This window comes from Paenibacillus koleovorans NBRC 103111 (genome assembly GCF_004000845.1).
In the GTDB taxonomy this organism is placed as follows: domain Bacteria; phylum Bacillota; class Bacilli; order Paenibacillales; family NBRC-103111; genus Paenibacillus_AA; species Paenibacillus_AA koleovorans.
The window spans coordinates 1-57,671 of the sequence record NZ_BIMA01000022.1; the positions used below are offsets into that span (position 1 = coordinate 1).

52 protein-coding genes (1 of these 52 running past the window's edge) are annotated in these 57,671 nt (G+C 55.1%); 42 read left to right on the top strand and 10 right to left on the bottom strand.

Annotation, left to right across the window (positions count from 1 at the left end):
- The 6 genes from PKO02S_RS09765 to PKO02S_RS09790 form a co-directional block, all read left to right on the top strand.
- On the top strand, nt 1–1,312 hold a 1,312-nt coding region (locus PKO02S_RS09765; RefSeq protein ID WP_281280418.1), incomplete at its 5' end, for an ATP-dependent helicase C-terminal domain-containing protein.
- Nucleotides 1,313–1,795: 483 nt separating this feature from the next.
- Nucleotides 1,796–3,205 (top strand): extracellular solute-binding protein, encoded by a 1,410-nt coding sequence (locus PKO02S_RS09770; protein WP_127581834.1) that lies wholly within the window; start codon nt 1,796–1,798, stop codon nt 3,203–3,205.
- A 241-nt stretch (nt 3,206–3,446) separates the two neighbouring features.
- Nucleotides 3,447–4,439 carry a hydroxyacid dehydrogenase gene (locus PKO02S_RS09775; RefSeq protein ID WP_127581837.1) on the top strand — a complete coding sequence of 331 codons (993 nt, stop codon included), beginning with the start codon at nt 3,447–3,449 and terminating at the stop codon, nt 4,437–4,439.
- Nucleotides 4,440–4,556: 117 nt separating this feature from the next.
- Nucleotides 4,557–6,179: a type 2 periplasmic-binding domain-containing protein gene (locus PKO02S_RS09780; protein WP_164821373.1), complete on the top strand. Its 1,623-nt coding sequence runs from the start codon at nt 4,557–4,559 to the stop codon at nt 6,177–6,179.
- Nucleotides 6,180–6,391: 212 nt separating this feature from the next.
- The gene (locus tag PKO02S_RS09785) at nt 6,392–7,324 is read left to right on the top strand and encodes a manganese-dependent inorganic pyrophosphatase (RefSeq protein ID WP_127581843.1); all 933 of its coding nucleotides are present in this window, start codon (nt 6,392–6,394) and stop codon (nt 7,322–7,324) included.
- A 191-nt stretch (nt 7,325–7,515) separates the two neighbouring features.
- Nucleotides 7,516–8,757 carry an aminopeptidase gene (locus PKO02S_RS09790; RefSeq protein WP_127581846.1) on the top strand — a complete coding sequence of 414 codons (1,242 nt, stop codon included), beginning with the start codon at nt 7,516–7,518 and terminating at the stop codon, nt 8,755–8,757.
- A 60-nt stretch (nt 8,758–8,817) separates the two neighbouring features.
- On the opposite strand, the gene dapA is transcribed toward PKO02S_RS09790, so the two are convergent.
- Complete coding sequence (gene dapA, locus PKO02S_RS09795) at nt 8,818–9,693, bottom strand: 4-hydroxy-tetrahydrodipicolinate synthase (RefSeq protein WP_127581849.1); 876 nt, start codon at nt 9,691–9,693, stop codon at nt 8,818–8,820.
- Between the two features lie 136 nt (nt 9,694–9,829).
- Here dapA and PKO02S_RS09800 point away from each other — a divergent pair, with 136 nt between their 5' ends.
- Both PKO02S_RS09800 and PKO02S_RS09805 read left to right on the top strand, forming a co-directional pair.
- Nucleotides 9,830–10,732, top strand: coding sequence for a LysR family transcriptional regulator (locus PKO02S_RS09800; protein WP_127581852.1), 903 nt, complete (start codon nt 9,830–9,832; stop codon nt 10,730–10,732).
- 51 nt (nt 10,733–10,783) lie between these two features.
- Nucleotides 10,784–11,938, top strand: coding sequence for an ATP-binding protein (locus PKO02S_RS09805; RefSeq protein WP_127581855.1), 1,155 nt, complete (start codon nt 10,784–10,786; stop codon nt 11,936–11,938).
- A gap of 4 nt (nt 11,939–11,942) precedes the next feature.
- Here PKO02S_RS09805 and PKO02S_RS09810 read toward each other — a convergent pair whose 3' ends face one another.
- Nucleotides 11,943–12,194 carry a DUF3951 domain-containing protein gene (locus PKO02S_RS09810; RefSeq protein WP_127581858.1) on the bottom strand — a complete coding sequence of 84 codons (252 nt, stop codon included), beginning with the start codon at nt 12,192–12,194 and terminating at the stop codon, nt 11,943–11,945.
- Nucleotides 12,195–12,289: 95 nt separating this feature from the next.
- Between PKO02S_RS09810 and PKO02S_RS09815 the strand changes: the two genes are divergently transcribed.
- The 4 genes from PKO02S_RS09815 (at nt 12,290) to PKO02S_RS09830 (ending at nt 16,611) form a co-directional block, all read left to right on the top strand.
- Nucleotides 12,290–13,108 carry a Cof-type HAD-IIB family hydrolase gene (locus PKO02S_RS09815; protein ID WP_127581861.1) on the top strand — a complete coding sequence of 273 codons (819 nt, stop codon included), beginning with the start codon at nt 12,290–12,292 and terminating at the stop codon, nt 13,106–13,108.
- Nucleotides 13,101–14,651, top strand: coding sequence for a glyoxalase superfamily protein (locus PKO02S_RS09820; protein ID WP_307720017.1), 1,551 nt, complete (start codon nt 13,101–13,103; stop codon nt 14,649–14,651). The genes PKO02S_RS09815 and PKO02S_RS09820 overlap by 8 nt, the downstream gene beginning before the upstream one ends.
- Nucleotides 14,652–14,765: 114 nt before the next feature.
- The gene (locus tag PKO02S_RS09825; RefSeq protein ID WP_127581864.1) at nt 14,766–15,527 is read left to right on the top strand and encodes a sugar phosphate isomerase/epimerase family protein; all 762 of its coding nucleotides are present in this window, start codon (nt 14,766–14,768) and stop codon (nt 15,525–15,527) included.
- Between the two features lie 172 nt (nt 15,528–15,699).
- A complete protein-coding gene (locus PKO02S_RS09830) occupies nt 15,700–16,611 on the top strand; it encodes a YihY/virulence factor BrkB family protein (RefSeq protein ID WP_127581866.1) in 912 nt (303 codons plus the stop codon).
- Between the two features lie 80 nt (nt 16,612–16,691).
- On the opposite strand, the gene PKO02S_RS09835 is transcribed toward PKO02S_RS09830, so the two are convergent.
- Nucleotides 16,692–18,647, bottom strand: coding sequence for an acyltransferase family protein (locus PKO02S_RS09835; RefSeq protein ID WP_127581869.1), 1,956 nt, complete (start codon nt 18,645–18,647; stop codon nt 16,692–16,694).
- Nucleotides 18,648–18,959: 312 nt separating this feature from the next.
- Here PKO02S_RS09835 and PKO02S_RS09840 point away from each other — a divergent pair, with 312 nt between their 5' ends.
- The 5 genes from PKO02S_RS09840 to PKO02S_RS09860 all read left to right on the top strand — a co-directional run bounded on the left by PKO02S_RS09840 (nt 18,960) and on the right by PKO02S_RS09860 (nt 23,192).
- Nucleotides 18,960–19,331 carry a GntR family transcriptional regulator gene (locus PKO02S_RS09840; protein ID WP_127581872.1) on the top strand — a complete coding sequence of 124 codons (372 nt, stop codon included), beginning with the start codon at nt 18,960–18,962 and terminating at the stop codon, nt 19,329–19,331.
- Nucleotides 19,328–20,227 (top strand): ABC transporter ATP-binding protein, encoded by a 900-nt coding sequence (locus PKO02S_RS09845; RefSeq protein WP_127581875.1) that lies wholly within the window; start codon nt 19,328–19,330, stop codon nt 20,225–20,227. The genes PKO02S_RS09840 and PKO02S_RS09845 overlap by 4 nt, the downstream gene beginning before the upstream one ends.
- Nucleotides 20,224–20,913 carry a hypothetical protein gene (locus PKO02S_RS09850; protein WP_127581878.1) on the top strand — a complete coding sequence of 230 codons (690 nt, stop codon included), beginning with the start codon at nt 20,224–20,226 and terminating at the stop codon, nt 20,911–20,913. Before PKO02S_RS09845 ends, PKO02S_RS09850 begins: the two co-directional genes overlap by 4 nt.
- 135 nt (nt 20,914–21,048) lie before the next feature.
- Nucleotides 21,049–22,287, top strand: a complete 1,239-nt coding sequence (locus PKO02S_RS09855; RefSeq protein ID WP_127581881.1) for a DUF445 domain-containing protein — start codon at nt 21,049–21,051, stop codon at nt 22,285–22,287.
- 119 nt (nt 22,288–22,406) lie between these two features.
- Nucleotides 22,407–23,192 (top strand): arylamine N-acetyltransferase family protein, encoded by a 786-nt coding sequence (locus tag PKO02S_RS09860; RefSeq protein ID WP_127581884.1) that lies wholly within the window; start codon nt 22,407–22,409, stop codon nt 23,190–23,192.
- An 11-nt stretch (nt 23,193–23,203) separates the two neighbouring features.
- On the opposite strand, the gene PKO02S_RS09865 is transcribed toward PKO02S_RS09860, so the two are convergent.
- From PKO02S_RS09865 to PKO02S_RS09875, 3 genes are read right to left on the bottom strand one after another with little or no spacing between them, the layout of a single operon-like run.
- Nucleotides 23,204–24,286, bottom strand: a complete 1,083-nt coding sequence (locus PKO02S_RS09865) for a helix-turn-helix domain-containing protein (RefSeq protein ID WP_164821374.1) — start codon at nt 24,284–24,286, stop codon at nt 23,204–23,206.
- 20 nt (nt 24,287–24,306) lie between these two features.
- Nucleotides 24,307–24,837: a response regulator gene (locus tag PKO02S_RS09870; RefSeq protein ID WP_127581890.1), complete on the bottom strand. Its 531-nt coding sequence runs from the start codon at nt 24,835–24,837 to the stop codon at nt 24,307–24,309.
- Nucleotides 24,815–26,602: a sensor histidine kinase gene (locus PKO02S_RS09875; protein WP_127581892.1), complete on the bottom strand. Its 1,788-nt coding sequence runs from the start codon at nt 26,600–26,602 to the stop codon at nt 24,815–24,817. The genes PKO02S_RS09870 and PKO02S_RS09875 overlap by 23 nt, the downstream gene beginning before the upstream one ends.
- A 178-nt stretch (nt 26,603–26,780) precedes the next feature.
- Between PKO02S_RS09875 and PKO02S_RS09880 the strand changes: the two genes are divergently transcribed.
- From PKO02S_RS09880 to PKO02S_RS32305, 7 genes are read left to right on the top strand one after another with little or no spacing between them, the layout of a single operon-like run.
- Nucleotides 26,781–28,409 (top strand): extracellular solute-binding protein, encoded by a 1,629-nt coding sequence (locus PKO02S_RS09880; protein ID WP_127581895.1) that lies wholly within the window; start codon nt 26,781–26,783, stop codon nt 28,407–28,409.
- A 37-nt stretch (nt 28,410–28,446) separates the two neighbouring features.
- Complete coding sequence (locus PKO02S_RS09885) at nt 28,447–30,708, top strand: FAD-dependent oxidoreductase (RefSeq protein WP_127581898.1); 2,262 nt, start codon at nt 28,447–28,449, stop codon at nt 30,706–30,708.
- Nucleotides 30,701–31,648: an ABC transporter permease gene (locus tag PKO02S_RS09890; protein WP_127581901.1), complete on the top strand. Its 948-nt coding sequence runs from the start codon at nt 30,701–30,703 to the stop codon at nt 31,646–31,648. Before PKO02S_RS09885 ends, PKO02S_RS09890 begins: the two co-directional genes overlap by 8 nt.
- Nucleotides 31,649–31,659: 11 nt before the next feature.
- Complete coding sequence (locus PKO02S_RS09895; protein ID WP_127581904.1) at nt 31,660–32,532, top strand: carbohydrate ABC transporter permease; 873 nt, start codon at nt 31,660–31,662, stop codon at nt 32,530–32,532.
- A gap of 58 nt (nt 32,533–32,590) precedes the next feature.
- Entirely contained in the window at nt 32,591–34,147 is a 1,557-nt protein-coding gene (locus PKO02S_RS09900) for a sulfatase family protein (protein WP_164821375.1), read from the top strand.
- Nucleotides 34,147–35,478, top strand: coding sequence for a sulfatase family protein (locus tag PKO02S_RS09905; RefSeq protein ID WP_127581910.1), 1,332 nt, complete (start codon nt 34,147–34,149; stop codon nt 35,476–35,478). Before PKO02S_RS09900 ends, PKO02S_RS09905 begins: the two co-directional genes overlap by 1 nt.
- Before the next feature lie 49 nt (nt 35,479–35,527).
- Complete coding sequence (locus PKO02S_RS32305; RefSeq protein ID WP_164821376.1) at nt 35,528–35,689, top strand: hypothetical protein; 162 nt, start codon at nt 35,528–35,530, stop codon at nt 35,687–35,689.
- Between the two features lie 240 nt (nt 35,690–35,929).
- Here the strand turns inward: PKO02S_RS32305 and PKO02S_RS09910 are convergent, their stop codons facing one another.
- Both PKO02S_RS09910 and PKO02S_RS09915 read right to left on the bottom strand, forming a co-directional pair.
- Nucleotides 35,930–37,033 carry a sensor histidine kinase gene (locus PKO02S_RS09910; RefSeq protein WP_127581913.1) on the bottom strand — a complete coding sequence of 368 codons (1,104 nt, stop codon included), beginning with the start codon at nt 37,031–37,033 and terminating at the stop codon, nt 35,930–35,932.
- Nucleotides 37,030–37,701, bottom strand: a complete 672-nt coding sequence (locus tag PKO02S_RS09915; RefSeq protein ID WP_127581916.1) for a response regulator transcription factor — start codon at nt 37,699–37,701, stop codon at nt 37,030–37,032. The genes PKO02S_RS09910 and PKO02S_RS09915 overlap by 4 nt, the downstream gene beginning before the upstream one ends.
- A 145-nt stretch (nt 37,702–37,846) precedes the next feature.
- On the opposite strand from PKO02S_RS09915, the gene PKO02S_RS09920 reads away from it, so the two are divergent.
- The 4 genes from PKO02S_RS09920 to PKO02S_RS09935 all read left to right on the top strand — a co-directional run bounded on the left by PKO02S_RS09920 (nt 37,847) and on the right by PKO02S_RS09935 (nt 40,658).
- Complete coding sequence (locus tag PKO02S_RS09920) at nt 37,847–38,620, top strand: ABC transporter ATP-binding protein (protein WP_127581919.1); 774 nt, start codon at nt 37,847–37,849, stop codon at nt 38,618–38,620.
- 95 nt (nt 38,621–38,715) lie between these two features.
- Entirely contained in the window at nt 38,716–39,174 is a 459-nt protein-coding gene (locus PKO02S_RS09925; protein WP_127581922.1) for a RidA family protein, read from the top strand.
- 3 nt (nt 39,175–39,177) lie between these two features.
- The gene (locus PKO02S_RS09930; RefSeq protein ID WP_127581925.1) at nt 39,178–40,035 is read left to right on the top strand and encodes an aminoglycoside adenylyltransferase domain-containing protein; all 858 of its coding nucleotides are present in this window, start codon (nt 39,178–39,180) and stop codon (nt 40,033–40,035) included.
- Nucleotides 40,036–40,142: 107 nt separating this feature from the next.
- Nucleotides 40,143–40,658 carry a GrpB family protein gene (locus PKO02S_RS09935; protein ID WP_127581929.1) on the top strand — a complete coding sequence of 172 codons (516 nt, stop codon included), beginning with the start codon at nt 40,143–40,145 and terminating at the stop codon, nt 40,656–40,658.
- On the opposite strand, the gene PKO02S_RS09940 is transcribed toward PKO02S_RS09935, so the two are convergent.
- On the bottom strand, nt 40,655–40,999 hold the full coding sequence (locus PKO02S_RS09940) for a YkgJ family cysteine cluster protein (protein ID WP_127581932.1): 345 nt from the start codon (nt 40,997–40,999) through the stop codon (nt 40,655–40,657). The genes PKO02S_RS09935 and PKO02S_RS09940 overlap by 4 nt on opposite strands.
- A 196-nt stretch (nt 41,000–41,195) precedes the next feature.
- Between PKO02S_RS09940 and PKO02S_RS09945 the strand changes: the two genes are divergently transcribed.
- From PKO02S_RS09945 to PKO02S_RS33625, 3 genes are all read left to right on the top strand, one after another.
- Nucleotides 41,196–41,780 carry a nucleotidyltransferase family protein gene (locus PKO02S_RS09945; protein WP_127581935.1) on the top strand — a complete coding sequence of 195 codons (585 nt, stop codon included), beginning with the start codon at nt 41,196–41,198 and terminating at the stop codon, nt 41,778–41,780.
- 83 nt (nt 41,781–41,863) lie between these two features.
- Nucleotides 41,864–42,937: an AbrB family transcriptional regulator gene (locus PKO02S_RS09950; RefSeq protein WP_281280419.1), complete on the top strand. Its 1,074-nt coding sequence runs from the start codon at nt 41,864–41,866 to the stop codon at nt 42,935–42,937.
- Nucleotides 42,938–42,983: 46 nt separating this feature from the next.
- Nucleotides 42,984–43,109 (top strand): hypothetical protein, encoded by a 126-nt coding sequence (locus PKO02S_RS33625; RefSeq protein WP_281280420.1) that lies wholly within the window; start codon nt 42,984–42,986, stop codon nt 43,107–43,109.
- Between the two features lie 519 nt (nt 43,110–43,628).
- Here PKO02S_RS33625 and PKO02S_RS09955 read toward each other — a convergent pair.
- Entirely contained in the window at nt 43,629–45,914 is a 2,286-nt protein-coding gene (locus tag PKO02S_RS09955; RefSeq protein ID WP_127581942.1) for a helix-turn-helix domain-containing protein, read from the bottom strand.
- 375 nt (nt 45,915–46,289) lie between these two features.
- Between PKO02S_RS09955 and PKO02S_RS09960 the strand changes: the two genes are divergently transcribed.
- The 11 genes from PKO02S_RS09960 to PKO02S_RS10010 form a co-directional block, all read left to right on the top strand.
- A complete protein-coding gene (locus PKO02S_RS09960) occupies nt 46,290–47,183 on the top strand; it encodes an ABC transporter permease (protein WP_127582032.1) in 894 nt (297 codons plus the stop codon).
- Between the two features lie 39 nt (nt 47,184–47,222).
- Nucleotides 47,223–48,086: a carbohydrate ABC transporter permease gene (locus tag PKO02S_RS09965; RefSeq protein WP_246066905.1), complete on the top strand. Its 864-nt coding sequence runs from the start codon at nt 47,223–47,225 to the stop codon at nt 48,084–48,086.
- A gap of 78 nt (nt 48,087–48,164) precedes the next feature.
- Nucleotides 48,165–49,694, top strand: a complete 1,530-nt coding sequence (locus tag PKO02S_RS09970; RefSeq protein WP_246066906.1) for an extracellular solute-binding protein — start codon at nt 48,165–48,167, stop codon at nt 49,692–49,694.
- Nucleotides 49,695–49,711: 17 nt separating this feature from the next.
- Nucleotides 49,712–51,328, top strand: a complete 1,617-nt coding sequence (locus PKO02S_RS09975) for a gamma-glutamyltransferase family protein (RefSeq protein ID WP_127581948.1) — start codon at nt 49,712–49,714, stop codon at nt 51,326–51,328.
- A gap of 85 nt (nt 51,329–51,413) precedes the next feature.
- The gene (locus PKO02S_RS09980; RefSeq protein WP_127582041.1) at nt 51,414–52,058 is read left to right on the top strand and encodes a chromate transporter; all 645 of its coding nucleotides are present in this window, start codon (nt 51,414–51,416) and stop codon (nt 52,056–52,058) included.
- A gap of 49 nt (nt 52,059–52,107) precedes the next feature.
- The gene (locus tag PKO02S_RS09985) at nt 52,108–52,641 is read left to right on the top strand and encodes a chromate transporter (protein WP_127581951.1); all 534 of its coding nucleotides are present in this window, start codon (nt 52,108–52,110) and stop codon (nt 52,639–52,641) included.
- A gap of 36 nt (nt 52,642–52,677) precedes the next feature.
- A complete protein-coding gene (locus PKO02S_RS09990; protein WP_127581954.1) occupies nt 52,678–53,676 on the top strand; it encodes an NAD(P)-dependent oxidoreductase in 999 nt (332 codons plus the stop codon).
- Nucleotides 53,677–53,702: 26 nt separating this feature from the next.
- Nucleotides 53,703–54,782 carry a Gfo/Idh/MocA family protein gene (locus PKO02S_RS09995; protein ID WP_127581957.1) on the top strand — a complete coding sequence of 360 codons (1,080 nt, stop codon included), beginning with the start codon at nt 53,703–53,705 and terminating at the stop codon, nt 54,780–54,782.
- The gene (locus tag PKO02S_RS10000) at nt 54,779–55,684 is read left to right on the top strand and encodes a Gfo/Idh/MocA family protein (RefSeq protein WP_127581960.1); all 906 of its coding nucleotides are present in this window, start codon (nt 54,779–54,781) and stop codon (nt 55,682–55,684) included. Before PKO02S_RS09995 ends, PKO02S_RS10000 begins: the two co-directional genes overlap by 4 nt.
- Nucleotides 55,685–55,786: 102 nt before the next feature.
- The gene (locus PKO02S_RS10005; RefSeq protein WP_127581963.1) at nt 55,787–56,404 is read left to right on the top strand and encodes a GNAT family N-acetyltransferase; all 618 of its coding nucleotides are present in this window, start codon (nt 55,787–55,789) and stop codon (nt 56,402–56,404) included.
- 273 nt (nt 56,405–56,677) lie between these two features.
- Nucleotides 56,678–57,671 carry the 5' portion of an LLM class flavin-dependent oxidoreductase gene (locus PKO02S_RS10010; protein ID WP_127581966.1) on the top strand. The gene runs 59 nt beyond the window's last position, so 994 of the gene's 1,053 nt are visible here — the first part of the coding sequence; it begins with the start codon at nt 56,678–56,680; its stop codon lies beyond the right edge, outside the window.

Sequence of the window (57,671 nt, forward strand, 5' to 3'; positions counted from 1 at the left end):
CGGATCAAGCATAAGCAACGGTGCGGGTACGAGTGCTGGAGCAGGGAGCAGCGGTGGCACAAGCACTAGCAGTCGCAGCGGCGCGTATGAGAGCACTGGCATACGCAGTAGCGGTGGCATGGGCCGCGACCCAAGTGCGGGCGGAGCCCATCCCGGAGATGCTGGCGTCTGGCGCCGCATCGCTGAGGAGGCCGCCCGCTGGGCGCGGGCTCTTGCCGTCGATGCCGGCGCGCCTGGCGCTGCACCTCGGGCGGCAAGAGCTCCTGCGCCGGCCGGCAGCCGCTCGGCTGTTCAGCGCGCCTCAGACACGCCCGCGCTTGGTGCCGCGACCGTGCCGCGCGGCGGCGAGCTCGCCGCCTGCGGGCTGCTGCTCGCCTTCGCCTACCCCGACCGCATCGCGCAGCGCCGGCCTGATGGCCGGTACTTGCTGCGGGGTGGTCGTGGCGCCACCTTCGGCGATAGCGAGCCGCTCTCCAAGAGCGAATACATCGTCTGCGCGGAGCTCGACGATCTCGGCCGCGACGGTCGCATCGACCTGGCCTCCTCGCTGGAGCTTGGCGACCTGCTCCAGCATTTCGCCGGCGACATCCAAGTCGAAGAGACGGTGGAGTGGGATCGCGAGCCGCAGACGGTTAAGTCGCGCCGCCGCGAGCTTCTAGGTGCGATCGTGCTGAAGGATGTCCCGTCCGCCAAGCCGAACCCGGAGCTCGTCACGCAGGCTCTGCTGCGCGGCATCGCGAGCGAAGGGCTGGACATGCTGCCATGGACGAGAAACGCGCGACAGCTTCAGGAGCGCCTCGTCTTCCTGCATCGACTGAACGCTGTATTGCCGGACTACACCGATGAGGCGCTTCTCGCGAGTTTGGCCGAATGGCTCGGCCCGCATCTGCACGGCATGCGCTGCCGTGCAGACTTGCAGCGGCTGCCGCTGGCCGGCATCCTGCATGATGCGCTGCCGTGGGAACGGCGGCGCGAAATGGACGAGCAGGCGCCGACGCATTTCGTCGTTCCGAGCGGCTCGAAGCTGCCGATCGATTACAGCGATGCGGCAGCTCCGGCCGTGGCGGTTCGCCTGCAGGAGATGTTCGGCTTGCAGGAAACCCCTCGGCTCGGATGGGGCCGGGTGCCGCTAACACTGCATCTGTTGTCCCCTGCAAGCAGGCCGGTCCAGGTGACGCGCGACTTGGCCAGCTTTTGGCGGGAAACGTACTTCGAGGTCAAGAAAGACCTGAAAGGTCGCTACCCCAAACATTACTGGCCTGACGATCCGCTTACCGCAACCGCTACGCATCGCGTTCGACCGCGTCCATAGACGGTTTCAGAGCCCTACTAGCTTACGGCTTTTATGAAAAAGCGTATATAATCGCTCGGTTTAGCTGGTTCGGTACGAACTTTATACGAAAGATCATACGAAATCGCTCGTGATACATAGAATCGGGCGATTTTTGCATGAAATTTCGTGCAAATATGCCCGGAATAACGGGTTGGAAACCAAACTATGTGCAAAAATCGTACAAAATCGTTTCGACTAGCTGGACCATTGCGATTCATGTATGAAAAGTCGTACAATCTCGCTCGTAGGAGTTACTGAGGATAGCCGCAGGAGCGGCATAAAGCTGCAAGCCGCAATCAGCGTTCATATGGTGCAATTCCTATTCAACTAGAGTTAGATATACATCAATTTTCCGCGATTTCGTGCAAAAAAGAGTGCGGAATCTTGTCGACATCCCGGAATTGGTGTAAGCTGAGGGTCATAGAGAGTCAGGGCGGTACCCTGAAGAAAGGTTGATCTTGCATGACGGACAGACCTAGCCGAGCTACTTTCCACGACCGGTTGGACGAGATGGTAAGCGTATTGCGCGATGAGATCATGACGGGAAAGCGGCAGGCAGGCGAGTTTCTTGCTTCCGAGAGGCTGCTAGGCAAACAGTTCCGGATCAGCAACAAGTCCGTTCGGGACGCCTTGGCGACGCTGCAAGCCGAAGGGCTAATCGAGAAAATTCCGAAGGTCGGCTCCCGGGTGGCAAGCTTGCCGGACGAGAAAGCGATCCGTATCCGGTTCGCCTATCATAGCACGATCGTAAACGAAGCCGATTTGGCGCATTTGATCTCGATGTTTCATTTGCAATATCCGCAAATACGCGTGCAGTCCTTGCCTTTGATGTCCCGGCAATACGACCAGATTTCTCAAATATTAGAATCCGACGTGATCGATGTGTTGACGGTCAACCTGGACGATTTCAATAAACTGGTGGAGGAAGGGATCGTCGATCTGTTCGAGACCTTGTCGCCTAATCAGGATATTTATCCGTATTTGACGCGCGGTTTTGTTCACGAGGACGAACTGAAGGCGCAGCCGTTCATTTTCTCGCCGGTCATGCTGTGCTACAACAAAGCGCATTTTCAACAAACGCGTGTTCCGGAGCCTGATAGCAGCTGGACCTGGGACGATTTGCTGGAGCATGCTAAAGCGCTTGCTATTCCGGGTGAACGTTTTGGTTTTTATACTCACCTGCAGTCACGCAATCGTTGGCCGGTATTTTTCCTGCAAAGCGGAATGAAATTCCCGAAATCCGGCGGTCAGGTGGATTGGGTGGACAGTCCTTGGCTGGAGGCCGCGCGCATTTGCCGCAGGTTGCTGACCGAGCAAGGGCTAGTCCCGATCTTCGACCGCGAGGAGGATGCGGAGGAGCTGTTTAAGCAAGAAAAAGCTTCGGTCATCATGACGACCTATTTCAGGCTGAACGATCTCAAGAAGGTCGGTTTCGAATACGACGTGGCGCCGCTGCCATACTCAGGTAACTCCAAAACGATGCTATTGACAATCGGACTGGCTCAGATGTCCAGCTCGAAATACAAGGAAGCTTCACGGACATTCCTGAAATTTCTTCAATCCGAGGCGGCGCAGCTGACGATCCGGACGCGAACGCTAAGTATCCCCGCCCTGAAGCCGGCGGCGGAGTGGAGCGGCAAGGAGACGATGTATCGGCCGTCGCGCTTCCAGATGCATCGGGAGATCGTGCCGACGTTCGGTAAAATGCGAGACTTGGACATCCCGAACGGGCAATCGCTTTTATTGCTGCAGGAATGCAAGTATTACTGGTCGGGGCTGTACTCGGAAGAAGTGTTAGTCAGGAAGCTGCAGCAGCTCGTAGAGAGTTACTACGGAAGCAGAGACAACCAAACCATTGAAGATGCGGATTAAGGCGCGATAAATTACAAATGAATACAAGCAAGAGCCTGTTTTCAAGGATATATCATCCTTGAAAACAGGCTCTTTTTGTTGTGCTGCCTACGTTTGCAAATAGTCTGACTCATATTCATTATTTTAGTGAGTCAGTAATAAGTTACAGTCAAAATTTTTTCATTGACATCACGGCGTTTTAGTCGTTTAATGGAGTTGTTAAGAGTTAGATGTGAGTCAATGAAGAAGGAGTGGAAGCCAAATGCCTCGAATAGCTCTGCTGGCCAGTCATAATGTTGCTTCCGGCATCTTTTTGCCTAAGCATCTGGAGAAGCTGCGTTCTCTCGGAGAGCTTGTAGTGAATCCGGACACCGTTCGCCCGACCAAGGAGCGAATGATTGAGCTGATTCAAGGGGCGGAGATCGCCATCACGTCTTGGGGATGTTCGTTTATCGATGAAGATGCGCTTCGACAGGCTCCGGACTTGAAGATGGTTGCTCATGCCGCCGGCTCGGTAAAACCGATCATATCCGATGCGCTGATCGAACGCGGAATTCGTGTGAGCAGCGCGAATGACGCATTAGGCGTAGGAGTTGCCGAAACGGCGCTTGGACTCACCATCGCAGCCGTGAAGCGCATGTGGCCGCTTTCTCAGAGCACGCGCAAGGGCGGCTGGGAATATGGGAAAGATAAGATTCGCGAGATGTATGAACTGAAGATCGGCGTAGTAGGTGCCGGTCGTGCGGGGCGCCACTACATTCGGCTGCTGCAGCAATTCGACGTTGATGTTCTGTTGTACGATCCGATTGTAAGCGCTGCAGAAGCGGCGAGCATCGGGACGGTCAAGGTGGAGCTCGATCAATTGCTGGCCGAATCGGATGTGATCTCGATCCATGCGCCATCCATTCCGGAGACATTCCACATGTTCAACGCCACCGCTTTCAAGATGATGAAAGACGATTGCGTGTTGATCAACACCGCGCGAGGCACTCTCATCAACGAGCCGGACTTGTGCGAGGAGCTGGCCAAAGGCCGATTCACCGCTTGTCTCGATGTGACCGAGCCTGAGCCGCCAATGCCTGACCATCCGTTCCGAAAGCTAGACAATTGCATTCTGATCCCGCATATTGCCGGCGCCGTCAACAACGGACTTCACCGACTCGGCAAGTTTTCCACGGATGAAGTGGCCCGTTATTTGAGCCGTCAACCGCTTGAGGGAGAAGTCGACCTTGGTTCGCTGCATGTCATTGCCTAAGTGAACTACGGTAAGGAGGTGGATCGCCGCTCGCCCTCGTCTGTCAGTTAATGGAGCTTGATTCTCGTATGTGCAGGTCTTATTCTTGCGAAAATGGAACGAAAAGGGAGGATCACAATGAAAGCGCTTAAAGTAGTCAGCACCGTGATGATTGCCAGCCTCGTGCTCGCCGCCTGTTCTTCCGGCGACAATTCGAATTCCAATTCGAATTCCGGCGCCTCGAGTTCCCCTACGGGCAGCGCAACCCCGGCCAAAAAAGAGAAAATCAGCCTGCGCTGGTTCGTCACCGCACCTGCTAACGCCAACCTGCCGTCGGCGGACAAAGATTTTATGAAGAAGATGATTGACGAGAAATTCAATGTCGATCTGAAAATCGAATACATGCCGCTTGGCGCCGATTACAACAACAAGCTGAACGTCATTCTTACGAGCGGCGATATTCCGGACATGTTCCTTGCTGACGGCGCGGCGAGCCAAAAATATGCGGTTGACGGATTGCTGGCGGATCAGAGCACGCTTGTCACGCAGCAAACGATGCCGAACTATTTCAAATGGATCAGCCAAGACACCATGAACAACTACCAGCTGCAAGGCATCAAGCACGCACGGTCGCCGATCCCGTTCCCTAAGCAAACATACGGTTCCTTCTATGTTCGCCAAGATTGGCTGGATAAGCTGAACCTTAAAGCGCCTAAATCGTACGACGAATTGCTCAATGTCATGCGAGCGTTCACAAACAATGACCCTGACGGCAACGGTAAAAAAGATACGTACGGCTTCTCCGCCTCTGCTGCCGGTGGACGCATTCCGCTCGATTTCCCGCAATGGATTCAAAACGGACTAGTCGGGGACTTCATGCTGAGCGGCAAGACGTTCGTTGAAACCCAAACCGATCCGAAGCTGCAAAACGTGATCCAGGGCATAGTCGATATGGGCAAGGAAGGCATCCTCGATCCGGACTGGTTCGTCAACAAGTCGCCACAGCATCTGGATAAGGCTTCTCAGAACAAAATCGGCGTCTTCTGGTCGACGGACAAAAACATAGCGATGGACTCGCAGCCAACCAGCGTGCAAGCGAAAACGAAGCTGATCGATCCGAAAGCGAACTGGCAGCCGATCTTCCCGTTCGAAGGGCAGCCGTATGGCTGGAAGCAAGGCACCGCCGGCGGCGCGGCTCCGTTCCTGTTCGGCAAGTCCGTGGCGGATAAAAAGCCGGAGAACATCAAACGCTCCATCGAAATTCTCGACTGGCTCGCTAGCCAGGAAGGCTACATCCTGACTCATTATGGTCAAGAAGGCAAGCATTTTAAGAAAGAAGGCAACAAAATTACGATCGACCCGGCCGCATACGATGCCGACATCACGAAAAACGGCGACTGGCTGAGCGTCTACCGGTTCTTCACGAACCTGGATGAGCCGTCCGTGGTTGGCTTGGAAGTGATCGATCCGCGCATGACCGACCGCGATCGCGCCGTGCTCAAGTTCGTCGAGTCGATTCCGAAGCACGCAGGCGAGCCGGTCACGCTGGCACCGCCGCAAGGCATGAATATCGCCGACTTCCGCAAAGAAATGGCCCGTCTGCAAAACGTCGCCCTGTTCGACGACAAGAGCGGCGCCAACTGGCCGAAGTACCGCGAAGAGCTGATGAGCAAATTCAGCGGCAAACAAATTTTCCAAGGCTACGTAGATCAGATCAATGCTGTTCTGCCGGCCGACAAGAAGATGGATCCGTTCAAGTAACAAATAGCGCGACACTCGTCTGATTAAGGCGGGCAGAGGCCGGGATAGGGCAGATCCCGGCTTTTTGCTTTGTTCACTTCATTGTCAAAAAGAATACTAGGTAAAGGGATTGGAATAACCGGAAATTGCGTTTATAATCGTTTCTAAGCGTGTTATTTTTAGGTATAATGAGTAGGTTGAAACGATACGATACCAGTTGAAGGAGAATCAGAATGGGAAAAGTACTTATTTTCGGTCACAAAAATCCGGACACCGACACGATCACCTCGGCAATTGCTTACGCTAACTTGAAAACGAAGCTCGGTGTTGACGCAGAGCCAGTACGCTTGGGTACAGTCAGCGGCGAAACGCAATTCGTGCTCGATACATTCGGTGTTGCCGCTCCTCGCTTAGTAGAAACAGTAGCCGGCGAAACGAACAGCGTCATCCTCGTCGACCACAACGAACGTCAACAAAGCGTGAGCGACATCGATCAAGTGCGTGTGCTGGAAGTCATCGATCACCATCGGATCGCCAACTTCGAGACCGCTCACCCGCTGTACTATCGCGCGGAGCCGGTAGGCTGCACCGCCACGATTTTGAACAAGCTGTACAAAGAGAACAACGTGGCGATCGACAAAGCGACTGCAGGATTGATGGTGTCCGCCATCGTGTCCGATACGCTGCTGCTGAAGTCCCCAACTTGCACTGAGCAAGACGTCGCCGCCGCTCGCGAGCTTGCAGAAATCGCAGGCGTGAACCTGGAGAGCTATGGTCTCGATATGCTGAAGGCAGGCGCTAACCTGACCGACAAAACGATCGCTCAGCTGATCTCGCTGGATGCTAAAGAGTTCACCATGGGCTCCTACAAAGTTGAGATTGCTCAAGTGAACGCGGTTGACGTGAACGATGTGCTGAGCCGTCAAGCCGAGCTGGAAGACGCGCTGAACTCGATCATCGCGTCCAAGGCCCTGGATCTGTTCCTGTTCGTCGTGACCGACATTTTGAACAACGACTCGGTCGGCGTCGCACTGGGCGGCAAAACCCAAGCGGTCGAGCAAGCTTACGGCGGCACGCTGGAGAACAACCGGATCCTGCTCAAAGGCGTCGTTTCGCGCAAATCGCAGATCGTGCCTGTTCTTACGGATACTTTCAACAAGCTGTAAGAGCTTGAACCAAGCTGTCGGACTTCGATCCGGCGGCTTTTTTATTAACTGATAAGTTTTTGTGATGCTGGGAGTGTGCTTTTGGCTTTTCTGATCCGAGATAGGGCATCCTAGGGAATGGTTTACATTTGGCACGGGAGCCCCTATACTTGCCGTGTACGATTACGATGTCCTTAGTAGGAGGTAAAACGATGAACACCGATTCGATGGATCACAACTTGAGCAAATATGCGGAGCTCGCGGTACGGGTAGGTGTCAATCTGCAGAAAGGCCAGACGTTGGTCGTGAACGCGCCGATTCAGGCGGTGGAGCTCGTACGCAAGATTGCGAAGATCGCTTACGAGATCGGAGCGAAAAATGTGCATGTCGAGTGGAACGACGACGATCTGACCGCTCTCAAATACAAGCTGGCGCCGGACGAGGCGTTCACGGAGTACCCGATGTGGAGAGCGCAGGGGATGGAGCAGTGGAGCTCGACGGGCGAAGGCGCGTTCCTGACGATTTTGTCGCCGAATCCCGATTTGCTGAAGGACATCGACCCGAAGCGGGTGGCGACGGCGACGAAGACGGCTTCGACGGCTCTGCAGAAGCACCGCGCCAACAGCATGAGCTACCGTGCGCGCTGGTGTTTGATCAGTGTGGCGAACGAAGCGTGGGCGGCCAAGGTGTTCCCGAGCTTGCCGCTGGAGGAAGCGGTGGAGCAGCTGTGGGCGTTTGTCTTCAAAGCGACGCGCGTCGACCTGGGCGATCCGATCCAAGCGTGGAACGACCATAACGACGAGCTGCACCGCAAGGTGAATTACCTGAATGCCAAGCAGTACCGGAAGCTGATCTATACGGCGCCTGGCACGAATCTGACGATCGGACTGCCGGATAAGCACGTATGGCTCGGCGGCTCCAAGCCGGCGCAGGACGAAGTGCCGTTCAACCCGAACATGCCGACGGAGGAAGTGTTCACGATGCCGCACAAGGACGAGATCGACGGCGTCGTTCGCAGCACGAAGCCGCTCAACTACGGCGGTACGGTGATCGACAACTTCTCGCTCACGTTCGAGAAGGGCCGGGTGACCGGGATGACGGCGGAGCAAGGAGAGGAAACGCTGCAGCATTTGCTGGATACGGACGAAGGCGCTCGGCGTCTGGGGGAAGTGGCGCTTGTGCCGTTCCATTCGCCGATCTCGGACTCGAATCTCATTTTCTTCAACACGCTGTTCGACGAGAACGCGTCCAATCACTTGGCGCTCGGTCAGGCGTATCCGACGAATATTGAAGGCGGCACCGGCATGAGCAAGGAGGAGCTGGCGGAGCACGGCGTGAACACGAGCTTGACGCATGTCGACTTCATGGTCGGTTCGGCGGAGATGGATATCGACGGTGTGACGGCCGACGGCCGGAACGAGCCGATTTTCCGGAACGGCAATTGGGCGTTCTAATTTCGGGTCAAATACTAGAAGCCTCAGGTTTGGCAATTGCCAAGCTTGAGGCTTTTTGTACTATACATAAGCTCTCAGCTCCTGTCGCAACGACTCCGTAATCTCCGTCATCGGCAGCCTCAAGCTGCCGGAATCCAGCATTCCCTGCCGCGCCAACAACCACTTGAGCGGAGCCGGATTCGGCTCCTGGAAGAGCAACCGAATGAGAGGCACCAGCTCGTCGAATACGGCTTTCGCTTCAATTGCCTGACCTGAACGGACTTGAGCAAACATCTCGACGAAACGTTCCGTCCGCACACTGGAAGAAGCGAGCATCCCTCCACTCGCGCCGACGCACAATGCGGCAAAGAAGTAGAAATCTTCGCCACACAAAATCGGCTTCGATTCCGTCCGACTCAGCTCGATCACATTGCTCAACCCGCCCGAGCTGTCTTTTAGCCCGATAACCCCCGGGATCGCCAGGATGTTTCGCAGCGTATCCACACTAAGCGAGACACCCGTCCGGTACGGGATGTCGTAGGCAATAACCGGCAGGCCGGTTTCGGCTGCCAGGCGGAAGTGCTCCACGATCCCTGCCGCGGAGGGGCGGCTGTAATACGGCACGACGACGAGCGCAGCATCGGCGCCAAGCTTAAGCGCCTGCTCGGTTCGCCGTACTGTACCGATCGTATCGTTCGTCCCAGTCCCCACCACCACAGGGATGCGTCGACCAAGCGCGTCCAAAACCTCGACCGTTGCAGAGTACAATCGTTCGACTTCCTCCCAAGCCAAAGTCGGCGATTCACCCGTCGTCCCTGCTACTACTATTCCGTGAATGCCTTGCTCCACCAAACGCTCGACATAGCGGCGATACGATCTCAAATCCAGCTCCCCGCTAGTAGTGAAGGGGGTCACGACCGGTGTATACACCCCTTGTAATGTGGCTGCCGTCAACATAAGCCAACAACTCCTCTCCGAATATCCACTATTTGAGCTTACTATACCATGGACGTTTTGATCGGAGTTATCTATACTTCTTGATACATGCTATCGATAAATCCGATAATCGGACCATACGGGGAGGCTTTTACAAATGGACATGACCACCTTCCAAACGTTCAGGGAAGTCATTCGTTGCCAGAGCTATACGAAAGCAGCCGAGCAGCTGGGTTATGCCCAATCCAGCGTCACGGCGCAAATCCAGAAGCTGGAGCAAGCTTACGGGGTACCGCTGTTCGAAAGGCATGCCCGGGGTATGAGGCTGACGGCGGCAGGGGAGACGCTTTGGGAGCTGGTGCGGCCGATGCTCGAGCTGTATCAGGAGTCGAAGGAGAAGGTGGGAAAGCAGACAACGGGCCCCATGTCGGTCGGGACGATTGAATCGTTGGCCGCTTTCTATTTGCCTCCCTATTTGCAAACTTGGCAATCCCATTTTCCGGACAAACGCCTGTCGCTATACCCGGTACAAGAATCGCTGCTAGTGGAAAAGGTGAGAGAGGGGGAATTCGATTTTGGAATTTGGCTTGATCAAGAACAGACTCCCGAACATCCGTCTCTGGACAGCGTTACGCTGCGTAAGGAAGAGCTCTTGCTCATCGCCGCCCCTGAGCATCCGCTCAGCAGCCAAGCCATTGTCGAGTTGAACGATTTGGCTGGCGAAAGGTTTATTTTTCCCGAGGAAACATGCCTGTACCGAACCCGCTTCGTGAGGTTGCTTAGAGATCATGGCATTTCTTATGAAGTTGCTTTCGAATTGGGAAGCTTAGAGGCGATCAAACAATGTGTACGCTTCAACCTAGGCTTGGCGGTAATGCCGCGGATTGCGGTTAACGATGAGCTCCGTCAGGGCAAATTAGTCGATTTGGCCTTTGCGCACCCCGACCTGGACTTTTCGATCCGACTGCTTTATCACAAGAAAAAATGGCTGTCGCGATCTCATCATTTTTTTATCGAACTGTTGACCAAAGGTTCCCAATCCTCTGCTCCTATGATATAATGTAATTACGTAATACGATATTACGTAATTAATCAAAAGGAGATGAACGGAATGACGCATACATCTCGCGACTACGGAGCTGAAATCGATCAACTGCATCATAAATTGGAGGAGCTGACTTCGCTTGTTCAGCGGCTAGTCAACGACCAGATACCTCAGGACAAAGCAACCTTCAAACCAACGGCAGCCATTCAAGCTTTGCCGGTATCGGAAGCGACAGTATTAGAAAGTCACGATAAGGAACCGATCGGTGCGATCTACTATTCCGGCCACCTGATGGGAACGGCCCACCGCATGCAATGGGAGCCGCAAGAACGCGGGATCGAGCAGCTGCTCGGCATCAATGGGGAGAAAGCGGCTAAAGTGCTGGCCGCTCTGGGTCACAAGCAAAGGCTGGATCTATTGAAAGAAGTGTTGAAGGAGCCAATGACCGGGGTGGAGCTCGTGGAACGTCTTCAAATGGGTACGACAGGGCAGCTGTATCATCATCTGAAAGCTTTGACCGGATCCGACCTGCTCGAGCAAGAAGAAAGAGGGGGGCGTTACGTCGTGCCTAGAGCCCGCATGCTGCCTCTGTTGTTGCTGCTGGCTTCGGTAGGCGATGTGCTGGATACGAGCGATTACATCGACATGACGCTAGTGCGCAATCAGCCAGTCGACTATTTGGGCGATTCCGCGGTTGCGGAAGGCTATGATGCGCATGTACTGCTCTGGGCGGTGCTGGAAAATACGATTCTCGAGCATCGGGCCGGGTTTTGCAGCGAGGTGAGCATTTTTATCCACGAGGACGGAGGCATCACGGTTGCCGACAATGGACGAGGGATACCGGTCAAGGTACTTCCGCAGACGGAGAAGCCGATCGTTCAATCGGTGATGACCGATCTGCAGCGGCTAGGGAGCGGGTATGTTGCGCCGGGGGCGGAGAAAGGGATCAGCATCGCGGTCGTGAACGCCTTATCCCAACTGTTGACCGTGGAAATTCGCCGCGAGGGCAAACAATATCGACAGCAATACCGGGGCGGCATCCCGCTCACAGGCGTCCAAATTGTCGGAGCTGCTTCAGAGACCGGCACATCCGTCACGTTAACGCCTAACCGCGATATTTTCACACGCCCGGTGAGTCGAAATGTTGTCGAGCTGCGCCGAAGCGAACTGCAGACGCTTTATCCGGAGCTGAAAGTAACGATCGAGAACGGTAGCTGCTGAAGGCTTACTCCGGCAGGCGGTACCGCATACGCTTCGGCTGACTGTTCTTGCCATTGCCGTCGCCTTGGTCGTCGTCCTCCTCTTTTGCTTCTTTCTCTTCATGAAACTCGACTGGCGATTGCCCCATGATCGCATCGAAGGGCGTATAGCTGCTGTCCGGCACTTTGTTCGTGAACAACAGCTTGACGAAGATGTACACAACCAACCCGACAATCGGGACAATCAAGGCCAACATCAAATACAGGGCGATGTCCATCTTGGGCGTCTCCTTTTCGCTTTTATATTCCGATTTAAGCTTCCTTTGTTATAATAGAACAGTCGATAGAGAAAGAAAAGGATGGAGAGTGGAGCATGATCAAGCTGGCGGTTTTTGATGTGGACGGAACGCTTCGGGATCGGGAGTACATGCCCGATTCGACAAGAGCGGCTCTGCAGCGTCTGAGAGAGCGAGGAATTGCGCTGGCGCTCTGCACCGGGCGAAGCGAGCATGAGATGGCGTCGCTTCGCGAGGAGCTCGGCATCGACTGGGCCGTCACCTGCAACGGTAGCCATGTGGGCTACCGAGGGAAGACGGTGCTCGGCAGCGCGTTTGCCGCAGAGACGGTTAAGCAATGGCTGACGGAGGCGGAGGCGAAGGATCATGGGCTGGTCCTGTACGGCTCGGAGCGTATGCTGACGAACCGCCCCGATTCGCCGTGGTTCCGCCAGGCGCAGCGGGAAATCGGTTTCATGGAGCCTGATCCGATCGCAAGCCCGGAGCACCCGGTCCCGGACATTTATCAATGCATCGTCTTCTGCGACGAACAGGAGGAAACCGGCTATTTGAGCGTACCGCTTGCATCCCCTGATACGGTTCAAGCTTATTATACGCATCGTTGGCGCCCGTGGGCGATCGACATCAACCCGGCGGGGATGAACAAAGCGGTAGGGCTTCGGCGACTGCTCGACCATCTCGGCCTGCGTGCGGAAGAAGTGGCGGCGTTCGGCGACGGGCTGAACGATCTGGAGATGATTTCTTCCGTCGGCAGCGGCATCGCGATGGGCAATGCGATCGAGGAGCTGAAGGCTAGAGCGGCATTCGTGACGAAAACGATGCATGAAGACGGCATCGCCTATGCCGTCGATCAGTTCGTTTTACCCCAACTCGAGAAGAGGGATGTTCGTGCCTAATTTATTGCAACGGGCCGCTTCAGCCGCCGCCTCCTGCGAGTGCGGCCATCATAAGCCGGTTACACTCGAGACGATTGTTGTGGAGCGCGGCGCGCTGCAACGTGTGCCGGTGTATTTGGCTGCGCAACACCATACTAGTGTGGCGGTCGTTGCGGATGCGAACACGTACGAAGCATCCGCCGAGAAGCTGATGCATCTGCTGGCGGAGCAAGGCATCCACGCGCAGCTCGTGCTCGTGAAGCCGAATGAGCAAGGCGATGTAGTGGCCGATGAGGCGGCGTTGGTGCAAGTCATGATCGAGGTGCCGCATCTCGCCGTGAGCGCTTTGCTCGCGGTCGGCGCAGGCACGATTCACGACTTGGTGCGTTATGCCGCGTTCAAGATGGGCAAGTCGTTTATTTCCGTCCCGACAGCGGCTTCCGTGGACGGCTTCAATTCCGTCGGCGCTCCGCTCATCCTCCGCGGCCATAAGACGACGCTGCCGGCGATCGCGCCGATCGCCCTGTTCGCCGACCTGGATGTTTTGATGGCGGCGCCTAAGCGCCTAACGGCGGCAGGGTTCGGAGACATGCTTGGCAAGTGCACGTCGCTGTTCGACTGGCAGTTCGCCCACCGTGCGGCCGGCGAGCCCTACTGCCCTGCGGTTGCGCAACTCACCCAGGAAGCCCTCGACAGCTGTCTTCGGGATGTGGAGGAGATCGCCTCGGGCAGCGAGCAGGGGCTGCGCACGCTGATGGAGGCGCTTATCCAATCCGGCCTCGCCATGATGCTGTTCGGCCAGTCGCACTCGGCGTCCGGCTCCGAACATCATCTATCGCATTACTGGGAGATGGAATATTTGCGTCTTGGCCGCAAGCAGCTGCTGCACGGCGCCAAGGTCGGGGTTGCCAGCGCGGAGATCGCGTGGCTGTACCGCAGCATCTCTCGTCCGGCGGACTGGCCGGAGATGGACGAGCTGGTCGAGTGGCTGCCGACGCCGGAGCAGCTCCGGGAATGGCTCGCCGGTGCCGGCGGACCGACGACGCCTCAGGAGATCGGCATCGACGAAGAACTGCTCAAGCGCAGCTTGCGCGAGGCGCATCGCGTGCGCAATCGCTATACGATGCTTAGAGCGTACAACGAATCAAGAGCCGCTGAGCCAATCGTTGCCGACAGCTCACATCCGACAACGCCGGCAGCCCCTGATTGGAATGGCGTGATCCCGATTCTCCGCAGCTTTGACGAGAGCAAAGCCAGAGCGTTCTACGTGGACTTCCTCGGCATGCAAGTCGACTTCGAGCACCGGTTCGAGCCGAGCCTGCCGCTCTACATGCAAGTGTCGCTCGGCGAGGTGAAGCTGCACTTGTCGGAGCATCACGGCGATTGTACGCCGGGCTCGGCGGTGCGCATCGAAATGAAAGGGATCGCACAATATCATGCTTCCTTGCTTGCGAAGCACTACGGCAACGCGCGTCCCGGACTAAGCAAGACTCCATGGGGCTCCAAGGAGATGAGCATTCAGGATCCGTTCGGCAATCGCGTCATTTTGTACGAATGGCTGTAAGGCTGTCAGGTATTGTAGCGGATTTTCGAATTAACAAGTTTGCAGCAACGCGTTACTGGCGCTAAAATAAGATTGCCTTCCGTTTTTCCTATTCCAATTCCTGAGGTGACGATTATGAAGCGAGAAAACATTGCCGCTCAGCTGTATACGCTACGCGAGTTTTGCAAGACGCCGGAGGATCTGGCGCAGACGTTGAAGAAGGTGCGCGCCATCGGCTACGAGGCGGTGCAAGTGTCGGGCGTCGGTCCGATCGATCCGGCTGTCGTAAAGCAGCTTGCCGACGAGAACGGCTTGAAGATCGTAGCTACTCATGTTAGCTATGACCGGATGAAGGACGATTTCGATCGCCTGGTGGCGGAGCATAAGCTGTGGGACTGCAAGTACATCGGAATCGGCAGCATTCCGGCTTCATATCGCGGATCGTACGAGGGGTACTCCAATTTCGCCTTAGAAGCGTCGGTTGTTAGCCGCAAGCTGAAGGAAGCCGGGCTGCAATTCATTTACCACAATCATAAGTTCGAGTTCGAGAAATATAACGGCAAGCCGGCGTTGCAAATTTTGCTGGACGAGTCGGATCCGGATTCATTCGGCTTCGAGATCGATACTTACTGGGTGCATGCAGGCGGAGGCAGTGCGGCCGAATGGGTGCGTAAGGTGAAAGGCCGGATGGGTGCCGTCCATTTGAAGGACATGGCGATCGTTGAGGATAAGCAGGTGTACGCGGAAATCGGCGAGGGCAACATGCCTTGGGCGGAAATCATCGCAGCTTGCCGCGAGATCGGAGTCGAGTGGTATATTGTCGAACAAGACACTTGCCTTCGTGATCCGTTCGAGAGCTTGGCGATCAGCTTCAACAATTTGCAGAAATTCCTGTAATTCTCTCAACTTCGAGTTAGTAGAAGAACGGACTAGCCCCGAGCTTTCGCGCAGATGCGTTTTGCTGCCGATGGTCCGGGGTTTCTTCTTATGGCTTGTATAAACTGAAAGCAAGGCCATACAATTAGGGTATATAGATTTACATGGCATAAATGGGGAAGGAGTGAAGGGAATGAGTCGAGGCAAAAAGAAACGATCTCCGTTCGGTTTCGCCCGGCAGCTGCTGTTCCGGGTGCGGGACGACGAAGTGCCGGCGTTGGCCGCGCAGCTGACGTATTATTTGATTTTGGCGTTTTTCCCGTTCCTCATTTTCCTGATCAGCATTCTGGGGTTTGTGCGGTTGTCCGGGGAAGATGCGATCAGCATCTTTATCCGGCTGCTTCCGGTGGAGACAGGGGACACTGTGAGCGAAATCGTCCACGAGGTGTCCGGCGACAAAAGCGAGGCGCTGCTGTCCATCGGAATGATCGCGACAATCTGGGCGGCGTCCAACGGCATCAACGCAGTGATCAAGGGGTTGAACAAGGCATACGACGAGGAGGAGAACCGGCCTTATTGGAAAGTCAGGGGGATCTCACTGCTGTCCACGCTTGTGCTGGTGTTCGTCATCTTGCTGTCGATGCTCATGCTTATTTTCGGAAGGGCGATGGGGACGTACTTGTTCGAGCTGCTGCATTATCCAGCCGGGTTCACCCCGATCTGGCTGCTGCTGAAGACGGTAATCCCGCTTGCGTCAATGGTCGGCGTATTTTTGTTGCTATACCGCATGACGCCGAACCGCCGGCTGACGTTCCGCGAGGTGCTGCCCGGGGCGTTGTTTACGACAGTCGGATGGATCGCCACGTCCATGCTGTTTTCGTTTTACGTCAATCACTTCGGCAACTATTCCAAGACGTACGGCAGCCTCGGCGGGGTCATCGTGCTGTTGATTTGGCTGTACATGAGCTCGATGATCATTCTCCTCGGAGGCGAGATCAATGCGACACTAGCCTTCGACCGGGATGGACAGCACAAGCCTATGGGGAAAAAGTTCGGGATCGACGTGCCGTTCCTTGGGAGGCGGAAGCCGCCGATGAGCGGGTGACCCTGAAATATTCGGTTTGTCGGTAGGCGGCAAGAAAAAAGGCAGTCTGGAGCGCGTTGCTCGCAGACTGCCTTTTTGTTTTATCCGATATTTTCCGTATCGGCGGGATCCATCGCATCCGCCAACATACTCGCATAATACTGGGCACCGTCTTTGTTCAAGTGAACGCCGTCGGAGTAGAAGAACGAATCCTTGTTCTCGCTCGCGGAATGCCAGTCGACCAGCTTCGTGTTCGCGTAGTGGTCGGCGACCTCCGCCAGCATTGTGTTGACTTCCCCCTCCCATGGACGAGGCACGCGTGTGTTCACCAACAACACCTGTTGAACGTCACAGAGGGAGTGCAGCAGAGACTCAAGCTGCTTCTTGGAGAAAGCGCCGTTTGTGCCTAGCTCGATGATGACGCGATTGCCCAGACGGCCTTCCGATTTGAGCTGATCGACGATCGAGGAAGCTTGCGCCATCTGGCGGCCGATCTTGCCCTCGACGACGATACCGGGCAGCAGCTTCTCGAGATACGGTGCAACATCGAGTAGCACCGAGTCGCCGATAGCGGTAATGTCTGAGCTGACGGATCCATCATTCGAATGCGAGCCGTTGTCAGGCTTATTGCCAGGTGTGGAGGTCGGCGTCGGCGTCGGACTTGAAGACGGCTTCGATGTTGGAGATGGAGTCGGTGCCGGCGTTGCTGACGGCGTACCCGAAGGTGTCGGCGTCGGAGTTTGGTCCGGTGGCGCCTGCGAGCCGGTATCGCCCTGCGTTTCGCAGCCGGAGTGACCGCATTGCTGCATGTCATCCGCATAGCTAGCTGTAGTCGTCGGATACCAGTTTATCGTTCCGCCGCAGAACAAGACAAGCGCGAGCAAAACACTGGATGTCGTAACGAGCAGCCGAACGCGTATGATGCCGGCCCGACCACCCCTTGTCGGCGTCTGCGTACGTCTCCACAACTTGCCGATCGCGCCTTGTCGAATCGGCTCTTCGACGAACCGCCAGCTCAGGTCGGACAAGATGAGCGTAGCGGCGATCTGCGCCATAATCCGAATCCAATCTGGACCTCCGGTATTCACGGTCGGGCTGGACAACACAATGATAGGATAATGCCACAAATATATGCCGTAAGAGCGAACGCCCAGCCATCGAAGCGGCTTGCACCCGAACAGGCCGGCGAGGAAGCTGGCCGGATGCGCAAGCGCCGCCACGGCGAGCGCGGTTGCGATCGAGAGCAAGACGAAGCCTCCGCGGTATAAGAACGAATCGTATTCGTTAGTCGTTGCAATCAAATAGAGGATGATGCCGATTCCGATAGCGCCGGTTAAGTTGAGTGCGGTCTTGCCTAGCGTCGACACGGCGGCCGACAGCTTCCGGCTCGGCCATACGAGCGCCAAGGCGGCGCCGATCAGCAGACCGAACGCGCGAGTATCCGTGCCATAGTAGACGCGGCTTGGATCTGTTCCAGGCTCATAGAGCATCACCATCGCAAGAGCGGAGGCGACGATCCCTACCGTCGTCAGGAAGAGCAGCTTGCCGCGCTGCGGGAAATAGCGAAGTCCCAGAGCGAAGAGAAGCGGCCAAATCAAGTAAAATTGCTCTTCCACCGCCAAGGACCATAGATGACCGAGCGGAGAAGGGGGCCCAAAGCTTTCGAAATACGATACTTCGCGAAACACGAACCACCAATTCATCACGTAGAGCACGGACGCGGCCACATCGTTCCGCAAAGAGGCTAGCAACGGGGGGTTGAACCAATAGCTCCAAACAAGCACTCCCGCAATCATGACGAACATGGCCGGGAGCAGTCGGCGCGCACGCCGGATCCAAAACTGTCTCAAATCCAATTTGCCGTTCCGTCTCCATTGATCGGCGAGGAGATCGGTGATCAGGTACCCCGATAATACGAAGAATACTCCGACACCTAGAAGCCCTCCAGTCGCCCAATCCAGATGAAGATGGTAGGCGATTACGGCTAATACTGCCAGTGCCCGCAATCCGTCCAAGCCGGGCATATAACGGCCGCCGTTCTTGATAGGCTTAATCATGCCAGAGACCCCCTCTGGCCCATTGTACACCGTCTGAACGGTGCTGCCCATTCTTTTTTTGAGGAAAAAAGCTCCTCATTTTCCCGGTCCCCGCCGGCGTTCTCTCCCGTGTGAAGCTCATGCTAGTCAAGCCCTTTCTTCAATGTTCTATGGCTCATTATAAACGTTTGGCGGACGGATTTAGTTACAAAAAAATGAAAGTTTATTTCGTGGGAAATGGGGGAAACGATTGACATATCAGTTCGTTAGTTATATAGTTAGTTACATGAGTAACTAACCAACTTAGTTGGTCACAAGGCGGTGGCTGAATGAATGAGCTTACTAATGGATGACAATCGACCGATCTTCATGCAAATTGCCGAACGAATCGAGAACGACATCATCGAAGGGCGTCTGCCCGAGGAGTCGCAAGTGCCGTCAACGAATCAATTCGCCGCTTATTTTCAGATCAATCCCGCAACGGCTGCGAAAGGTGTCAATTTGCTCGTGGATCAAGGCATCATTTACAAGAAGCGGGGGATCGGCATGTTCGTAGCGGAAGGGAGCCGGATAAAGCTGATGGAGAAGCGCAGGGAACAGTTTTACGAGGAATATGTAATTGCGATGATACGCGAGGCGCAGAAGCTCGGCATATCGGCGGAGCAGCTGGCGGAAATGATACGCAGAGGGGAGAAGGGACAATGAGCGCAGCAGTAGTGGAAGTAACGCAGTTGACGAAGAGATATGGCAATCGGAACGCAGTAAATGAGGTGAGCTTCTCGCTCGAGGCTGACAAAATTTATGGGCTGTTGGGTCGCAATGGGGCCGGCAAAACTACGATCATGCATATGCTGACGGCGCAGCTGTTTCCCAGCAGCGGTACGATCAAGCTGTTCGGGGAGGAGCCTTACGAGAACGAGTCGGCGCTGAGCCGTGTGTGCTTTATTAAGGAAAGCCAGAAATATCCCGACGCTTTCCGGGTGATAGACGTGTTGAAGACGGCTTCTTATTTGTACCCGAACTGGGATATGGATTACGCGTTGTCACTGGCGAAGGAGTTCAGGTTGCCGCTCGACCGGCGCATCAAGAAGCTGTCGCGAGGTATGCTCTCGTCCGTCGGTATCGTGACGGGGTTGGCGACGCGGGCACCTCTGACGATATTCGACGAGCCTTATCTCGGCCTGGACGCCGTTGCTCGAAGCCTGTTCTACGACAGACTGATCGAAGATTATAGCGCTCATCCGCGGACGGTCATTCTGTCCACGCATCTGATCGACGAGGTGAGCCGGCTGCTGGAGCATATTCTGCTCATCGACGACGGCATGCTGCTCGTGAACGAGGATGCCGATACGCTGCGCGAACGCGCCTTTGCCGTTGCGGGCACCACGTCCGCAGTGGAAGCGTTCATTACAGGCAAGCAGGTGCTGAGCCGAGACCAGCTTGGGGGGCTGACTACCGCGACGATCATGGGGCATTTGAATGGGGCCGAGCGCAAGTATGCAGCCGAGCTTGGGCTTGAGCTTGCTCCGATTTCTCTGCAGCAGCTCGTCGTTCATCTGACTAAGAACGGTTCGGAGAAGAAAGGAGCGGATGGACAATGAATCGTACGCTTGCGGTCATAAGAATGCATAGTTTGAACCGGTTCGGCTGGTTCTTTTTGCCCTGGATCATTATGTTCAGCAGCTTCGTGATCAACCTTGGCATAGCCGTGCTCGGACAGCCGGAAGGCGGCGTCACGACCGGGGGGCTCGCTTCGGCTTACATCTACTTTTTCGTCATGGGCATCGTCATCCCGGCGGATACGTTCTCCTTCAGTCTCGGGTTAGGCGTGCGGCGCAAAGATTATTTCTGGGGAACGAACGCGATGTTCGGCCTTGTAGCGGTTGGCTCCGCCATTCTGTTGACTCTCTTCTCGATCGTCGAGAATGCGACTTCCGGCTGGGGAGTGGATTTGCACTTCTTCCATCTGCCCTTTTTGTCCGACGGCACCGTGCTCAATTGGCTTTGGGTACATTTTGTAGGGATCGTGTTCTGCTACGCCTCCGGTTTGGTTATTGCGAGCATTTATCGCAGACTCGGCCGCAATTCCTTGTACGTCTTCTTCTTCGCCATGATTGTCATCGGTTCGCTCGGTTCTTATCTGATGACGACCTACGGTCTATGGCGTGACTTGTTCGACTTTTTCAGCGGATATACGGCGTCCGGATTTGCAGGATGGCTCATGCTCGTGTCGCTGGTGTACGTTGGGGTTTCCTATGGGCTTTTCAGGAGAGCAACCGTTCAATAACATGCCTATGCTCCTTCAATCGCGCTCCATTCTCCGATCGCCCTCGATCGAGCCGGGGCGCGATTTCTTTACCCGACTGCCACGTTGCTGTACAATGAGGTCAGCAAGTGCTGCCGGAAGGAGATTGCCTGACTTATGAATTCCAGATACTTGGCCGGTTTCTCACTCGCCTTTATGGCGGCCGGCTTTCTCGTGACCTTATTTTTACCGGAAAATACAGCTACATTCCTGTTGAAGGGCGGCTTCGAAGCGGGACTCGTCGGCGGTATCGCCGACTGGTTCGCGGTGACCGCCCTCTTCCGGCATCCGCTCGGCATTCCGATCCCCCATACGTCGCTTCTGCTCAAGAACAAGCAGCGGATCGTACAGTCGCTCATCTCGGCTACGGAGAACGAGCTGCTGAACAAGAAGAGCATCGAGCAGCAGCTGCGCAAGCTTCAGCCGCTACGTCTGGCCGGGGCTCAGCTTACGCGGCTGATGGGGCTGAAGCGGGTTCGCCTCGCACTATTAGAGCAGGCGACCGATATCGTTCGCCGCCTGCCGCTGGAGAAGCTGGCGCCATCGGTACAAGCGGGGCTTGCGGCTTATGTTCGGCAAGCGGATGTGAAGCAGGCGGCTGAGAAGCTGGTGGAGCATGCCATGCGCGGCGGTTATGACGAGCGTGCGTTCGATTATGCGTTGACCGAAGCGTCTCGCTGGGCGTCCCGGCAGGATACGCAGGCGATGCTCGGCAAGCTGGCGAATGAGAAGCTGGCCGAAGTGAAGATGGGCGGGCTGATGGGTTTCGCTTTTCAGGCGTTCGTCGGCTTTATGGACGAGGAGAAGCTCGGGGTAATGCTGCAAGGATTAATCGTCTCGGCAATCCGTGATCTGATGCAGCAGGACAACCCGCACCGCGAGTCGATCATACGCGAAATCCGCATCCGGCTGTTCCAGTTGGCGGATGACGAGGCGCGTATGGACCAGTTGAAGGAAGGCGCGGTGCGGCTGCTGGAGGGCGAGACTGGGGAGAAGTTTCTGCTCGCCCGACTCGAGGAGCTTCGTGCGCTCGTGCTGGACAAGCTGGAGGAGGCTCGGGCCGATGGCGGCCGGATTATATTCACAGCTTACCGGTCCGTCATGCGCGGGCTGAACGAGGAGCCCGAGCGGATCGCTCCTTGGGAGAACCGGCTGCTCGCTCATGTGATCGGCTGGGTTGAGAACAATCACTATCGCATCGGCCGTCTCATTCAATCGAACGTCGATCAGATGGACGACTCGGCGCTTGTGCGTTTGATCGAGGAGAAGATCGGCAAAGATTTGCAGTGGATCCGTGTGAACGGCGCTTTGTGCGGCTTTGCGGTTGGGTTGATCTTGTCTATAATTCAGCTCTAATTCGGCTGGCGGGGTCAAGGGCAGGAGTTTGCCGGCAGCATGTCGAATAGTAGAAGCTCAGCGTCGGTAACCTGGGACGCTTTCTTCGATGACTATGAATGAAGGAGATTTCCGTTCTCATGACGATAAACCGCTCTACGCTCAAACCCGAAGTGCAAGCTTACTTGGACCGCATCGACTTCGACGGCCCGATTGATACAAGCGTCGCCTGTCTCGCCGGATTGCAAAACGCTCATCTTCATGCCGTCCCCTATGAAAATTTGGATATCTTGAACCGTGTGCCGCTGTCGCTGGCGATACCGGATTTGTACAGTAAAATCGTGGAACGCCGCCGGGGCGGATTCTGCTTCGAGCTCAACTCGCTGTTCGGCTGGCTGCTGCGCGAGCTCGGCTTCGAAGTGACCGACCTGTTCGCGCGCTTCTGGCGCGACGAGCCGAACCCGCCGCCGAAGCGGCGCCATCAGGTGTTCCGCGTCGATATCGACGGGATCGCTTACTTGTGCGACGTAGGAGTCGGCGGCATCGTGCCGCGTGAGCCTGTACGGCTCGTGGAGGGCGAGGAGCAGCGGCAGGGCAATGAGACGTACCGGATGGACGTCGATCCGTATTTCGGCTGGGTGCTCATGGAGCTCAAGAAAGGCGACTGGGTGCGAATCTATTCGTTTACGGAAGAGCCTCAGTTATCCAAAGACTTTTACACAGCCTCCTTTTGGTGCGAATATGCGCCGGACTCGATCTTCCGCACCAATACAATGGTGGCGATCCGCACGAAGGAAGGCCGCAATACGATAGCCGGACGCGAGTTCCGGATTTTCACCTCTGAAGGCGTCAAGGCGTTCACGCCGGAGACGGAAGAGGATTACCGGGTAGCGCTGCGCACGTATTTCGGTATCGTGCTCGATTAATTTGGGTTCGATTAATATTTACGGTCAAGCATAATATTCGGTTTGATCGTATTTTTGTATTCGCTTAATGTCATTCCAGTGCTTTTTTTAAACATGGCTGCAAAATGCGGATAGCTATTAAAACCTACCTTTTCCGCTAATTCATAATGTCGGTATAATCCGCTGCCTAAATATTGCTTGGAGCGTTCTATCCGTGACTGAAGAACGTAATCAAGATAAGGAATGCCAAGCTCTTTTTTGAATAAATATCCAAAATGGGAAGCGCTCATTTGGATCATTTGGGCTACTTTTTCCTGACTAAGACCAGATTCCAAGTGGTCATGGATATAAGCGACCGCTCGGGCGATTTCCGGTCTTAGCCGAGTGCTGCGTTCCTCGCGATCACGCTGCTGCACGATCCAATCACGGAAAAGGCCAAGCGCTTCGGCCAGTGAAGGAGCTCCTGCCAAGGTAGGCTTTGTTAGGTCGTGATCCACTGACCAATACTCACTGCTTTTCTGAAAATTGGAGGGGGCTAATTTTTCCAACCATTGGATGGCATTCTCCGGGTCGGGCTTCAGCTTTTCCAAAGTCGTTCTGACTCGTAGAATCCAAACGTTCCATTCTTCATCGGAACTATCCTTGGCTATTAATTCGGCATATTCAGACTCCAGAAATAAAACAGCCTCCGTTGACCAGCTACAGAACGGGGTCAACTGGTTTTCGTATAGCGGTACGGGTCTTTCCCGATAAAAACGGTGGCGATGCAAGCCAGTCAGACGGCCAAAAACTTCAGGTAAAAGCACGATTTGGAGAAATGGCTTTGAAAAGATGACATTAAGCGTACAGTCCAGTAAACGCCTTAATGTAAGATTCAGGTGATGACTGACGATTGTTGCGGTTTCTATTTCCGCTGGAAGATCATCGGCACGGCCGGAAATTAACAGCGCAAAATGGCCCGGTTCACGGGGAAGCACTTCCACTGGGAACCCATAGTGGGCAGAAGCGGTTTCACAAACAATTTCGAGCAAGCTGAATTCAACAAGCGGTACATCATGATCCGGGTAGCGCCGCCAGAATGGCAATGCGTTATCAATACGGCAAGATAACAACATATGGCAGCCCGATCCCAACTTCATGCCGATTGCAGAAGCGGTTTTATGTATTTTTCACGTTCATCTGCGGTTGCCCCGCTAAATAAATCCTCCATCCATTTTCGACGAAGCGAGTAGCGGTAATTGCGAATTAAATAGCGATGGGAATCCTGCTGTTCGCGGTTTGATCTTCTTTCATCAAGCAGCTTTGAAGCCCGTTCAATCGCTGATTTCGCTGAGTCGGGATCGATGGGGGATTTAAGAATATATCCAGATGCGCCAAGTGCCATCGCTTTTCGCACAAAGTCGAAATCGCGATGTGCGGTCAGCACGATACTTGAATGCGGCGTCGTTTCGTCGCGAAGCTTCTCAAGCAGTGCGAAGCCATCCATCTCCGGCATTGTCAAATCGATTAATACAATGTCCGGTTGTTCCAATCGGAATAGCTCTAACGCTTTAACTCCGTTTTCGGCTTCCCCGCAAATCATACATAACCAATCCGTCCAAGGAAATGATCGGCGAATATGACTTCGCGTAACGGATTCATCATCAACTATCATGACTTTGCGCATGGAAATCCCTCCTCTTTTCCACGATCCTGATCGGCATTTCCATGATGATTCGGGTCCCTTTGCCAGGGCTGCTGTTCACTTGGAGCACGAATCGATCCCCGTATAACAAAGCTAGTCGTTGTTTGACATTGGAAAACCCGATTCCGTGTCCTCGAACGCCTTGTAAGGCGGAATCGACAATGGAGATGGACTTCCCATGTCCTTCACAACTACCGTCCAATGCTTGCAAGTAAAGGGTTGCCGATTCCTCCATTCCAGCTCCGTCATCTTCAATTATGATTTCCCACCAATCTTCATGCAGGACAGTTGCCACAAATAACACCCCTCCTTCTGGAAGGACCGCTAATCCATGGAAGATTGCATTTTCTACAATTGGCTGCAAGGTGAACTTCGGCAGCATAAGTGTTAAGGTGTATGGATCGATGTCGGAGGAAAAGTTAATTTTATCGGGATAACGGGATTGCATTAGAAAAATATATTCCAGTACAGCAGTCCATTCTTCTTCCATGGTTACCGGAGCTGGTGAATCTTCCAGCGCATACTGCAGTTGAGTAGTTAGTGAAGAGATGAGACTATCTGCGTCTTCCGATCGCTGTTCGCGTGAAGCGATACTGATCGCGTTCAAAGTATTGTACAGGAAATGAGGTCGGATTTGTGCTTGCAATGCCCGGAAGTCCGCCTCCTGACGCTGCTTCTCGGTTCGCTGAACATCTGCGATCAACGCTTGAATGCGAATCGTCATCCGATTGAAATGGCGGGATAGCAGCCCAAGTTCATCTTTACGCTTGTCCGGCAGGATTACATCGAGACGGCCATTGCTCACCAGATCCATCGATGCGGCAATGCGGCGGATCGGTTTGCCGAAATAGATGGCTAATGTATATGCGGCCGCAATGGAAAGAAAGAGAGAAACAGTAGTTAGCCAGAACGCATATCGGACAATGCGTCCTAGCGGCTCGAGCAATTCGGTTTCATCGATAATCCAAACCAATTGCCAGTCCAATATATTGTTGCGGCTTCGCGCCAAGAACAATTTGTTGTCCGAATCACGGATACGGATGTTCGTCCAAGACTCAGAAAACAGATCGGGCGATAAATTCTTGAGTTCGTAATGGCGAGTAAATACATTGTACCCTGAATAGTCCGAGTTACCTGTTATCGGCTCGTTATTCGGATCCAACAGCAATAATTGTCCCGGGCCCGCTTGCGAACGATTGGCCTCCAATGACGCATGCAGACTGAATAGATTTAAATCAACGACAATGGCGATGGTGCTTCCATTGTTCGACTGAATCTTCATGATGACGGTCACCGTATGGTCGGAGACTTCATTGTAATAGGAAGTCAGCCAGGCGGGGGAGCCAATTTCACGAGAAGCCGCAAGTACTTCACGAATGTTCGGGTTGCTTTCGATCAACCAACCGTAAGGCGAGGTGCTCGAAACGACGATAGAGTCCCTCAATACATGGATATTGCGCACATTTGGCATGAAGAAGATCAAATTCTGATTCAGCCAGGGAGCAAGCTCCTCGTCCCGATCCTCTCTGATTCGTGTATCGTTCGCGATGGACAAGATGAAATTCTGCACACTCTTTAAGTTGAGCTGCAAGTATTCTTCCGTTTGCCGAACCATTTGTTTGGCATTTTCGGTCTGTACCGTATACAGCGTTTTGGAGGCATGGCTATAGAAAAGCCACCCAAGCAATAGAATAATGCACTCGACGAGTACGAACGAGAACCAGAACACTTTTTTCGCGATGCTCATAATTCGATTATAGTTCTTTTTATTTTACATGCCCATACAGAAATCATATATTCATGGCGAATATGATGATTTCATGCCTAAGCGGATAGGCTGGTACTCAAGGATCAAGATATACTGATTTCAACCTGAACACGGCATACCGTTTCGGGAAACTAGCAAAGATAAGGGTGAATTTGAGATGGGATTTAGAAAAAAACACGCTTTTGCAGCAATCGCTATTGCATTTTGTGTTCTCGTATCCGCTTGTTCCAAAACTGGCTCGTCTAGCGATTCCGCTCCGACTGCAACCTCTGTTCCCGCGACATCCAATCCGTCGGAGAAGAAAGCGAGCAGCGACGATCCGTCTATCAAACGCAAGATTGAATTTATTAAGCCCTTCTCCGGCAAACTCAATGATCAATTTCTTGCGGACAATCCGCTGAAAACCAAGCTTGAGCAAGAGCTCAATATTGATCTGAAAGCCAATCTGGTACCCGGAGCTTACGATGCTTATATGCAGAAATTGAATACATTGATTGCCTCTGGATCCTTGCCTGATCTCGTCTATTTGAATCGCAGCGACCTCGTACGTTTTGTCAAGCAGGGTGTCTTGCTGCCGATCGATGAAGCGCTTGCCCAAGTGCCCGATTTGCAAAATTCAAGAACCAAAGAAGCTTGGACACTGACGAATGTGGCTAATAAAACATACGGAGTTTCCAGAGTGTCCCAGGGCGGTGCGGCGAACGGTTCCTATATTCGTCAAGATTGGCTGGATAAACTCGGGCTCCAGATTCCCAAGACGACAGACGATTTACTTAAGGTGTTGACAGCATTTTCGGCGAATGATCCCGATGGGAACGGCAAGGCCGATACATACGGCTATAGTGCTTACGGGTTTGGTGTCAACGCGCAAAGCATGATCGGCAATGCCTTCGGACTGCCTTCGTTGGGTATTACGGAGACCGGTGTACCGGAGGATTGGATCGATGCGCAAGGAAAGCTGCATTTCGGACCCATCTCTCCGGAGTACAAGCAATATTTGACCTATATGAAAAAATTGGTGGATAGCAAAGCAATCGATCCGGATATTGTTACGAACACGCTGCAGATCTCGCAGCAGAAGATGATTCAGGGTCAAGTCGGGTTTGTATCCATGCCGAATCCGCAGAATTGGATGTTTGGAGCTGCCACGCTGCAGAAACAAATTACGGCAGCCAGCCCATCTGCCAAATGGGTTTATGTCGAACCGGTTAAGGGACCGACTGGATTGTCCGGCAATGGTTCAGGAAGCCTGTCTGCGCCGTTCATGTATGCCGTAACCAAAAATGCGGCATCAGAACCGGGCAAGGTGGAACGGATTCTGAAATTGATTGACTATCTCGACTCCCGCGAGCAGGGGAAGCCGGGCAGCGAGATAATCAAATACGGGATAGACGGTGTCGATAACGAGCGTGTGAACGGCAAGGTCATAAAAGTTACAAGACCTGATGAAGTATTGCAGTACACATCCACGTACGAGCTTACTGGATTGTTTCCGAGTATCGATAAGTTGAAGATCTCCTGGAATGAAGCGGATATCGCGATGTACCAGAAGGTGCTGGATCACAATTCGAGAGGTCACACGATCGCGAACAATTACTACAGCACGCTTTCTTTTACTTATGACGGCAGCAAATATGTGCAGGAAATGGCATTGAAATTTATATATGGCAGAGAAGATTTGGCTGCATGGGACGATTACGTCAAAACCTTGAATGAACGGTACAAATATCAGGATGTTCAAGAGCAGCGCAAGCTGCAGCTGCAAGAAGCCGGATTGATCAAATAGTGCCGGTGTCCACTATAAAGGGATCAGAGGTGACAGGTTGAGAAAGGAAACCGTTCAGTCAGAAATTACAGTCGTGGGCGGAGGATTGGCCGGAGTTTGCGCAGCGATTGCCGCAGCGCGTACCGGCCAAACGGTTTCGCTGGTTCAGAACCGACCTGTGCTTGGCGGCAACTCCAGCAGTGAGGTTCGCGTGTGGGTGAGCGGAGCGAACGCTGCAGGAACCCATCGCTACGCTCGCGAGACAGGAATTATTGGCGAAATGCTGGTTGAGAATCAATATTGCAATCCCGATGGAAATCCGTATTACTGGGATTTGGTTTTGCTGGAGAAAGTACGCGCCGAACCTCACATTCGGTTATTTCTGAATACGGATGTGCATGAAGTGGAGGCGGATGGGGGAGAGGATCGGCGCGACATCCGCAGCGTTCAGGGCTGGATGTCCGGATCAGAGCGGCAAATCCGTTTCGAGAGCAGGATATATGTGGATTGTACGGGCGATGGGCTCATCGGTTTCTTGGCAGGAGCACGTTATCGCCTCGGCCGGGAAGCAAGGGAAGAATTCGGCGAGCCGTGGGCTCCCGAGGCTGCGGACGGCATTACGCTCGGCAGCACAATCCTCTTCTATACCAGGGATGCGGGACATCCTGTAAAGTATATTCCTCCGAGCTTCGCCAGGGACATTGCCCGGACATCCATTCCGTTGCGAAGAGTCATACGCACCGGGCAGTCGGGCTGCTTCTACTGGTGGATCGAATGGGGAGGAGAGCTGGACACCGTTCATGACAACGAACGGATCCGGGACGAGTTATGGTCGGTTATCTACGGCATTTGGGACTATATTAAAAATTCCGGACTGTTCGATGCGGCCCATTTAACGCTGGAATGGGTAGGCTCTGTTCCCGGAAAACGTGAATATCGCCGTTTTGTCGGCGACAGGCTGCTAACACAGCATGATATCATGGAGCAAACGGAATTTGAAGATCGCATCGCCTTCGGCGGATGGTCGATCGACCTGCATCCACCAGAAGGCGTGTATGCGGCGGCGAACGGTTCGAAGCATCTGTATTCCGATGGTATATATCATATTCCCTTTCGCTCGTTGTACTCGATTAATGTCGCTAATATGTTGATGGCGGGACGAAACATTAGCGCAAGTCACATTGCCTTCGGAACGACAAGAGTGATGGCAACCTGCGGTGCGATGGGAGAAGCCGCGGGAGTAGCGGCAGCATTGTGCGTGCAGTTGGGAGTAACTCTAAGGCATCTGTACACCGGACATCTGTCAAGGCTGCAGCAGGAACTGCTTCGCCAGGATGCGGCCTTGATTGGAATTCGTAATGAAGATCCGCTTGATTGGGCCCGCTATGCGGCAGTTTCCTCTTCCGGGGCGTTGACGGCAATTGCAATCGATAAACCGGCCGAACAACAACCGCTCCATACGGATGCCGGTCTGCTGTTCCCCGTCGACCCCACGCTGGCCGGGCTGGAACTGCTGATAGATGCGACTGCGGATACAGTCCTGGAGTTGGAGCTTTGGAATACGGGGAGGGAAGAGAATTATGTCCCGCATACAAAGTTGGATCATCGCTCGATTGCCGTGAAAGCAGGCGGTCTTCAATGGATCAAGGCCGACTTTAACTGGCAACCCGAACAGCCGCAAAATGCATTTGTCATAATCAAAGCGAACCAGTCAGTGGCGCTTTGGGTAGCGGAAACTCCGTTATTCGGGGTGCTTGGATTTGTAAAAAAACCGGAGGTGCAGCCTGTCCAATTAGATGCGGATTCCTTCAGAATGCAGCTAGTAAAAATATGGTCAATGCGAAAGCCCGTGCGGCATCCTTACTGTTTCCGCTTATCGGGAACTTCACAAGCGTATGCTGCGGAAAAAGCGATCGACGGGTATCATCGACCGTTCGGAGGCCCGCACTTGTGGATATCCGAGCCCATTCGCGGGTATACCGGAGCTTGGCTTGCGTTAACTTGGGAGCAGCCCGTGCTAATTTCGGAAGTTCACCTCACATGGAACGATGATGTAAATGAATATTTGGTCAATCTGCACTTTCTGAAGACACCGTTTGATAGGATGCCCGAGCTTGCGTCAGATTACAGGTTGGAAGCCTTCATCCGCGGTCAATGGCAAGTATTGCATCGGGAGAACAAGAATCGCAAACGCAAGAGAATCCATCGTTTCTCAGCAGTGGAAACCGGCAATATGAGGGTCGTCATCGAACAGACGAATGGGGCTCCCCGGGCCGAGCTGGTCGAAATCCGCGTTTACGGCAACACGCATCATGAGTAATGGAAGGATAGGAGGCTGTATTACGATGCGTAGTGGTCCAGCTTGGATTCGTCACGTGCGTCAGTACAAAGTACGTCTTGCTTTTATCGCTGTCGTGCTCGCTTATTTCGCGGTTTACAAATATGGTCCCATGTATGGGCTGATTATTGCCTTTCAGGATTATCAGATCGGAGCGGGTTTTACCGAGAGCCCCTGGGTCGGATTGGAGCATTTCCGCAGCTTCTTGGAAAATCCTGATTTTACAAGAGTTTTTTGGAATACGGCATTGATAAGCGCTTATCGCATCGCTTTTGGATTTTTTCCTCCAGTTGTGCTGGCGCTGCTGCTCAATGAAGTCATGCATCGGACTTATCAAAGATGGATTCAGACTCTTACATATTTGCCCCATTTTTTATCATGGGTCATTATTTACGGGATGGCCTTCGCTTTCCTCTCGGAGGGCCGGGGATTGGTAAACGAATGGATTCGAGGATGGGGAGGGCAGTCCATCAACTTCTTGACCTCCGAGGCATGGTTTCGCTCCCTGCTTGTGATCTCAGATATTTGGAAGGATACGGGATGGGGCGCGATCATATATTTGGCGGCGATTTTCGGCATCAACCCGCAGTTGTATGAAGCCGCAATCACGGACGGTGCAGGCCGTTGGCGGCAAATCTGGCATATTACGTTGCCGGGTATTGCTCCTGTCATCATCCTGTTGTTTATACTGCGTCTTGGTCATGTGCTCGATGCAGGGATGGAGCAGGTACTTGTTTTTTACAACCCGCTAGTATATTCAGTGGGAGATATATTAGACACCTGGGCGTACCGAATGGGCATCTTGGAAGGACGGTTTAGCTTGGCGGCTGCAGTAGGGCTCTTTAAGTCAGTGGTCGGTTTGCTTCTGGTTTTTGCGGCAAACCGCTTGGCTAATCGATGGGGAGACGGCGGGATATGGTAAGGGGAGATGAGATGGTACGTTATTCGCGGTCATTTAGCAGCCGGTTTGTGACCCTATTGCTCTATTTCCTGTTGGGTGTGCTGGGGGCTTTGTGTCTGCTTCCGTTCTGGTACATCCTTTCTGTATCGTTGACTCCGTATACGGAAGTTCTGAAGCACGGCGGGTTTTTATTGTTCCCACGCCAGTTGACATGGCAAGCATACCATGAAGTCTTATTCGAATCCGCATTGCCCCATGCGTTTCGCAACACGCTATTCATTACGTTGGCTGGAACGGCGCTCAGTCTTGCGTTTACGATTATGGGCGCATTTGCACTGGCCAAGAAGGAGCTTCCCTTACGTCGAGCGTTTATGCTGATCATTGTTTTTACCATGCTGTTTAATGGCGGCATTATCCCTACCTACTTAATTGTCAAGCAAACGGGGCTGCTCGATAGTTTGTGGTCATTGATCATCCCCGTTCTGGTTAGCCCGTTCAATTTGTTTATCGTAAAAGCATTCTTTGAACAAATGCCCGAAGAGCTGGAAGATGCATCGATTATGGATGGCGTTGGCGAAGCCGGTTATTTGACGAGAATCGTGCTGCCTCTTTCTTTGCCCGTAATAGCAACAATCAGCTTGTTTTATGCAGTCGGTTATTGGAATAGCTACTTTCACGCCATTCTGTATTTAAATCAATCCGATCTTTATCCGCTGCAGGTCGTGTTGCGGCAGATGATTGCCACACCCGACCCGATGCATGCGTCCGACATGGAATCGGTCATTCCGCCGGAAACGATGAAAATGGCGGCCGTCGTCATTGCGACACTGCCAATCCTCGCGGTTTATCCGATGCTGCAAAAATATTTTGTTAAAGGTGCCACACTTGGAGCGATAAAAGGATAATTTTCTTGCGTCTTGCGTTTTTACAAAGTAATTTATTTTCGAAGGCGGGGTTCACATGATGGCGGAAAAAAGATCCAACCTCTTGTTTGTGATGGTGGACCAATGGCACGCAGGATGTCTGGGTGCTGCCGGTGGATTTGTCAGTACACCGCATCTGGATCGGCTGGCGGGGGAAGGGATTCGCTTTACAAAAGCGTATTGCAACGCTCCCGTATGCGGTCCTTCCCGAGTGAGCTTCATGACGGGACAATACCCGCGGACCCACCGTATTCAAGGCAATAACATTTTTGCAATGGATGACCGGAATGACGACATTCTGCCCGTCGTGTTTCGCAAGCACGGTTATGAAACGGCGATTATCGGCAAAGCCCATCTCATCGATCGTTGGAATCGTGCAGGCTTCGAGTATATCCGGTATAGCGACTTTTGTGATGCCGACCGGTCCGATCCATTGTCCAGCCATTATTTCCGGCACCTTGTCGATAAAGGGCTCGGCGATTTGTACGATCAAGGCGCATTGCCTTCGGGCCATCCGGGAGCAAGCTTTCGGGGATTCGTCTCGGATATTCCCGAAGCGTATTCCCTCGAGACCTGGACGGGGGATGAAGCTGTCCGTTTTCTGGACAATCGCGACCGAAGCCGTCCGTTCATGCTACACCTAAGCTTTCAACGTCCCCACGAGCCGTTAACCGTTCCGATTGACGGAGGTTTGTTGTACGATCCGTTCGGGATTCCATTACCGGACAATGCGGAAGACTTGTTTGCCTACCGGTTTGCGGGCAAGCCTGCGAAAGCCGTATCGCACATTGCGACGCCTCAAGGTTGTCCGTATGTACCGGAAAGCGAGGCCGATTTGCGGCGGCAACTTGCATTCTATTACAGTCTGATTACCCGCATCGATGCACAGATCGGCAGGGTCATGGAATCGCTCCGTAGGACGGGGGAGGACGACAACACGATCATCGTATTTGTTGCCGACCATGGCGATTTTGCCGGCGAGCATGGGCTGATTCTGAAGAATCTCGGCATCTATGAATCGATTCATCGTATTCCGTTACTGCTTCGCTACCCTGGTTGCCCGAGAGACGAACGGATAAGCGGGTTGGTGGAAAGTGTGGATCTCTATCCGACGCTGGGCCGATTATGCGGCATACCAGTGCCTGACTCGGTGGAAGGCGTCGATATGGGGCCGATGATTAAAGGTGAGTCGGTCGGCAAGAAAAGCGTCTATTGCGAATGGTTCCCTCCAGGCGGATCGGATAAAGTATTGGCAATCCGGTCGGTGGAATATCGACTTGTCTTCGATGCGGATTCTGGGGAAGGCGAATTGTACGACATGCAAACCGATCCGGGCGAGATTCACAATCTGTTTGGCAAACCGGAGCATCTGGCGATTCAGGCGGAACTTATGCAGACACTTTTAACGTATATTTCACGTTTCCAAGTACGGTCATCGTTTCTGTCAGACGAACAAACCGCTCATTTCAGCCGCAACGATATGACGACTATGCTGCATAAACGTCGTCTGAGCTGGAGCAAGCTGGAACCGCTGTACGCGGAACGATTACAAGGCTCTGTAACGGCAGGCGCACACAGCAAACGGGAAGGTGGGTGATGATGAAAACCGATCCGAATCAATCCAGACCCAATATACTTCTTATTACTTGCCATGACCTGGGGCGGCAGCTTGGATGCTATGGTCGAAGGGCTGTCCGCAGCCCCGCGCTCGATCGACTGGCAGCGGAAGGAGTGCTGTTCGCCAACGCGTTCTCCGTGGCGCCCCAATGCAGCCCCAGCCGTTCTGCGCTGCATACGGGAAAATACCCGCATGCCAACGGTATGATGGGTTTGGCCCACTGCGGTTTCGATTGGCGATTGAATCAGGAAGAGAAACATATGGCGAAGCTGATGCGAGATCATGGTTATGCCTCTGTACTTGTTGGGGTGCAGCACATGACGGATAACCCGCTTGAGCTGGGCTATGAGCAGGCAACTATCGGAGGTGATGCTGTTGTTACTGCAGAAATTGCCGCTGCGGAATTGAGCAGGTTAACCGCAGACTCTCGCCCGTTTTATCTGGAAGTCGGATTTTTCGAGCCGCATCGGCCTTTTCATTTTGGGGGGGCCGAGCCAGATGACGAACAAGGAATCGGGGTGCCAGGTTATTTGCCCGATGATGGTCCCGTTCGCGAGGACTTCGCTGCCTTGCAAGGAGCCATTCGTGCGCTGGATGCGGGAGTAGGCGTCATTATGGATGCATTGCGCGTATTGGAACTGGAACACAATACGTGGGTCATCTTCACTACCGATCATGGAATCGCGATGCCTTGGGCCAAATGTACGTTGTATGATCCTGGCATAGAGGTCGCTCTTCTCATGCGATGGCCGGCTCAGGGAATAGAAGGCGGATGGTGTTATGATGGATTGTTCAGTCAGGTGGACGTACTACCTACACTAGTGGAAGCGCTTGGCATACCCGATTGCCCGAAGCTGCAGGGAAGTAGTCATTGGCCGCAACTAACGCATAGTCAAGACAGCAACGAGGTGAGGGAATGTTTGGCAGTCCGCGCCGCCATTTTCGCGGAGAAGACATTTCATACGCATTACGAACCGATGCGCTCCATTCGAACGGCGACACAAAAACTCATTGTCAACCTGGAATCGGGCAGTGCCATTGACGTACCGCTTGATATCCAGCGTAGTCAGAGCTACACGACAGTGCTTCCAGGCACACTCATTCAACGTCCCATGCTGGAGTTATATGTGCTGGCTGAAGACCCGATGGAGCGGAATAATGTGGCGGATCTGCCGATCTATACATCTGTGAGAAAGTCGCTACTCCGTGAATTGCGGCACTGGATGGAGGAAACGGGAGACCCATTGTTGAGTGGACCGATTGCTTCGCCCTTTGCGAAAGTTGTTCTATCGATTCTCAACGAACAATAGCACAAGGTGCAGTTCATGCTCTATCGCGAGATATTGGAGGGGATGCTGGATGAACCGACCGCACAGCAAGCTGCTCAAGTCCGCCGCTGGAGCCCCCGCCGACAAGTCGGCGAAAGTGACCGCCCCGTCCATTCGAGGTGGAGCGGACCGGGAGTATACGGTAGTCTTCGAGAAGAAGGCCACCTACCGGAAGCCGTCCTTCGCGCGATAAGCGCATAGCGAACGATAGAGAGCAAGAGCCTGCAGCCAAGCGCTGCAGGCTTTTTTTGACCATTCAGTAGGTATAGGTTTTTTAGGTGGAACTGGAGGATCCCCCTTGGTGAGGTGACCATTGCTGCTGTAAGGCGGATTTCGTGCTTAGTAGTGGTGGGAGAGCTGGATTTGCAGCTGTAAGGCCCTGAATGCTCTCGCCAGAGGCCCATCAGAGTGATTTTCCCTGATGGTGAACGCCTCACACGTCTAAATAGCTCCGCAGCTTGGGGAAATGCACGACGAATGTCGTGCCCTGACCGGCCCTGGAGCGAAGGGACAACTCGTGCCCGAGCTTGAGTGCCAGCTGCTTGGCCAAATACAAGCCGAGTCCGGTCGACTTGCGGTGGATGCGGCCGTTCTCGCCGGTGAAGCCTTTCTCGAACACGCGGCCGACGTCCTCCTCGCGGATGCCGATGCCGGTGTCCTCGATCAGAAGCCGCTTCTCGCGCGCGTCCTCCTCGAACCGGACGGCGATGGAGCCGCCGTCCGGCGTATACTTCAGCGCATTGCCGAGCGCTTGATCGACGATGTAGAGCAGCCACTTGCTGTCGCTTTGCACGCCATAGGAAGGCGGGTGCCTGTCAGACGGCGCGTGTTGCGGCTCTCCATCGTCGAACAGCGACAGCTGAATCCGCTTCGTGATGAACAGCTTGGCGAATTTCTTCAAGCTGGTCCGCACGATGCCATCTACCGGCGTCTCCGAGATGAAGTAATCCTTCGAGAACGAATCGATACGCGAATAATAGAGCGCCTGCTCGACGCAGCTGTCGATCTTGTCCAGCTCGTCCTCGAGCTTGTCGGTCAAATAGTCGGCGGACTTGTCGGCGCCATTCTCGAGAATGAGCCGACCGGCGGCGATCGGTAGCTTCACTTCGTGGATCCAGGACAGCACGTAGTCCTGGTGGTCGCGCATTTCGCGAAGCAGCTGCAGCCGCTCTCGCGCATGCTCCTGCTGCAGCTTGCCGAGCAGCTGCGAATAGAGCGCCTGCTCCGCCGTACGCGGAGCGGGCAGCGACTGCACCGTCTCGCGGCGATCCGGCTGCAGCAGATCTACCAGCGCCCGGTGCCGCGTCCGGTTCGCCAAGTAACCGCCGGCCAGATAGACGGCCGCGAACACTACACAGCTGAGGAACGCGTAGACGGCGTTCCCCGCACCGAACCCCGCGTGGCCGCCGTCCCCGCGGGTGTCGCCGACGTCGGCCAAGTCGGCGGACAGCAGCAGGAACGCGGTCAGAAACGCGGTGAGCAGCCCGTGCATGAGCAGAAAATACCGCTTATCTTTCAGATATTGAACGAGACTCATGGGATGACATACCCTTCTCCCTTGCGGGTGACGATGAACGACTCCTTGCCGAGCTCGGCGAGCTTCTTCCGCAACCGCGTAATGTTGACGGTGAGCGTGTTGTCATCGACGAAGCTTTCATCCTTCCAGAGGCTCCGCATGATTTTGTCCCGCGTCAGAATCGATCCCTGGTGCTGCATCAGCAGACGCAAAATGTGAAACTCATTCTTCGTCAGCTCGGCCTGCTGCCCGCCGCATAGCATATGGCCGTCCCGCAGGTTCAACACGACCCCGTCATGCTCCAGCACATCCTGGCCAAGTTCCGCATAAGAATAAGTTCGCCGCAGCAGCGCGTTCATTTTCGCAAGCAGCACTTCGGTGTAGAACGGCTTCTGGATAAAATCGTCTCCGCCCATATTCATCGCCATGACGATATCCATCGGTGTCGTGCGCGAAGAAAGAAACATAATCGGCACCTTGGACAGCTCGCGAATTTGCCGGCACCAGTAGAACCCGTCATAGGAGGGCAGATTGATGTCGAGCAGAATGAGCTGAGGCTGTTCCTTCACGAATTGAGCCAGCACTTGGTCGAAATCTTCTGTCAGCACTGTCTGAAAGCCCCATTTGCCAAGCGTCTCGGCAACCGAATCGGCGATCGTCCGCTCGTCTTCCACAATCATGATCTTCAACCCCTCGTCCCCCTTTGCATATGACCATGTTACAACTTTGTAAGCTTGCCGATCGCGTTGTAAGCCGAATCTATGGCGGTATGCCCTGTTGCCTAGTAGGATAGAATACAAGACGGGAAAAAGCAATAAGCGGGAGGAAATGACGATGAGCCAACCGGCAGTAGTAGAGGCGAGGGGCATTCAGAAAATATACGGAGCCAAGGGCAATGCCTACACGGCGCTGCATGAATTCGATCTGACCGTAGCGAAAGGGGAGTTCGTCGGTATCATGGGGCCGTCCGGTTCGGGCAAGACGACGCTCTTGAATTTGGTGGCGACAATCGACCGTCCGACAGCGGGCGACATCCATATCGAGGGGACGAATCTGCTTCGGCTTGGAGAAGAAGAGCTGTCGGCATTCCGACGGGAGCAGTTGGGCTTCCTGTTCCAGGATTACAACTTGCTCGATACGCTTACGGTGCGTGAAAATATGGTGCTGCCGCTGGCGCTGGCGAAGCTGAACCCGGCCGAGATGGAGAATCGCGTCGATGCGATCGCGGACCGGTTCGGCATCAAGCCGCTGCTGGACAAATACCCTGTGCAGCTGTCGGGCGGGCAGAAGCAGCGGACGGCCGCCGGCCGTGCGCTGATCAATCGGCCGAGCTTGCTGCTGGCCGACGAACCGACCGGCGCGCTTGATTCCAAAGCGTCCACCGACTTGCTCGAGAGCCTGCGGGAGCTGAATGAGAAGGAGCAGGCGACGATTCTGATGGTGACGCACGATGCGTTCGCCGCCAGCTATTGCACGCGCGTGCTGTTCATCAAGGACGGTCGGCTGTTCACGGAGCTGGTGCGGGGAGCGATGCCGCGCAACGCTTTTTTCCGTAAGGTGCTGGATGTATTGTCCGTGTTGGGTGGCGGAGCGACCGAGGTACTGTAAGGTTTCGTTCCGCAGGCGACACGAAAAATAAGGATTGTACGTCACTCCGATCAGTGGTAAGATGTTCCACAATTACCTACTAGGAGGAATACCGCATGTCCGAACAAACACCCGAAGCACGCTTGGAGCAGCTCGGAATCACGCTGCCCGCCGCTAGCCCGCCCGCTGCCAGGTACGCCAATTATGTCATAGCGGGAGGACTGCTGTTCCTGTCCGGCAAAGGGCCGTCCAGTCGCCCGAAGGGCAAGCTGGGCAAGGAATTTACGACGGAGGAAGGGTATCGTTTCGCTCGGCAGACGGGCTTGGAAGTGCTCGCGGTGCTGCAGGATGCATTGGGATCGCTCAGCCGGATCAAGCGGGTGGTGAAGGTGCAAGGCTTCGTAAACGCCGATCCCGCCTTCGAGGAGCCGCACAAGGTGCTGGACGGGTTCTCCGAACTGATGCACGAGGTGTTCGGGGAGAAGGGGAATCATGCCCGCTCCGTGCTGGGAGCCAGTACGCTGAGAGACGGCTTGCCGATCGTCGTGGACAGCATATACGAGCTGGAGGACTAGCTTGTGGCGGATCAGCGTTTGCCGGCAAAGGTAATAGCCGTTATAGACGATTTGTACGCTTCGCTCCAGCAGCAGCTTCCCCCAGGCACTCTTCGCTCTATCTATATCTACGGGTCAACCGCGTTGGGGGCGTATGTAGAAGGGACGAGCGATATCGATTTCGTTGCATTTCTGACTCGCTCATTGAGATCGGAGGAAATAGCGAAGGTGGAGCAGGTGCACCGGAATGTGGATTCCCGATGGTTGAAGCTGGACTTGATGGGCGCGTATATTCGCCTCGAAGATTTCGGCAAGCCTGCCCAAGCTGGCGAAACGGTGACCTACTTTGCTCGAGCGCTTCATACCAACCTTCGCGGAGCCGACTTGAATCCGATTACGTGGCGTGTCATGCGAGAAGCGGGCATCTGCGCGGCCGGCGAACCGCTCGAGCTCCCGGACTGCGTGTCCGATGAAGAATTGCTCCAGTATGTGATCGGCAATATGAACACGTATTGGCAAGGGTGGATTCAGAAGCTGGCGGAGTGGCCGGCGGAAGCGGTGGAAACGAATGCGCTCGAGGAGGCGGTCGAGTGGTGCGTGCTAGGCATGCTGAGGCAGCTCTATACGATCCGGGAGCGGAACATCACAAGCAAGCCAGGAGCTGGCGAATACGGTCTTGAGCGGCTCCCGGCCCAATGGCATGGACTCATACAAGCCGCTATTCAAATCAAGCTTGGCGAAAGCGGAGCTCTTCCGAATAGCTCGGATTCCACGGACGTGAGGCGAAAGTTGCTGGGCCTTCTGCGCCATATCCATAAGGCTGCGAATGCGGATTATCAAGCTTTTCTGCTTTATCGACAACGAATGTCCGACGGCTCCTGAATGGAGTAGTCGGACTTTTATTTTTTGCTACCCTCTGTAACCGGTTCTTTGGTAAAATAGAGCGTGGGCAACGTGATCTAGCAGGGGGAAGAAGGGAAGACGGGGGTATGGAAATCAGTATTTCGGAATACCAAGTCGAATGGCCGCAATCGTATTTGGCGGAGGTTCGGCTATTGTCGAATGTCCTGCAGTTGGACCGAATCATCGATATCCAGCATTTCGGTAGTACTTCGGTCCCAGGTTTGGCGGCCAAACCGATCATCGACATCATGATTGGCTTCCGCTCGATGGAGGATGCGATTGCGAGCATCCCGGCCGTGGAATCGCTCGGCTACGAATATGTGGAGTCGCTCAGCGTTCCGGGCGGCCGGCTGTTCTTGCAGCGAAATCCGCGCACGCGGCATGTGCATCTGGTCGAGTACGGCACCGAGCATTGGCTGAAACCGCTCCTGCTCCGCGATTACATGAGGCTGCACAAGGAGGCGCGCGAGCAATACGTAGAGCTGAAGAAACGCAACGCAGATCAGTTCAAGCATGATCGTGCCGGCTACACGAAGGCGAAAACGGCTTTCGTGAGCGGCATCGTAGACAAAGCGAGGCAGTTGTATACGGGAACTCCCTAGAAGTCTTTCCAAGTAAAATCAACGCTCAAAATGCCGGCCGGATCACTGGAAGCTTGCCAAGGCGAACCGGTTGCCGATTCCGGTCGGCGAAAGCACACCAAATTGCTGGAATGGCCGAACGCCCGGCAGACGTCGGGACGAGCCGAGTGAATGCCGCATTTGTCCGAATCTTGGTCATAGAACATACAAGTGCCAAAAAAACGCTCTTGCTGCTCGAGCGCGATTCGACGACGGCGGGGCATCGCTCCAAGCAGCTTGCGGATTGCCCGCAACTCCTTATTCGTCACAGGCACGGGACCGCAGCACAGGCCTCTGCAGCCTTGGCAAGGTAAGGCATCCATAAGTAGGACCTCCGTCATGATAGGGATGAATAATGATTTATTGACAAAGTATCTGTTTTGTGGTATAATATAGATTAATTTTTCATAAATTATATTTTACCATTTGTTGTGAGAAGATGCAATCCAAGGGCGCATGTTATCGGGTTCGGCCCGAAACAGTCGCCTTTTTATATTGTACCGGAGGAGGGAAGCTGTGATGGATCCGTTACCGCAACAGCCGCAATATTCGCATGAGGAGCAGTTAAGAGCGGTTGACCGTTTTTTGCGCGAGGATGAGCAGTTGATCGACGACTTGAGGATGGTTCGCGAGCTGGGACTGCCGGATGCCTGCGTCGCAGCTGGCTACATAAGAAATACGGTCTGGGACCGGCTGTTCGGCCACTCGCGCCGAGAGCTTCATCAGGATATCGATGTGGTGTATTTTGATCCCGGTGATGAGACGGAAGCTCGTGATTTCGCCTTGGAGAAGCGGTTGATCGCTAGAACCGGGAACCCGAAGTGGTCCGTCAAAAATCAAGCCCGCATGCATATTCGCAACAGAGAAGCTCCTTATCGGGATACGGCAGACGCGATGAGCCGATGGCCGGAGACGGTCACCGCAATAGGTGCTTACATCGATGACAAGGACGAGCTTCATATCGTCTGTCCGCATGGGCTGACCGATTTGTTCGCAGGCGTGGTGCGCAGAAGTCCTTTTTTCACGGATCATGCTTATTATTTGAAACGAGTTCGGAGCAAACGATGGGGAGAGTTGTGGCCTTCTTTAACAATACTGGAGTAGAGAGGAACGGCTGGCGATGAGAAAGGAAGCATTGTACTTGGGAGGTATTTGCCATTCCTAAACTCATTCGAACCGGAATCACCTTGCTCTCGGCGCTTTTAGGCGGAATGATATTCCATATTTTATCACTTCCCATTCCTTGGATGCTTGGACCGATGTTCGCCGTCTTGATCGGGTCGAAGCTGTGGCCGGGCCGATACATGTGGCCGGGAACGATCCGAAATGCCGGCATGATTACGGTCGGATACACGATTGGTCTGGCGATGACGGCAACCGCCTTGCACGAGATGTCGATCCATTTGCCGATTATGCTGCTATTGACCTTGTTGCTTTTATTCTTTTGCGCCGGCATCGCGTTTCTGGTGTCGCTCGTATCGAATTACAATTACATGACGCTATTGATCGGCAGCATTCCTGGCGGGCTAAGCCAGATGGTTGCGTTGGCTGAGGAGAGCGACGATATCGACATGACGGTTGTGACGGTCATTCAGGTCGTGAGGCTGATGGTGATCGTGGTGAGCATCCCTTTTCTCATTTTCAATCCGTATACCGGGTTAAGCGATCCTGTGGTGACGGAGATGGCTGGAGCTCTGGGGAATGCCGGGGCGGCGGCTGCCGCCACTTGGAGCAACTTGCTGCCCGACTTGCCGGTTTACGCTGTTGTGTGCACGCTATGTGCCTGGCTGGGGCAGAAGCTGCGCATCCCGACCGCTTATTTGCTCGGTCCGGCGATCGGAGCATCTGTCTTGCAGATGCTAGGAGTGCATGGGCCGGCGTTGCCGTCGACGCTAGTGAATGCCGCTCAGCTCGCGATCGGCTCTTACGTCGGCATGCTGCTGAAGCCGGAGCAGCTGCCGCACAAAATGCGAACGATTGGATTGGCTGTCGGCAGTGCCATCATTCTTATCGCCGGCGCGTGGGGGTTCAGCAGCTTGCTGACGTTAATCCAGCCGGTATCGATGACGACGGCGCTGCTCGCGCTCGCCCCGGGCGGGATGGACCAGATGGGGATTATCGCACACGAGGTTGGCGGCGATCTTTCGATCGTGGCGGGGTATCAGCTGTTCCGGCTGCTGTTCATCTTTTTTGCTGTGCCGCCAGTGATGAAAATGCTCTTGCGGTTGAGACGAAGCAGGCGCGGAAAGTCCGTTTCTTGACGAGTCGAAAGGGATTGTCTGGGACACGACCCGGCAAGGCCATCCGGTGACGGACAAGCAGAATATCCGGACGGTAGGGAGCCGAGGACCGAGCACGCGCGTCAAGCTGCTGCAGACGGCCGGCAAACAAACGCCGGTGTTCGTCCGATTGCCTTCAAGCCGGCTCCCGTAACTATCCACCTACGTCGCCTACCCATCAAGCGTTAGCCCAGATGTACAAGGATTGTACACCTAAGGACCAAAATTGGTTTTATTTCAGCTCAGATGTACAAGATTTGTATATCTGACACTGATTTTTGCCATTCAGATGTGTAGTTTTTATACTTTGACTGCGAAAAATGCCCGTTTTTGCGAGCAACTGTACAAATCCTATACATCTGTTGCTGATAACAAACTTCCGATCCATAAACGTCTGAGATTAGTTTGGTATTAGCGGACAATGGTTGGCTTATGCACGAAAGGAAGGCGAGAAGGTGAAAATAGAGGACAAAGGTACAGTAATAGTGGATTTTGGTTCGTTAGCATCACTGTTTCGTTAGCAGTATCATCACTGGTTCGTTAGCGTGTCTGGTTCATTAGCGTGACTGGTTCGTTAACGTGACGGTAGAGCGACAGCCGAAGCTGAGCACACAAAAAGGACCGTTCGCTCGAACGGTCCTTTTTGCCATAAAGCCCCTCGGCCAAAGCCGCATTACTGCTGCTTCCGCTCCAACCGGTACTCGCGCGGCGTGCGGCCGGTCACCTTCTTGAACGTGCGGTTGAACGTGTTCAAGTTCGTGTACCCGACCTGATCGGCGATGTCCTGGATCAGCTGGTCCGTGCGCAGCAGCAGCTCGCAGGCTTTGCCGATCCGCACCTCGTGGACGTAATCGAGGAAGTTGCTGCCGGTTTTCTCCTTGAAGTACGTGGACAAGTAGCCGCCGGTGATGTTCAGCTTCTCGGCCACGATCTCGAGCGTAATGTCCTCGCGGTAGTGCTGCGCCAAGTGCTCCCGCACGTAATCCGTGATCGGATCGCGCTCCTCGCGCTTCGTGCGCACCATCTCCGCCGCCTCCGTCACGTAGCGGTCCATAAACGCGGTCAGCTCCTCCACGGATTGGAGTCGCTTCAGCGCCCGCTTGCCGTCCCGCACCCGCTCCGCGACGCTGCCGATCTGCAGCCCCGCCGCCGCGACCGTGCGCGCCGTCTTCTCGACGACGTCCTCGGCGAACAGCAGCAGCTGTGCCGCCGTGGCGTCCTTGCGCTGCATCGCCAGCACGATGCGCTGCACGATCGTCCGGGCCGCCTCCGCCTGCCCGGCCTGCAGCTGCGTCGCGAGCTCGTTCGTCTGCACCTCGGACAAGATCGTCGTGGCCGTCGCCGACCGGCCGACCGGGTCAGAGCCCCAGATCAGCTGCGACTCGCTCCGCAGCTGCCGGCGGCCGATCAGCTCCAGCGTCTGTTCATACGCTTTCGTATAGTCGCCGCCTTGATGGAACGCATCGCTCACCGCGATCGTGAAGAAGCAGCTTTCCCGGTCCGTCTCGAAATTGTCGCGCATCACGGCCAATACCGCCTCCAGAGCGTCCCTCGATTCGGCGCCATCCCCGTACACAATCGAGAGGATCTGATTGTTCTCGATCTGGAACGTATGCGAATCCGGGAAATGCCCCAGCATCGTCTTGCGGATGTACTCCCGGAACAGGAACGTCGCCTGCACCTCGTCCACCTCGACATCCCGCTCGAACGCAGGGCGGAACTCGATCTGGAACAGCACAAACCGGAACGGACCCGCAAATTCCGCTTGCTCGACCGCCCCCTCGCCGCCATCCATCGTATGGTTTGGGATACCCTTCAGCTTGTTCATATACACAAACGAACGCAGTAACGAGTTTTTCTCCGCCATATCGGTATGAAACGAGCTCTGCACTTGCTCCATATGGTGGATCGCCTCGCCGATCAGCTCGAATTCGTCCGCCCGATGCCGCTCCGGCACGCCTTCAGAATTAATGCGCCGAATCGACTCGACGATACGCTGCACCGGGTTGTTGAACCGATAGCTCATGTAGATCGAAGTAGCAATACTGACGGCGATCGCTACCACCAACAACGTGAACAAGGTGGCGTTCAGCCGCGAAATGGCGGACGTGATATGGGCGTCAGGCACGATATTCATATAGACGAGCCCCGTGCTGCCGCCTTTTTGATAAAAGTAGTATTGGCCGTTCTGCTTGAAATAACCGTGATCGCCGTCCAGCGCAGAAAGCTTCTCAATCTTCAATTCGCTATGGGCCTTGTAAATCGGCTGATACTGCGCATTCAGGATGACGAATTTCTCGTTGATCGACTGATGAAACGCACCCACCAATGAATCCGCCTTCAGAAACGTGACGAAGAACAAGTCCGGGCTAAGCCGATTCTGAGTCACCACGGGGAACAAAGTGCCCATCCCTACCGGAGCTTGCTTAAGCGTAGTATCGGTGAACGAGGCAGCCGGATAAATTCTCGAGGTGAACGATTCCTTAAACTGCTGCTCCCAAAACGAAAACGGGTATTTAGGGCTAGCGTAAAACTTTTCGAACAAAGTCTCCGGGATCGAGCTGCCATCTTTGCCGAGTACGAAACGGTTGGCGCGCTGCACGAGAAAGAAATTTTCCAAATACAACAATTCATTCGAAACCAGATTCGAAATTTCCGAACGAAGCTGATTCGCCACCTCATAGGAAAAATCCGGTTTATTAATAAGCTGAACGCGGTCCTTATAATAGTAGCTGTACATAAGCTTGATCACCAAGTTGAAATGCGTCTCGAACGAATCGGTGGTATTGTTCAAGTTCTGGGTGTTGTAGCGGATAATTTCTTCTCTGATCTGGGTGCGAAAATAAGTAAACGACAAAATATTAAATGAGGCTAGCAACAAAATGATGAGGAGGAAGCTGAGCAGCAGCCGCCGGAATAAAAACGTGCTTTTTTTCTTGAGCTTCAGAATGCCGCGCATAGTAACCTCCGTTCAAACGATTCGTAAAAAGGCAGACGCATCAGGCACTTGAAACACCCGAACTGCTGTAATTGATCTTAACACAAACGCTTTCATGAGGGACTTAACGGATTTACGAATACTTCACAACATTACGGATTTTCCGCAAAAATGGCCAGTTATCAAAAAGAAAGCGGTTTCCAGTCGACAATATTTGCTCTACGATACGAACATGACGGTGCGATTGCCGGTCACGGTCAACTTGCATCCAGAACCACACAAGCAAGGATGGAGGAGAGGGTCAACATGTCGGCAACGCAATCCGCGGGGAAACCCCCGCACCCGGCAGAGCAGCTTGTCGGACGTACGAGAGAGATCAGCAAAACAGCCCGATTTATGAAGAGGCTCTCAGAGAGCAAATATTTGCTGCTATTATTTCTTCCGTGTCTGATCTACTATGTACTGTTTAAGTATGCCCCGATGGGCGGGATCATCATCTCGTTCAAGAACTACAATCTATTCAAGGGCATTATCGACAGTCCGTGGGTCGGACTCAAATGGTACAAGATGTTTTTGCAAAATCCCGACTTTCTGGTCATCCTGAAGAACACGTTTCTGCTTGGCGTTTATAAGCTGGTCGTCGGGTTTCCGGCGCCGATTATTTTAGCGCTCCTGCTGCATGAAGTCAAGAATGCTTTCTTCAAACGATTTGTCCAGACGGTCAGCTATTTACCGCATTTCATCTCGAATGTAGTAGTAGTGAGCATGGTCATTATGTTCCTGTCGCCTTCGACGGGGATCGTCAATCACTTCATTCAATGGATGGGCTTCGAGCCGATCAACTTCATGGTGAAGCCGGAGCTGTTTCGATGGATCTACGTAGCCTCTGAGATTTGGCAGCATATCGGTTGGGAAACGATTATTTACTTGGCAGCGCTTACCGCGATCGATCCTCAATTATATGAAGCGTCGGATATCGACGGAGCGGGACGCTGGCGCAAAATGTGGAACGTCACGCTGCCCGGCATTGCACCGGCGATCGTCATCCTGTTCATCTTGAACATCGGCAGGGTGCTTGAGATTGGGTTCGAGAAAGTGTTCCTGCTCTACAATCCGGCCATCTATGAAACGGCGGACATTATCAGCACTTATGTCTATCGTACGGGCCTGAACCAAGGCAATTACAGCTACGCAACGGCCATCGATTTGTTCGGCGGCATTGTCGGATTGGTCTTCGTCTACTCGGCCAACTATTTGTCCCGCAAAGTAAGCGACACGAGCCTCTGGTAGTCCGAACCGAATGACCGATGCAGAAAGGATGAAATCGCTGTGAAACGCAAACGCTTTAGCTTAGTCGACATCATTATCGCGTTTATACTCTTGTTAGTGGTCGTCATGACCGCTTATCCGTTCCTCTATATGATCGCCGTCTCACTCAGCGAGAACATCTACGTCATGAAGGGAGAAGTCACGCTCTGGCCGAAAGGTTTCTCGACGAAAATGTATGAAATGGTGCTGCAGGATCCGCGCATTTTCACAGCATACTCCAACACATTCCTGTATGTGATTCTGGGTACGGTGATCTCGCTTGCGGTAACGGCGATGGGCGGGTATGCTTTAGCCCGGAAGGAGATGCTCGGGAACAAACAATTTACGCTGCTGATCGTCTTTACGATGTTCTTCCAAGGCGGCATGATCCCGACCTTCCTCGTCGTCAAAGGGCTTAGCCTGGTCGATACGATCTGGGGCATGGTGCTCCCGTCGGCGGTCAGTACGTGGAATTTGATCATCATGCGGACGTTCTTCACTAGCATCCCGAAGGAGCTGGAGGAGGCCGGCCGGATGGACGGTCTGAACGACATCGGCATCTTCGCCCGCATCGTGCTGCCGCTCTCCAAGGCGGCGCTCGCCACCATAGGCTTATTCTACGCCGTTGCCATGTGGAACAATTTTTATAACGCGCTGCTCTATCTGAGGTCGGCGGAGCTGTTCCCGCTGCAGGTCGTGCTCCGCAACATCGTCCTTGCCGGTCAGATGAATGCCAGCGAGGTCAGCAGCTCCGACTCGATCATTGTAGAAGAGTCTCTCAAGTTCGCGACAATTATTGTGTCCACTTTGCCGATATTGCTCTTGTATCCGTTTTTGCAGAAATATTTTGTCAAGGGTGTCATGATCGGGTCCGTCAAGGGGTAGCGCTGCCTCGATACGCGGAATTCCGGTCTGCCATATAGATGCCAGTCCAACCAAGCAAATTGAAGGGGAGAAATGGTCATGAAAAAATGGGTTTCCGCAGTCATGTCCGCCACATTGACAGTCGGTCTGCTGGCCGGTTGTGGCGCCAAGGAAGAGAAGAGCCCGGATGCAGGCACATCTGCTTCCACAACTCCTGCCGCCGTCAAGAAGCAAACGTATTCGATGCTTGTAGAATCGCACCCGAGCTGGCCTTACAGCAAAGACTGGCCCGTATGGAAAATGATTGAGGAGAAGACAGGCGCTACGTTCAACGTGCAAGTGCCTTCCGGTAAAATTGAAGACGCACTCAGCCTGACGATCGCTTCCGGCGAAATGCCGGACGTCATGTATACGCTCAATAAGCAGTTGGCGGACAAATACGGCATGCAAGGCGCTCTAGTAAACATTCTTGATTATGTCGACAAAATGCCGAACTTCAAAAAATGGCTCACGAAATACCCGGATGAGGCGCAAAACTCGCTCGCGGCGGACGGCAAAATGTACATTTTCCCGAACGAGGGCATCAGCGAAACGAACCGGAACATCTGGATGTATCGCCAAGATGTGTTCCAGCAGAACAATCTCCAAGTTCCTAAAAATTACGATGAGCTGTACACGGTGCTTAAGAAGCTGAAAGAGCTGTACCCGAACAGCTATCCGTTCGCATTCCGCTTCGGCAACGCGTTGCAAATCATGCGCAACATGTCCACCAACTTCATGACGAACGAAGATTTCTATTATGATTTTGACAAAAAAGAGTGGAAATACGGCCCGATCGACGACAATTACAAAACGCTCGTCACTTGGATGAACAAGTTCTACAAGGAAGGGCTCATGCCGCCGGATTGGCTCACGACTGACGTGAAGCAATGGCAGGATCTCGTATCGACGAACCGGACGTTCGTCACGATCGACTACATCGGCCGCATCGACAACTTCAACGTGCCGTTGCGCAAGGATAATCCGAAGTTTAACATGGCGTTTATGGCGCCTCCGATCGGACTGGCGAACGCACCGCAGAAAAATCCATTCACGCACTTTAAAATTTCCGGTATGATGGTATCCTCGACATCTAAGAAAGTCGACGATCTGATGAAGGTCATGGACTTCTATTACACCGAAGAAGGGCGTACACTGCTGAGCTGGGGCAAAGAAAACGAAACGTACAAGGTGGAAAACGGCAAGAAGAAGTTCATCGAGAGCTACATCGACGTTGGCGATCTGCGCAAGAAAACGGGTCTGTCTACGAACGCCGCCTTCACTTGGTTCGATTACGATGCTCACTTGTCGCTCGCCACGCCTGAATTGCAGCAAGCTTATGTCGACGCACGCAAATACGACGCCAAACTTGATCCGGAGCCGCCTATGACGGAGAAGGAAATGGAAGTCATGACGACAACTTACGCGGCGATCGTGAAGCACCGCGAGCAGAACGTCTCCAAGTTCATTCTGGGCGAGCGCAGCTTGACCGAATGGGATAAGTACGTGGACGAACAGAAGAAACTCGGCATCGACAAAGTGCTCGACGTGCATAAGCAAGCTTACGATCGGGTGCTGAACAAGAAATAAGGAGTGAATTCGCTTTGATGAATTTCGACAGCCAGTATTATCCTTACCCATCCCGTCGCACGGCCGTTTACGGCCGTCGCGGCATGGTGGCGACGTCTCAGCCGCTCGCGGCGCAAGCCGGACTGGAGATGCTGCGGCAGGGCGGCAACGCCATCGATGCGGCGATCGCCACGGCGGCGAGCCTCACCGTGCTCGAGCCGACGTCCAACGGCATCGGCGGCGACGCCTTTGCCCTCGTCTGGACCGGCGGCAAGCTGCACGGGCTGAACGCCAGCGGGCCGGCGCCTGCCGGCATCTCCATCGAGGCGCTGCGCGAGCGCGGATACGCATCGATGCCGAAGTACGGGATCATCCCCGTCACGGTGCCGGGGGCGCCGGCGGCATGGGTCGAGCTGTCGAGGAAGTTCGGCAAGTTGCCTTTCGAGGAGCTGCTCAAGCCGGCCATCCGCTATGCGGAGGAAGGGTATCCGATCTCGGCGACGCTGCAGTTTCTGTTCGGCTACGAGTTCGACAAATTCGACGCGATGCCGAAGGGGCCTGAATTCGACGGGCTGTACAAGACGTTCTTGCGAGAGGGACGTCGGCCGAAAGCAGGCGAGGTGTGGCGGTTCCCGGAGCACGCGGCTACTTTGCGCAGCATTGCGGCTACGCGCGGCGAATCGTTCTATCGCGGGGAGCTGGCGGAGCGCATCGACGCCTATGTGCGGGAGCACGGCGGCTACTTGACACGCGATGACCTGGCTGCGTATAAGCCGGAATGGGTCGAGCCGGTGGGGACTTCTTACCGCGGCTACGACGTATGGGAAATCCCCCCGAACGGCCACGGCATGGTCGCGCTGCTTGCGCTGAACATCTTGAAGCGTTGGGAGTTCGACCGCGGCTCGCGCGATACGGCGGAGACGCAGCATCGGCAGATCGAGGCGATGAAGCTGGCGTTCGTCGACGGCATGCACTATATCACCGATCCGGCGCATATGAAGGTGTCGGTCGAGGATCTGCTGTCGGAGGCGTATGCGACTGAACGGGCCGGGTTGATCGGCGAAGAGGCGCTGTACCCGGGACCGGGTACGCCTCCGCGAGGCGGAACCGTCTATATGGCGGCGGCGGATGAGGAAGGCAATATGGTGTCGTTCATTCAGAGCAATTATATGGGCTTCGGCTCCGGCGTCGTCGTCGAGGGGACGGGGATCGCGCTGCAAAACCGCGGCGGCGACTTTTCCCTGGACTCCTCGCACTCGAACGCATTGGTCGGGGGCAAAAAATCTTATCATACGATCATTCCGGGCTTCCTGAGCAAGGACGGCGAGGCTGTCGGCTGCTTCGGCGTTATGGGAGGCTACATGCAGCCGCAAGGGCATGTGCAGATGGTGATGAATACGATCGATTTCGGCTTGAATCCGCAGGCGGCGCTGGACGCTCCACGTTGGCAATGGAAGGAAGGGAAGACGGTCGAGGTCGAGCCGGGCTATCCCGACCATCTGGCTCAGGCGCTGTCGCGCCGGGGACACACGATCGTGCGGGCGGCTCATCCTTTCGGGTTCGGACGCGGGCAGATTATTTGGCGCGATCCGGAGTCGGGCGTGCTGATCGGCGGCACCGAGCCTCGGACGGACGGCCATATCGCGGTATGGTAGGAGGATTGTTATGAATCCGGAGCTTGGCAACGGAAGCGCTGATTCTGCGCGCAGGCAGACCGGTGTAAGGGCCGGCAAGGCTTCTATGAAGTGGAATTGGTCCTTGCAGCGAGATATTTTCATCGGTTTTCTACGCTCCGGCTTGCTCGGCTACGGCGGAGGGCCGTCGACGATCCCGCTCGTGCATCGCGAGGTCGTCGACCGCTACCGCTGGATGACGAATGAAGAGTTCACCGACGTGCTGGCGCTCGGCAACGCGCTGCCCGGCCCGATCGCGACGAAGATGGCCGGCTACATCGGCTACCGGCTTGCGGGCTTCGCCGGCCTAGTGAACGCCCTGATCGCGACCGTGCTGCCCACGGTCGTTGGCATGCTCGGGCTGATCGGCGTGCTCTCGGCGTTCCGCGAGTCGCGGATCGTGGCCGGGATGACGCAGGCGATCGCGCCGGTTATCGCCGTCATGCTGGCGGCGATGACTTGGCAGCTGCTGAGGCAGTCGCGTCGCGAGCTCGGTTGGTATGGCTGCATCGGCTTAACGCTCGGCAGCGCGGTGTTGTGCGGGTTGCTCGACGTGCATCCCGCGTTTGTTATTTTAGTTTTGTTAGGCTCCGCCCTTGGAAGCGTGCCGGTGGTGAAACGCTGGAAAGCAAGAAAAGCTTCCGCGGTCAAGTCCGGCGAGAGGGCGGCGGGCGGCAGCGGGGAGTCGGGGAAAGTGAATTTGCCGCAGTAAGGCAGCATCTTGGATTTGAATTTCGATGGTTGGAGTGGAGGATTGTTTTATGGCTTTGCTGTGGCATTTGTTTCTTGCTTTCTTCATCCCGTCGATCGTCGGCTACGGCGGTGGACCGGCTTCCATCCCGCTCATCCAGAATGAAGTGGTGGATAAGTACGGTTGGTACACGACGGAACGGTTCGGGGAGCTGCTCGCGATGGGCAACGCGCTGCCGGGCCCGATCGCGACGAAGATGGCCGGTTACATCGGCTATGAGCAGGGCGGCGTGCTGGGAGCTGCTGTAGCGTTGTTCGCTACCGTAGCTCCCTCTCTCTTCATCATGATCGCGCTGTTGCAACTGCTCTACCGTCACCGGCACGCTCCGGGCGTCAAACGGATGACCGCGTGGGTGCGGCCTACGGTTGCGGTACTGCTAGGCGTGCTGGCGCTGCAATTCGTGATATCGTCTTGGCAAGGAGCGGGCGTATTGCACACGCTTGTCCTCGCAGGCGCCTCGTACTATTTGCTGGAGCATCGTTCGGTCAATCCCGCCTATGTGATCGCAGGCTCGCTTTTGTATGGGGCGGTATTTATTGCTTGAAGTGGCGGGGAGCGAGAAGAGGAGGGGAAACGGGATATGACGATCAAAATGCTGCATCTGGGCCTGTCCCGGTCCAGAATGCCGGAGGAAGGGCCGTTTGTCGACGAGCTGCGCCGTATCGGCGAGCTTACGATCTTGAAGAACGGCGAAGACATGACGGATGAAGAGCGATCCTCGCTTATCCGCGAGTTTGATATTTTGCTGACGATGTGGGGCTCGGCGCCGGTGCCGGTTTCGATCGCAGAGCAGCCCGGACGGCTGAAGTATATTTGCAACATCACGGGCGAGATGGGGAGATGGGTGCCGCTCGAGCTGATCGAATCGTCGATCCCGGTGACGAACTGGGGCGACGCGCCGGCAGACTCGATCGCCGAGGCGGCGATGACGCTGCTGCTCACGACGCTCAAGGAGGTGCGGTCGCAGACGAAGCACATCGAGGCCGGCGGCTGGGGCTTGCCGGAGAACCGTCGCGGCTTGCTGCGCGGGCTGCCGGTCGGCGTCTACGGCTACGGCGTCATCGGTCGGCGGTTCGTGGAGCTGCTCCGGCCGTTCGGAGCGGCGATTGCGATCTATGATCCGTTCGTGCCTTCGGTGCCGGAGGACTGTTGGCGGGCCGACTCTCTGGAGGCGCTATTCGATCACGCCTCGGCGGTCGTGCTGCACGCCGGTCTGACGCCGGAGACGCGCCGCTCCGTGACCGCGGAGCTGCTCGCCCGGCTGCCGGACGGCGGGGTTGTCATCAATACCGCACGAGGCGAGCTGATCGACCAGGCGGCGTTGTTCCGCGAGCTGGAATCGGGCCGATTGCGAGCGGGTCTTGATGTTGTCGCCGGCAACGACGAGCTGGTCGAAGGGGATCCGGCGAGGGAATGGAGCAACTTGACCTTGACCGCCCATTCGCTGGCCAAGATCAATTGGAATTTGCCGCGATTGTTGAATTATCAAGTGACGTGCCTGGACAATATTCGGCGGCATCTGGCCGGTGAGCCGCTTCAGTTCGTGATGGACCGGCGCCGGTATTTGCTGAGCACATAGACAGAAGCTAGAGGAGGATGAGGAGAATGGCGGATCCGATTTCATTCGCGCTTGTCGGGGCAGGCGTCATCGCCCCGCAGCACGCCCGCGCCATTGCGGCGCATCCGCAGGCGAAGCTGACGGCCATCGTGGACAAGGACTTGGACAAGGCGCGCAAGATGGCCGACGAGTTTCATATCCCACGCGTGTTCGGCAGCATGGAGGAGATGCTCAAGGAAGACGACATTCAGGTCGTCAACATTACGGTGCCGAGCGGGCTGCACGGCTCGCTTAGCGTGGCGGCCAGCCAGGCGGGCAAGCATGTGCTCGTGGAGAAGCCCCTCGAGATTACGAGCGAGAAGATGACCGCGATGATCGATATGTCCCGCAAGCATGGCGTGAAGCTCGGCTGCATCTATCAACGGCGCTTTATGCCTACGGCAGTAGCCGTCAAGGAAGCGCTGCGGAGCAACCGGCTAGGGAAGCTTGTGCTGGGCGATGTGTACCAGAAGTACTACCGCAGCCCGGAATATTACAAGAGCGCCGGCTGGCGCGGCACTTGGGCGGTTGACGGCGGCGGGGCGCTGATGAACCAGGGCGTGCACGGCATCGACCTGATGCTGTGGCTGGCGGGCGACGTAGAGTCGGTGTTCGCCTATTCCGCTCCTCTGCTGCGAGACATCGAGGTCGAGGATACGGCGGTTGCCGTCGTGAAGTACAAGAACGGCGCGTTCGGCGTCATCCAGGGCACCACGTCCGTGTACCCGAACCAGGGGGCGCGTTATGAGCTTCATGGCGAGAACGGCACGATCGTCTTCGACGACGAGGGCTTCCGGCAGTGGAAGCTGTTGGATCGCCCCGATGAGGTTGCCCCGGAAGTGGAGCGCCGCGTCAGCTCCAAGATCGATCCGTCGCAGATGGACAAGGACGGCCATTACATCCTCGTCGACGACATGATCCGTGCAATCGCGGAAGACCGGGATCCGGTTGTTTCCGGGGAAGAGGCTCGCAAGGCGGTAGACGTGATCCTCGCCATCTACGAATCCGGCCGCACCGGTCGCGAAGTGATCGTGGGTCAAGCGCAGGCGTCCGAAGCGGCACCGGGGATCAGTGGAGGTGGCCGATGAGCAGCGGGTTGAGAATCGGGATGATCGGCCTCGACACGTCCCACAGCACGGCGTTCACGAAGCTGTTGAACGATGAAGCCGCGCCTTTCCATGTGCCGGGAGGCCGGGTCACAATCGCCTATCCGGGCGGTTCGCCGGATTTCGAGATGAGCTGGTCGCGACTCGACCGCTTCACGACAACAGTGCGGGATGAGTATGGGGTTCGGATTGTCGAGAGTGTGGAGGAAGTCGCGCAGGAGTCCGACGCGATTCTATTGACGTCGGTCGACGGCCGCGTTCACTTGGAGCAATTCCGCCGCATTGCGCCGTACGGCAAGCCGACGTTCATCGACAAGCCGTTCGCCGTCTCCTCGGCGGACGCCGCCGAGTTGTTCCGCCTGGCGGAGGAGCATCGCGTGCCGCTGATGAGCTCGTCTTCGCTCCGCTTCGCGGAGGACCTCGTGCTTACGCTGCAGGACGCCTCCGGCGGCGACATCATCGGGGCCGATTGCTACGGGCCTATAGAGCTGCAGCCGACGCAGCCGGGTTTGTTCTGGTACGGCATCCATTGCACGGAGATGCTCCATGCCATTATGGGCCGCGGCTGCGTGGAAGTGCATGCGGTCACGAACGAGCTTTACGAGCAAGTGACCGGCATATGGGCGGACGGCCGCGTGGGCACGATCCGCGGCAACCGTGCCGGCAACCGGACGAACGGCGCGCTCATCCACCGGACCGGCGGCACGCAGTTCGCCGATTGCGGCAAACATCCGAAGCCGAAGTATGCCGGCTTATTGGAGCGTGCCATGCAGCTGTTCCAGACGGGCGTCTCGATGATCGATCCGCAGGAGACGCTGGCGATCATCCGTTTCCTGGAAGCGGCCAATGAGAGCCGCAGGACCGGGGCCACCGTGCGTCTGTAAAAGTGGATCACTGATTTGAAGGGAAACCGGCACTTTTTCTGGCGCCACTTTCGTGTTAAGGTTGCATGTAATTGAAACCTACACGAAGGGGGCGCCTTATTCATGTTAGCTGCAGTCACTTTGCAAGGAAATGCCGTCACACTGGTGCCGATGGAGCCCGCCCATATTCCCGAGCTGTATGTAGCCGCCGATTACGAGCCGATCTGGACGTATTTGCCTTATCCGATGCGGTCGCTGGACGACATGCAAGCCGTTGTCACGGAGGCGTTGGAGCAGAAGGAGGAAGGCGGCGAGCTGCCTTTCGTAGTGAAGGACGCGGAGACCGGACACATCATCGGCAGCACCCGTTACCTGAACATCTCCGAGCGTCATCGCCATCTCGAGATCGGGTGGACGTGGTACACTCCAAGCGTGTGGCGCTCTCCCGTGAATACGGAGTGCAAGTACTTGCTACTGCGGCACGCGTTCGAGGAGCTGGGCTGCGTGCGCGTGCAATTCCGTGCCGATGAGCGGAATGAGCGTTCGAATAACGCCATTCGGCGGATTGGAGCAACCCTGGAGGGCGTGCTGCGCAAAGAGCGCGTGCTGTACAGCGGCTATATCCGCAACACCTGCGTGTACAGCATCATCGCCGAAGAGTGGCCGGAGCTGAAGGCGAGGTTCGAGCAACAGCTGCTGCCAGGTGTCCGGACATCGTCGGAGCAAGCGGTACAAACCTAATTTAATTACTAGCTGTACTCGCTGAAAGCCCGAAAATCGCGCTTAGAGCAGGCGGAGCGGCCCGCATTCCGGTTCTAAGCACGAAAATCGCGCTTGCAGCAGGCGAACCGGCTCGCATCCCGGCTGCAAACCCGAAAATCGTGCTTACAACAAACCTCCTGCCGCCAGCCCAGCTCCTCTCACTCGCCGGATACTTGCAAATTGCAACTAACTGCCGTATACTAGTTGCAAACTGCAACTATTTCGCAACTTAAGAGGAGCTGACCCTTTCCCGTGAGTACTCATGAACTTTCCCATAAACAAGCCAAACCGCTTCACGAAATCAAGCTATCCGTGCTCGATCTCGTGCCGATCCTGGAGGGCGGCTCGCCGAACAGCTCATTCCGGCACAGCCTCGATCTCGCCCGCCATGTGGAAGCCTTAGGCTACAATCGCTACTGGCTCGCCGAGCACCACAACATGGCCGCGATCGGCAGCTCGGCGACGTCGGTCGTCATCGGCTACATCGCCGGCGGCACGTCGAAGATCCGCGTCGGCTCCGGCGGCATCATGCTGCCGAACCATGCGCCGCTCGTTATTGCCGAGCAGTTCGGCACACTCGAGTCGATGTACCCGGGCCGCATCGACCTCGGTCTTGGCCGCGCGCCGGGCAGCGACCAGCGCACCGCAGGCGCCTTGCGCCGCAACCTGCACAGCAGCGGCGACGACTTCCCCGAGCTGCTAAGCGAGCTGCGCGGCTACTTCGACCCGGCCCGCTCCGTGAACCCGCAGGTGCACGCATTCCCCGGCGAAGGGCTCGACGTCCCGATCTGGCTGCTCGGCTCCAGCGGCTACAGCGCGCAGCTGGCCGGGCAGCTAGGGCTGCCGTTCGGCTTCGCCGGCCATTTCTCGCCGGACTACACGCTGCAGGCGATGGAGCTGTACCATCGCAGCTTCCGCGCGTCCGACATGCTGCAAGAGCCGTACGCACTCGTCTGCCTCAACGTCATCGTGGCGGAGACGGACGAGGAGGCGCAACGACTCGCCACCTCGCAGCAGCAGGCGTTCTTGAACCTCATCCGCGGCACGATCAAGCCGCTCAAGCCGCCGGTCGACTCGATGGACGGCATCTGGACGCCGTACGAGAAAGAAGTGATGGAGCGCCAAGGCCGCGCTTCCATCCTCGGCAGCAAGGAGACCGTGCGCAGCAAGCTGCAAGCTTTTCTGAACGAGACCAAGGCCGACGAGCTGATGATCAACGCGCAAATTTACGATCATGAAGCCCGGC

Bases quoted from the DNA above. Each gene is read 5' to 3' on its own strand.
- PKO02S_RS09830 (WP_127581866.1), top strand. From the start codon at position 15,700: ATGAGTCGAGGCAAAAAGAAACGATCTCCGTTCGGTTTCGCCCGGCAG.
- PKO02S_RS09900 (WP_164821375.1), top strand. From the start codon at position 32,591: ATGGCGGAAAAAAGATCCAACCTCTTGTTTGTGATGGTGGACCAATGG.
- PKO02S_RS09850 (WP_127581878.1), top strand. From the start codon at position 20,224: ATGAATCGTACGCTTGCGGTCATAAGAATGCATAGTTTGAACCGGTTC.
- PKO02S_RS09810 (WP_127581858.1), bottom strand. From the start codon at position 12,194: ATGGACATCGCCCTGTATTTGATGTTGGCCTTGATTGTCCCGATTGTC.
- PKO02S_RS09840 (WP_127581872.1), top strand. From the start codon at position 18,960: ATGAGCTTACTAATGGATGACAATCGACCGATCTTCATGCAAATTGCC.
- PKO02S_RS09800 (WP_127581852.1), top strand. From the start codon at position 9,830: ATGGACATGACCACCTTCCAAACGTTCAGGGAAGTCATTCGTTGCCAG.
- PKO02S_RS10005 (WP_127581963.1), top strand. From the start codon at position 55,787: ATGTTAGCTGCAGTCACTTTGCAAGGAAATGCCGTCACACTGGTGCCG.
- PKO02S_RS09880 (WP_127581895.1), top strand. From the start codon at position 26,781: ATGGGATTTAGAAAAAAACACGCTTTTGCAGCAATCGCTATTGCATTT.
- PKO02S_RS09805 (WP_127581855.1), top strand. From the start codon at position 10,784: ATGACGCATACATCTCGCGACTACGGAGCTGAAATCGATCAACTGCAT.
- PKO02S_RS09770 (WP_127581834.1), top strand. From the start codon at position 1,796: ATGACGGACAGACCTAGCCGAGCTACTTTCCACGACCGGTTGGACGAG.
- PKO02S_RS09960 (WP_127582032.1), top strand. From the start codon at position 46,290: ATGAAGAGGCTCTCAGAGAGCAAATATTTGCTGCTATTATTTCTTCCG.
- PKO02S_RS09865 (WP_164821374.1), bottom strand. From the start codon at position 24,286: ATGTTGTTATCTTGCCGTATTGATAACGCATTGCCATTCTGGCGGCGC.
- PKO02S_RS09870 (WP_127581890.1), bottom strand. From the start codon at position 24,837: ATGCGCAAAGTCATGATAGTTGATGATGAATCCGTTACGCGAAGTCAT.
- PKO02S_RS09895 (WP_127581904.1), top strand. From the start codon at position 31,660: ATGGTACGTTATTCGCGGTCATTTAGCAGCCGGTTTGTGACCCTATTG.
- PKO02S_RS09835 (WP_127581869.1), bottom strand. From the start codon at position 18,647: ATGATTAAGCCTATCAAGAACGGCGGCCGTTATATGCCCGGCTTGGAC.
- PKO02S_RS09995 (WP_127581957.1), top strand. From the start codon at position 53,703: ATGGCGGATCCGATTTCATTCGCGCTTGTCGGGGCAGGCGTCATCGCC.
- PKO02S_RS09860 (WP_127581884.1), top strand. From the start codon at position 22,407: ATGACGATAAACCGCTCTACGCTCAAACCCGAAGTGCAAGCTTACTTG.
- PKO02S_RS09990 (WP_127581954.1), top strand. From the start codon at position 52,678: ATGACGATCAAAATGCTGCATCTGGGCCTGTCCCGGTCCAGAATGCCG.
- PKO02S_RS09920 (WP_127581919.1), top strand. From the start codon at position 37,847: ATGAGCCAACCGGCAGTAGTAGAGGCGAGGGGCATTCAGAAAATATAC.
- PKO02S_RS09905 (WP_127581910.1), top strand. From the start codon at position 34,147: ATGATGAAAACCGATCCGAATCAATCCAGACCCAATATACTTCTTATT.
- PKO02S_RS09875 (WP_127581892.1), bottom strand. From the start codon at position 26,602: ATGAGCATCGCGAAAAAAGTGTTCTGGTTCTCGTTCGTACTCGTCGAG.
- PKO02S_RS09890 (WP_127581901.1), top strand. From the start codon at position 30,701: ATGAGTAATGGAAGGATAGGAGGCTGTATTACGATGCGTAGTGGTCCA.
- PKO02S_RS09955 (WP_127581942.1), bottom strand. From the start codon at position 45,914: ATGCGCGGCATTCTGAAGCTCAAGAAAAAAAGCACGTTTTTATTCCGG.
- PKO02S_RS09985 (WP_127581951.1), top strand. From the start codon at position 52,108: ATGGCTTTGCTGTGGCATTTGTTTCTTGCTTTCTTCATCCCGTCGATC.
- PKO02S_RS09980 (WP_127582041.1), top strand. From the start codon at position 51,414: ATGAAGTGGAATTGGTCCTTGCAGCGAGATATTTTCATCGGTTTTCTA.
- dapA (WP_127581849.1), bottom strand. From the start codon at position 9,693: ATGTTGACGGCAGCCACATTACAAGGGGTGTATACACCGGTCGTGACC.
- PKO02S_RS09925 (WP_127581922.1), top strand. From the start codon at position 38,716: ATGTCCGAACAAACACCCGAAGCACGCTTGGAGCAGCTCGGAATCACG.
- PKO02S_RS09975 (WP_127581948.1), top strand. From the start codon at position 49,712: ATGAATTTCGACAGCCAGTATTATCCTTACCCATCCCGTCGCACGGCC.
- PKO02S_RS09935 (WP_127581929.1), top strand. From the start codon at position 40,143: ATGGAAATCAGTATTTCGGAATACCAAGTCGAATGGCCGCAATCGTAT.
- PKO02S_RS09855 (WP_127581881.1), top strand. From the start codon at position 21,049: ATGAATTCCAGATACTTGGCCGGTTTCTCACTCGCCTTTATGGCGGCC.
- PKO02S_RS32305 (WP_164821376.1), top strand. From the start codon at position 35,528: ATGAACCGACCGCACAGCAAGCTGCTCAAGTCCGCCGCTGGAGCCCCC.
- PKO02S_RS09815 (WP_127581861.1), top strand. From the start codon at position 12,290: ATGATCAAGCTGGCGGTTTTTGATGTGGACGGAACGCTTCGGGATCGG.
- PKO02S_RS09845 (WP_127581875.1), top strand. From the start codon at position 19,328: ATGAGCGCAGCAGTAGTGGAAGTAACGCAGTTGACGAAGAGATATGGC.
- PKO02S_RS09970 (WP_246066906.1), top strand. From the start codon at position 48,165: ATGAAAAAATGGGTTTCCGCAGTCATGTCCGCCACATTGACAGTCGGT.
- PKO02S_RS09775 (WP_127581837.1), top strand. From the start codon at position 3,447: ATGCCTCGAATAGCTCTGCTGGCCAGTCATAATGTTGCTTCCGGCATC.
- PKO02S_RS09780 (WP_164821373.1), top strand. From the start codon at position 4,557: ATGAAAGCGCTTAAAGTAGTCAGCACCGTGATGATTGCCAGCCTCGTG.
- PKO02S_RS09790 (WP_127581846.1), top strand. From the start codon at position 7,516: ATGAACACCGATTCGATGGATCACAACTTGAGCAAATATGCGGAGCTC.
- PKO02S_RS09785 (WP_127581843.1), top strand. From the start codon at position 6,392: ATGGGAAAAGTACTTATTTTCGGTCACAAAAATCCGGACACCGACACG.
- PKO02S_RS09910 (WP_127581913.1), bottom strand. From the start codon at position 37,033: ATGAGTCTCGTTCAATATCTGAAAGATAAGCGGTATTTTCTGCTCATG.
- PKO02S_RS09945 (WP_127581935.1), top strand. From the start codon at position 41,196: ATGGATCCGTTACCGCAACAGCCGCAATATTCGCATGAGGAGCAGTTA.
- PKO02S_RS09940 (WP_127581932.1), bottom strand. From the start codon at position 40,999: ATGGATGCCTTACCTTGCCAAGGCTGCAGAGGCCTGTGCTGCGGTCCC.
- PKO02S_RS10000 (WP_127581960.1), top strand. From the start codon at position 54,779: ATGAGCAGCGGGTTGAGAATCGGGATGATCGGCCTCGACACGTCCCAC.
- PKO02S_RS09825 (WP_127581864.1), top strand. From the start codon at position 14,766: ATGAAGCGAGAAAACATTGCCGCTCAGCTGTATACGCTACGCGAGTTT.